Here is a 56,413-nt window from a genome sequence, read left to right on the forward strand (position 1 = left end):
AAGGGCTCCGTTGCGAGCGGAAGCAACATCGCAAAACCTCCAAAGTCAATAATGGATACAGCGTTGCCGTTATTGCATCCTGTTGTCAAGACCCGCCATACTGGCCCCGTGATGACCACACAGCGGCGGGACGAAGCGCCTCGACCCTCTCGTGGACGTCCCCCGCTTCCCCTCGATCGGATCATCGATACGGCGCTGCAAATCGTCGACGAAAACGGCGCCGACGCATTGTCCATGCGGACGTTGGCACAGCGACTCAATTCCGGGACCGCGACGCTGTATCGGCACTTCGCCAACCGGTCGGATTTGGTGGCTCAGGTCATCGACCGGGTGTTCGGCGAGGCCGAATACGACACCGTTGATTCCGAGTCATGGCAGGAGATGTGTAAGTCGTTCGCGCGCAAGACATTTGAGGTCTTGCGACGGCACCCGAACGTCGCCCCGCTACTCATCGAGCGGATACCGATCGGACGAAATGCGATGGCTGGCCGCGAAAAAATCATCGCTCTGCTACTAGACAGCGGCTTCCCGCCAGACCTCGCGGCACGGTCCTACGCCACCGTGGCCCGCCACGTCCTGGGCTTCGCCATCCAACTGACCGGACACAGCACCGGCGAAATGCACGACGCAATGGCATCGGACCGGTTCCGTGGCGTAAACCCAATCGAATTTCCCGCCACCATTCGAGTCGCCGACCACCTGCCGGTTCCGTTGGCGGAGGAGTTTGAGTTCGGACTCGAGCTCATCATCAACGGGCTGACCCAGCTCCTGGCTTAGGTGTATCGGGATACACCTAAGCCCACTCCTCGTCGATGAGCCGCCGCCAGTGTTCGTTGATGTGGTCGGACTGACGCTCGAGCGGGGGTTCGGGCAAATCGGCGGCGTGTACGGGATCGGCGCCGAGGAATCGCAAGACTCGCGCAATCTCACCGCGATAGTTCTCGTCGAGATCTTCATAGCGGACCGTCAGAACCTTATGGCCCCGAGTGTTGAAGTAGTTGGTCCAAGCCGCTTGTTCGGCGTCGAGGGTCCGTTCCATCTCGATGATCTGCTCGTACGTCGGTGCCACGCCGGTGAGATCGGCCGCCGGCTGGCCGGGCGTGGGGCGGTCCAGGTAGAGCCCCCACGGACGCACTCTCCCCGACGAGCGGGAAGAACGGAACCACTCGCCGGTCGCTTCGGCACGAAACAGCGATATGGCCTGCGCGCGCCGGTCAGCACGGACGATATTGACGAAAACCGCTGCCGGAAAAAGCATCTCGAGAACAGCTCCCGGATCGCCACGAAAACCCAGTGCTTGCGCGAGCGAAACGACATGCCGCCAATGAATTTTGATACCCCGAATACCGTTCTCCGTCGCCGCGAACGCCATGACCTTCGCCAGATATTCGGTCCACGAGCAATTCGCCGGCAGTTTCAAGTCCTCCTTATAGGACCCGATGTGGTCGGGCGTGAAGTACTCTTCGGGCCGCCCGGCAACTCCGGTCGCGACAAGGCCACCGGCCAGGAGCGAACTACCCGAACGAGGCGTGGAGGCAATGACATAGGTTGCAGGTCTCATAACCTTCGACCCTCCGGGATTACTCCTACGCTCGTACGCCGCCACCCAAATTTTCATGGTGTCTTCGCCGTGGTGTCGAGGCCCACTTGCCGCGCAGCCGGCGTTGTCTGCAATATTCGCAGGTCAGAGGGCCGAGCCGAGGACACGTCACAGCGACAAAACCCACTCAGTGGGCAGAGGTTTCGCAGCTTGTCCCGTGGCTTTTTAACGTCATCGGCGTGGACAGACACGATGCGCCGCTTACGGTAGCGCCAGCTGTTGCGCCGGAGCGGGAGTGACAACGAATGCGTGACCGGTCAGTTGTGATTATCGGTGCTGGTCCTGCTGGGATTTCTGCGGCATTGAGCCTGAAAGACAAACGAATTCGATCGTTGCTCATCGATCGGGCCGATGCAGTGGCGGCGTCTTGGCGCGGTCGGTATGGCCGGCTCAGACTCAACACCGGTCGACAATTTTCCCATCTACCCGGGCGGCGGTACCCGAAAGGCACTCCGCTCTATCCGACTCGTGACCAAATCGTCGAGCACCTGGACACCCATGCGCACGAGGATGGCATCGATTTACACCTGAATACCGAGGTTGAGCGCATCGACGAACATTCCCTGGGATGGCGGTTGACGACGTCGAACGGCGACCTCGACGCCCGCGTCGTCGTGGTCGCAACGGGTTACGAGCACACGCCCTTCATCCCGGACTGGCCGGGCATCTTCAGCGGTGAGCTACTGCATTCAACTCGGTATCGAGACGCGGCGCCGTACGCCCACAAGCGCGTGCTGGTCGTCGGCTCCGGATCTTCGGGCATGGAAATCGCCCACGACTTGACCACAAGCGCAGCGACCAAAGTTTGGCTCTCAGTGCGAACTCCACCAAACATCCTGCCGCGCAAAGGACCCGGGGGACTGCCCAACGACGTGGTATCCATTCCCTTGTTCCGCCTGCCCCCGCGGATAGCCGACCGAATCGCCGCCGCCGCGCGCCGCCACGCGTTCGGCGATCTCGAACCATTCGGCCTGCCCGTTCCAGATGAGGGCCCCTTCGCGAAAGCCCATCGGCTGCAGGCCGCGCCAACAGTCGTCGACTCCGAGGTTATCGACGCAGTGCGCGACGGATTTGTCGAGGTGGTTGCAGCGGTCAGTTCGCTCGAGGGTGCCAAGGTGGCGCTGGCCGACGGCGCACGGATCCAGCCCGACGTGATGATCTGCGCGACGGGGTATCGGCCCGGCCTGCATCCGTTGGTCGGACACTTGGGGGTGCTCACACCCGACGGCGTACCACTAACGCTGTCGCCGTTTCCTGCCGCCGATGGCCTGTACTTCCACGGCCTGCTGAGCCGTCCCGCGCTAATTGGCTACGTAGCCAAGCAATCACGAAAGTTGGCCAAACGCATCTCGCAAGGCCGCCCCCCGCCGTACTGCGTGAGCCGATCCGCGGCCCCGGCCGAGATGCTGCGTCACTACTCCGATACCGGCACGTAATCGACAACCGGACCTAAGGGGAAACATGTCATCCGAAATCATGGACTGGGACAGCGCTTATCGCGAGCAGGGCGAATTCGACGGTCCGCCGCCGTGGAATATCGGTGAGCCGCAACCGGAGTTGGCGGCGCTGATCGCCGCGGGCAAGTTTCGCAGCGACGTGCTCGACGCCGGATGCGGGGTCGCCGAACTGTCGCTGGCACTAGCAACGCAGGGCCACACCGTCGTCGGCATCGACATCACTCCGACCGCCGTCGCTGCGGCTACCAAGGCGGCCGAAGAGCGCGGCCTGACCACGGCCAGCTTCGTGCAGGCCGACATCACGTCCTTCGCCGGCTACCCACCCGGTTCGGAAGGGCGATTCGACACGATTGCCGACAGCACGCTGTTCCACTCGCTGCCGGTCGAGGGCCGCGACGGCTACCTGCGCTCGATCCACCGCGCCGCGGCGCCGGGCGCCAGCTATTTTGTGCTGGTGTTCGCCAAGGGCGCCCTTCCCGCCGAGATGGAGCCCAAGCCGAACGAGGTCGACGAGGACGAGTTGCGCGCTGCGGTGAGCAAGTACTGGGCGATCGACGAGATCCGGCCCGCCTTCATCCACGCGAACATTCCCCCAGCTGGAGACGGCTGGCCCGAATTTCCGGCGCACGACCGCGACGAGAAGGGCCGGATGAAGTTGCCCGCCTTTCTGCTGACGGCGCACAAGGCCGGCTAACACTCTCGCGATCGCCGCGTCGGCGTCAAACAGCGGGTCAGGAGTGGGCCAGTCTGAGTTGGATCACATGTCCGGTCGTGTGGCCAGCGGTAAGTGTGCGGGCGCGACGGGCGGCTCGTTTCACGACGACGGTCGCGGGGTCATCCAGGGCGCATTTGAGCTGCTGGGTTACCTGGGTGCGCTGGAACCGGTGCGGCTGCGGGACTTGGCGAATGTGAGCGGGATCCCCCGGGAAACCGTCCGTCGAATGCTGCAGCAGCTAATCGCAGTGGGGGCGGTCAGTCGCGAAGGTACCCGCTATCGGCTCGGCCCGAGCCTGCTGGAGCTGGGCGCGCAAGTGGGCTCGGAGCGGCGATTACGGACGGCCGCCCGTCGACCGATCGCCGAACTCGCAACCGCCACCGGTGCCGCAGTGCACTTGTCCACGATGATCGGCGGTGAGCTGGTGTACCTGGATGCGGTGGACGCTCGGGTTCCCGTGAGATTCACAGCCGAACCCGGAGCTCGGGTACCGCCGAGAACCGCAGCCGCGCGCGCCCAGATCGAAATGGGCAGCACCGCACCGATTGTGGATCCCGGCGGGGTAATAGCGGACCTGAGTTGTGTCGCGGTAGCGATTCCGCTGGGCAACGGCGCGGCGGCGGTCGTGTCGGCGCTCGTTCCGGGACCGCGACCGCCGCTCGGAGTGTTGGCTGCCACCAGAGCCACCGGCACCCGGATCGTCAGCCTCCTTCATCCACCGCGCGATCCCGACGAGACAGGGCCGGATGAAGTTGCCGGCTTCCTGCTGACGCACAGGGCTGGCTGACACTCTCAATGGCGGATCAGTCCGCGCCCATGCCCGTGAGCCTGTCATCGGTGAACAAAAGTTGTTCATTCTCGATATTCGGCATAGTTTGCTGTGTTTGTGCGTTAGACCCTGAGATGTCGTGACGTTTGTGTGGGCATCAGAGCATAAAGGGGTCGATGGTGGACCAATCCGAGTTGGATCGATTGACCGATCGTGTGGCCAGCGGTAGGAGCGCGGACGCGACGGGCGGCTCCTTTCACAATGACGGTCGCGGGGTCATCAGGAGCGCATTTGAGCTGCTAGATCACGTGGGTGCAATGGAACCTGTGCGGCTGCTCGACTTGGCGAATGTGAGCGGGATCCCCCGGGAGACGGTCCGTCGAATGCTGCAGCAATTAATCGCGGTAGGGGCGGTCAGTCGCGAAGGTACCCGCTATCGGCTCGGCGCGAGCCTGCTGGCGCTGGGCGCGCGAGTGAGCTCGGAGCGGCGATTGCGGGCGGTCGCCCGTCGGCCGATCGCCGAACTCGCAACCGCCACCGGTGCCGCAGTGCAGTTGTCCGCGATGATCGGCGGTGAGCTCGTGTACCTGGACGCGGTCGACGCTCGGGTTCCGTCCGGAGTGGTCGTTCAACCCGGCGCCCCGGTACCACCCAAATGCGCCGCTGCGCGGGCCCACACCGAATTGGGCTACACCGCACCGATAGTGGACGCGGGCGAGTTGAGAGCGGATATGAGCTGTGTCGCGGTAGCGATTCCGCTGGGCAACGGCGCTGTGGCAGCCTTGTCGACGATCGTCGCGGGACCGCGACCGCCGCTCGGACTCCTCGCTGCCACCCGGGCGACTGGCGCCCGTATCGCGGGGCTCCTGCACACACCGTGAATTGGTGATCAGCGAGAAACTCACCCCCGGCTGGTACCACCAACGCACCAGCACGGACTGCGAAATCAAGGTCGGCCCAATACGATTCGCGGTGAGTGCGCGCAAAACCAGACCTGATGATTCCCCGCGTCATATCCCGGTCATCGCGTTGACCCCACGCTTAGGGGAATAGAGCTCTCTCGACCTAGGCTGCAGCGTCGCCACCCAGGCCGGTTAACGGCGTGCGTCAAGCATCGACACTGCCGCGGCATCGTGAATTGGTCTCAGCAAGAAGCCCATTCAGTGGGCACAGATTGGCTACTCGTCCCGCGGCTCCTTAACGTCATAGGCGTGACAGCCACAAATTCGGTGAAGAATGGCACAGAACTAGTGCTGGCGCAGTTGGAATTCCAAGTCGACGACTGCATTTCGCCTCTCCCATCGGAAGCTGCGGTACCTCCGTTGTCGTCATGAATGTTTGGCGATGCGCCGGTCGCGGTGCGAACAAGGCTTGTTGACAACGTTATTCAACCCACCGCCGCGACCATGTGAAACAACCCGAAGCCTATGGCGGCACAAGTGAACATGCGCCGAAATCTGATGAGCCGCACCCTACAACGCGAACGGGAAGCCGCTACCTCGGCGCAAACAGTCTTGCCCGACTTCGTCGTCAACCTATAGGAGACAAATGAGTACAACCGAGGTGATCACTGCGGCCGCCAACGACCTGGCGAGCCGGATTAATGCCACCCAGGTGCGTGTACCCGACGGTGCGCCGTTGATCTGGAATGCGGCGGTGCAACATCGTCCGGCACTGATCATGCGGGCCGAGTCACCGCGCGACGTACAGGAAGCAATCCGTGTGGCGCGTGACCGTGGGATGCGGCTCTCGGTGCTCGGCGGCGGCCATGACTGGGCCGGCCGCGCTGCGTACGACGGCGGTCTGGTTATCGACATGTCCGGGATGCGAAGTGTCACCGTCGATACCGAGGCGCGGATCGCAACGGTGGGTGGGGGCGCCACAGCGGCCGAGCTGATCGACGCGGTCGCGCCGTACGGGCTCGTTGCCGCCACCGGCAACTGCGGTGCTGTCGGCATGACCGGCCTGACGCTCGGCGGGGGCTACGGACCGCTCAACGGGCGGTTCGGCCTTGCCTCGGACAACCTGGTCGGGGCCGAGGTGGTCCTTGCGGATGGCCGAATCGTCACAGCCGACGCGACTCACGAGCCAGAGCTGTTCTGGGCACTGCGCGGTGGTGGCGGCAACTTCGGCGTGGTCACCTCGATGCGGGTGCGGTTGCATCCGGTGGACCGGTTGATCGGCGGGATGATCATGTTCCCGTGGTCGCAGGCCGCGACGGTGTGGCGTGGGCTGGGTGACCTGTTGTCGACGGCGCCGGACGCGCTGACCGTCCAGAGCGGACTGCTGCCCGGCCCGGACGGCAACCTGACGGTTTATCTGCAGCCGGCGTGGAGCGGCGATATTCGTTGCGGCCTAGCGGCCGTCGATCTGCTCGCAACGCTCGGAACGCCACTGATCACACAAGTCGCGCCCGTCGCCTACGGTGAAATACTGCGCCTTTTCGACGTGGGGTGCGTCCGTGGACTGTGCTGGGCGGTTCGCACCCGCACGGTCGCGGGGTACACGCCCGAAGTCATCGATGCGCTGGTGGAGGCCGCGCGGACACTAACCTCGCCGCGCAGCCTCGTCTCCATCCACCACTGTCACGGCGCATCGACTCGCGTCGCCCCGGACCAGACCGCGTTCGCAAACCGCCGCCCGCATTTCGTCGTCGAGATCGTCGCGTGCTGGGAGCCCGGAGACGGCGCCGCTCACCGCGCCTGGGCAGAAGCGTTGTCGGACGCGCTTGCGCCGCACGCGCTTCCAGGCGGATACGCCAATCTGCTCGGGCCGGACGACCACGATCAAATCGCAAACGCATACGGCGACAACGCCACACGGCTCGTCGCCGCCAAAGATCACTACGATCCCGACGCGGTGTTCACCGCCATCCCACTTCCCAGAGTCAGTTAGGAGAGATCGAATGTCGTACATCATCGATAGTCACCACATCACCATGTCGGTGAACGGGGCCCAAGAAGACGTTGACTTCCATGTCAAGGTGCTCGGGCTGCGGCTGATCAAACGCACGGTGCTGTTCGACGGGAACATCCCGATCTATCACCTCTATTACAGCAACGCCGACGGCGACCCGAGCGCCGTGCTCACCACCTTTCCCTTTGGCCAGGCGGGGATCTACGGCCGGCGCGGCACCAACCAGGCGCGTGAGGTACTGCTCGCCGTTCCGGCGGGTTCACTGAACTATTGGTCCGCTCGATTGCACGAGCGGGCCGCGGATGTCCGGGACACGACCGTGTTCGATCGACGGCGGGTGCTGTTCCGGCATCCCTGCGGCATCGAGTACCAGCTGGTCGAGGTCCCCGATGACCCACGTCGTGGTTACAGCGGCAGCGGCGTGCCCGAGGAGTACGCCATCCACGGCATTTACGGTGTCGGTGTCCACGTGACCGGGCCCGACACCGCGGTCGAGTTCGCCGCCAATCACCTCGGTGCACGCGAGGGACTGACCGAAGGTAACCGGTTTGCGTTGGAGGCCGGCAAGTTTGGCCTCGGCGGCGCGGTCGAGCTTGTCGTCAATCGCACAGACGAGCCGGGGACGTGGACCTACGGCGCTGGAACCATCCACCACTTCGCCTGGAACGCAGACACTCTCGAGAATCAGGACAACCTGAAATTCGAGATCGAGGGTGCGGGCTACACAGACATGTCCGAGGTCCGAGACCGCAAGTACTTCAAGTCAGTCTACGTCCGCTCGCCCGGCGGTGCCCTCTTCGAACTGGCCGTGACACACAACGAGGGCGGCTGGGACTGTGATGAGTCGCCGCAGGAGCTGGGGAAGCGATTCCAGCTGCCGGAGCAGTTCGAGGCACGCCGGGAGGAGATCCTCGGCCGTCTCGAGCCGATCGAGCTCTGAGGATCGGCATCGAAATAAGGAACCGCTATGAACGCACCCACAATGCATGACGCGACCAAAGTTCTGGCTGACCCGTCGGCGTACGCCGACGACGAGCGGCTGCACACGGCGCTACGGCAGCTGCGGACAAACAACCCGGTTGCATGGGTAGACCATCCGCCGTATCGGCCGTTCTGGGCGATCACCAAGCACGCGGACATCATGGCGATCGAGCGTGATAATGACCTATTCATCAGCGCGCCCCGGCCGATGCTCACGCGCGCCGATGCCGACGATCTGCTCATGGCACAGCGGGAAGCCGGGACCGGCATCCGAACCCTGGTCGACATGGATGACCCACACCACCGCAAGGTGCGTGCGATCGGAGCGGACTGGTTTCGCCCCAAGGCCATGCGCGACCTGAAGGCGCGAGTCGACCAGCTGGCCAAGCGCTATGTCGACAAAATGCGCGAGATCGGACCTGAGTGCGATTTCGTCACCGACATCGCCGCCGACTTCCCGCTTTACGTCATCCTGTCCTTGCTGGGCCTTCCCGAATCGGACTTCCCTCGGATGCGCACTCTTACCCAGGAGATGTTCGGCCGCGATGACGCCGAACACCAGCGCGGCCAAGAACCCGAGGCCTGGATCGCGGTGGTGCAAGACTTCCTCAACTACTTCGCCACGCTGACCGCGTCACGCCGTCGAAAACCCACCGAAGACCTCGCCTCGGCCATCGCCAACGGGCGCATCGACGGCCAACCGCTCTCGGACATGGACACTGCGTCCTACTACGTGGCCATCGCTAGTGCCGGCCACGACACCACCAAGGACGCCATCTCTGGCGGAATGCGTGCGCTCATCGAAAACCCCAGTGAATTATGGCGATTGAAGCAGCACCTCACGCTGATGCCGACGGCGGTCGAGGAGATGATCCGGTGGGCCACGCCGGTCAAGGAATTCATGCGCACCGCAACCGCCGACACCACTGTTCGAGGGGTCGACATCGCCGAACGCGAGTCGGTGTATCTGGCGTATGTGTCCGGAAACCGTGACGAGGAGGTCTTCGACGATCCGTTCCGCTTCGATGTCGGCCGCGATCCCAACAAGCATCTGGCCTTCGGGTATGGCGTGCACTTTTGCCTTGGCGCCGGGCTGGCGCGGATGGAGATCAGCAGTCTCTACCGAGAACTGCTCCCTCGGCTGGGATCGATCGAGCTCGCGGGTAAGCCCGAATTATCCGCAACAACGTTTGTCGGTGGCCTCAAACACCTGCCAATTCGCTACTCACTGAAGTGATTTCGGTCCGCAGCGCAAACGCGCAAACATCCTTCCGATTCCTGACACCGAAAGGCATACCATGACGCGATTTCCTGAGCATTACCCACCGCGGCCGTCCCTGGCGGGCACCGTACGACAAGTGTGCGTTCACAGCTTGATCGCGATACAGCTGGTCTTTCTGAGCATCATTTTGTGGGCAGCTATTTTCGGCGACCTCCCGATGTCTGACAAGGCTTCCCGACACTGTGTGCCAAACGACTTCGGGCCAGCGGCTTCACGCGACCGACCCGATCGATGAACAAAGCATCACGGCAAAGCGAAGCCCGAGAATGGAATTCAGCTCAAAGCGCAATCAGTATGTGGTGCCGGATTATTCGCAGTCGACCGAAGGGGCCCCTCTTGTCCAAGGCGGCGTTCTGCGACAACTCGCCCTCCACGGCATCGTGACGGTTTTGCTGGTGGCAGCCGCCGTCGTGATGTTCTGGTAAACCCCAGCGCTAGCCGACGAAATCAAACCTGAAACGACGAGTTGCCGTGTCTGAATTCGACTAAACGGCAGTCGTTTTGCGGGCAGCCGTTGCCGCCCGATGATGGCCCACACCCTGCCGGTGGGCACGTCCGTATTTTTTGTCGACCAAAGGACGGTAGATGAATATCTTGGAGACAACGCCATTGGACCAACAGGCTTCTTCCCCGGCCAAAGCGATGCAGGGGTCGACGTATGTGCTGATTCCGGGCGCCTGGCATGGCGCCTGGTGCTGGCGTCCGGTTGCCCGGCGGCTTCGCGCGGCGAACCATCGCGCGATCACCTTGACGCTGCCTGGTCTGGGCGACGGCGACGATCCGTCGGGCTACAGACTCAGGGACGCAGTCCATTGCGTCGTCAACGAGGTGCGCCGGCGCGAACTGGACAACGTGATCCTCGTCGCGCACAGCTGGGGAGGCTATCCCGCCACGGGTGCCACTCACCTACTCGTCGGCCAGGTCACCAAGATCGTCTACTACAACGCTTTTGTGCCGGTTCGCGGCAGATCCCTTGTCGATGAGACACCACACACACGCGAGTTGATGCTGCGGTTGATCGACGGATCGCCTTTCGGCGCCATTGCACCGAGCCTGGAATACGTCGAGCAGCTGTTAATGCAAGGCGTTGCCCCGGAGCTGCAGCGGTTGGTGGCCGATCTAATGACGCCGCAGCCCGGCGGTTACTTCCTTGGCGGTCTCGACATCGATGCGGCGAGTCTGGGTCTTCCCACCGCCTACATCACCGGCGACAGCGATTGCGCGCTGCCACAACCGGGGCCAGAATTTGCGGCCCGGCTCGGTGTACAACCCGTCGTCGTTCCGGGGACGCACAACGGAATGCTGACCCACCCCGACGAAGTGGCCAAAGCGATCCTCGCGGCTTGATGGAAGTAATGTCTCGCGACGTCACATCGGTGGAGCTAAGGGGACTCGAACCCCTGACCCCCACACTGCCAGTGTGGTGCGCTACCAGCTGCGCCATAGCCCCGAGAAGTTGTGCCCATCGAAGCTACACCACTGGGAACATGCGTTCAAAGTCGCAGTTCAGGGCCCTATCCGATGACCTGGTTCACCACCTCGCGGGCGGTCTTCTGCACCTCGGCCAGATGCTCGGGGCCGTTGAACGATTCCGCATAGATCTTGTAGACGTCCTCTGTGCCCGACGGCCGCGCGGCAAACCACGCATTGGCCGTCGTCACCTTCAGCCCACCCAGCGGCGCGCCGTTTCCGGGCGCGGCGGTGAGCTTGGCGGTTATCGGCTCACCGGCCAGGTCGGTCGCCGTGACCTCGTCGGGCGACAGCTTGGCCAGCCGCGCCTTCTGGTCGCGGTCGGCGGGCGCGTCGACGCGCGCGTAGGACGGCGTCCCGTACTCGACGGTCAGCTCCTCGTAGCGCTGGGAGGGACTCGAGCCGGTGACTGCCAGGATCTCGGAAGCCAGCAGCGCCAGGATGATGCCGTCCTTGTCGGTGGTCCACACCGTTCCGTCGCGGCGCAGGAACGACGCCCCCGCCGACTCCTCGCCGCCGAAGCCGATCGTGCCGCCGATCAGGCCGTCGACGAACCACTTGAACCCGACCGGCACCTCGACGAGCTTGCGGCCGAGGCCGGCGACCACGCGGTCGATGATCGACGAACTGACCACGGTCTTGCCGACCGCGATGCCCTCCGGCCAGGACGGCCGATGGGTATAGAGGTAGTCGATGGCGACCGCGAGGTAGTGATTCGGATTCAGCAGCCCCGCGTCGGGCGTCACGATGCCATGGCGGTCGGAGTCGGCGTCGTTGCCGGTGGCGATCTGATAGCGGTCCCGGTTCGCGATCAGCGATGCCATCGCGTCCGGAGAGCTGCAGTCCATCCGGATCTTGCCGTCGTGGTCGAGCGTCATGAACCGCCACGTCGCGTCGACCAACGGGTTGACCACCGCCAGCTCGAGCCTGTGCCGCTCGGCTATCGCGCCCCAGTAATCCACGCTCGCCCCGCCGAGCGGGTCGGCGCCGATCCGCACCCCGGCCGCGCGAATCGCATCGACGTCGACCACATTGGGCAGGTCCTCGACATATGTGGCCATATAGTCGTAGCGCTGGGCGGTGGGCAGCGCCCGGGCCAGCGGCACCCGCTTGACGCCCGATCCAGAGCGCAGAATTTCGTTGGCGCGCTTGGCTATTGCATTGGTCGCATCGGTGTCGGCCGGTCCCCCGTTCGGTGGGTTGTACTTGAAGCCTCCGTCGGACGGCGGGTTGTGCGACGGCGTCACGACGATGCCGTCGGCCAGCGTGTCGGTGCGGTCGCGGTTATACGTCAGGATCGCGTGGCTGACCGCCGGCGTGGGCGTGTACCGGTCGGCCGCGTCGATCATGGCGACGACGTCATTGGCGGCCAGCACCTCCAGCGCCGACACCCAGGCCGGCTCCGAGAGGCCATGTGTGTCACGGCCGATGAACAACGGCCCGGTAGTCCCCTGCGCCGCGCGGTACTCGACGATGGCCTGGGTGATCGCCAAAATGTGGGCTTCGTTGAAGGCCCCGTTCAACGAGGAGCCGCGGTGACCCGACGTGCCGAACGCCACCTGCTGAGCGACGTCGTCGGGATCGGGTTCGATCGCGTAATACGACGTCACCAGATGGGGCAGATCGACGAGGTCTTCGGGTCGGGCCGGCTGGCCGGCGCGCGGGTTGGCCACCATGACGCCAATTCTGCCGATGTCCTGCCTAGGCTGCTTAGGTGCCTCGTCACGACTATCGCGAGTTGGCCGCGGTTTTCGCCGGCGGTGCGCTGGGCGCCCTGGCCCGGGCCGCACTGAGCACCCTGACGGTCGACGACCCCGCGAGCTGGCCGTGGCCGACGTTCACGGTCAACATCGTCGGGGCCTTTATGGTGGGTTACTTCACTACCCGACTGCTGGAGCGGCTGCCGCTGTCGAGTTACCGGCGGCCGCTCCTCGGCACCGGATTGTGCGGCGGTTTGACCACTTTCTCGACGATGCAGGTCGAAACGCTGAAGATGATCGAACACAGCCATTGGGGCCTCGCCGTCGGCTACACCGTCGCCAGCATCGTGCTGGGCTTGCTGGCGGTGCACCTGGCCACGGTGTTGGTTCGCCGGGTTCGGGTGCGCGGATGACGGGCGGCGCGGCTGTCCTGGTGTGGGCCGGCGTCGTGCTCGTGGGCGGCGTCGGCTCGGTGCTGCGTTTCGTAGTCGATCGCGCGGTGGCCCGGCGCGTTGCGCAGCCGTTTCCGTTCGGCACGCTCGCGGTCAACGTCAGCGGTGCGGCGTTACTCGGGCTGCTCGGCGGGCTGGCGCTGAGCAAGGATGCGGCCCTGCTGGTCGACACGGCGTTCGTCGGCGCCTACACGACCTTCTCCACGTGGATGCTGGAAACGCAGCGGCTCGGCGAGGAGCGCCAGACCTGGGCGGCGATCGCCAACATCGTCGTCAGCGTCGTGCTGGGCATGGCCGCGGCGCTGCTCGGACAATGGATTGCGGACCGGATGTGAACCAGCCCTGCCTGAAGTTGACCGCGTACTTTGGCGAGCGCCAACGCGCCGTCGGCACGAGCGGGCGGTTTCTGGCCGACGAGATGCTGGACTTGTTCGGCACCAGCGACGTCGCGACCAGTGTGATGCTTCGCGGTATCGCCAGCTTCGGGCCGAGCCGCGAGCTGCGCAATGACGTATCGCTGAGTCTGTCCGAGGATCCGGCGGTGGCGATCGCCGCGGTCGACGTCGAGCCGAAGATCCGTTCCCTGGTCGACGACGTCGGGGCGATGACGGGCCGCGGGCTGGTGACCCTCGAGCGCGCGCGGCTGGTGACGCGCCAGCTGGGCTCCGATGCGCTTGCGGACTTCGACACCCACAACGGGGATGCCGCCAAACTCACCGTGTACGTCGGCCGCCAAGAACGCATCGCCGGCAGACGGGCGCACCACACGATATGCGACCTGCTCTACCGGCACGGATTTGCGGGTGCCATCGTGCTTCTCGGTGTCGACGGGACGGCGCACGGCGAGCGCTACCGCGCTCACTTCTTCGGGCGCAACGTCAACGTTCCGGTCATGATCATCGCCGTCGGGTCGACGGGGCAGGTCGCAGCCGCCGCAACCGAACTGGCCACCGCGACGCCCAACCCGATACTGACCGTCGAGCGGGTGCGCCTGTGCAAACGCGACGGTGAGCTGTTCGCCCGACCCCAGCAGCTGCCGGCGACCGACGAGCAGGGACGCACCCTGTGGCAGAAGCTGATGGTGTACACGGCCGAGGGAACTATCCAGGATGGGCTGCCGATCCATCGGGCGCTAGTGCAGCGACTGCTGCATTCGGAAACGGCCCGGGGGGCGACGGTGCTGCGCGGTATCTGGGGATTCCATGGGGACCATAAACCCCACGGGGACAAGCTATTCCATCTGGCACGGCGGGTTCCGGTGACCACGATCATCGTCGACACGCCGCAGTCGATCGCGCGCAGCTTCGATATCGTCGACGAGGTGACGAGCCGGCACGGGCTGGTGACGAGTGAGATGGTTCCGGCCGCACTGTCGCTGGACGAGACCCAGCGGCTCGGTGACATCACGCTGGCACGTCACGACTACTGATTACGCCTCTCGCGGCCGGGGGACATCCTCGGGCGTGCGGACCAACGCGTACAGGGCCATCCGCCGGTTCGACATGTCGTGTTCGCCCAAAAACACGCAACCGCCACGCTCACAAAACTTGCGCGCCAAGACATTACGGTGATCCGGGTCGAACATCACCCGGCGGCATCGCGGGTCGAGGTTGAGCATGCTCGCCAGCAGGTGCGGCAGCAAGAAGCTCACATGTCCCTGTTGTAGGTAGTCCAAATCGGCGACCGCGACGTGCAGGCCTAGATCGTAGGGATCGTACTCGTATCGGGCAGCAATGGAATCCTTTGCCGCCCGGTATAATTCGACGTATCCGCGGTCTGCGCCATCATGGCTGGCGACGAACGGGCGAGAAAACGTGCTGTCTAGTTGCGCACGCAGGTAACGATGCCAGCGCTCCGCTGGCCAGGCGTACTCCCACGACTCGGCCAGGTGCGGCATGTTCATCCACGTGGAGATCATCTCGGCGTCGGCGTCCGGGTCGGCGAGGCGCAAACCGTATGGCGCGGGCAATTCCGGTATGGGCGGCGGCGGGACGGCGCGCACCTCGTCCGGGATATCGGTCAGCTCCCGCCGCAGGATGGGTTCGGCTTCAGTCATGTCAACCGGGGAGCCTACCCATCCACCGATCGGCCAGCGCCGAAACCCAGTCGGCGGCCACCCCGGGACGGTCGGGTGGCGCCTCGACCAGTACCAACTCGTCAACGCCCAACTCCACCAGCGCATCGATATCGCGAACGCTGAGCTCACTCAACGCCACGGCCAGCCTCAGTTCGGAGCGGTCGCGCCCGGCCTCGCCGCACAGCCGCCGCAGCTTTCCGATCCGTTCACGCACCGCCTCGACGCCGGCGAGGTTGAAGCCGTACCAGCCATCCGCCCATGCCGCAACGCGCCGAAGTGCCGCATCGCTGTTGCCCCCGACCACGATCGGGATACGGCGATCGCGGGCCGGCTTGGGGTTGACGCGAATCGAATCGAAGCCGACGAACGTCCCGTCGAACGAGGCGACGTCGTCGCGCCACAACGTGCGCATGGCGGCGACGTATTCGGCCGTGCGAGCCGCGCGATGTTCGAAAGGCACTCGGAGCGCAGTGAATTCCTCCCTGGACCATCCGACTCCTACCCCGAGTGTCAGTCGCCCGCCGCTCAACCGGTCCAAGCTCGCGGCCTGTTTGGCCACCACGACCGGATTGTGTTCGGGCAGCAGCAACACACCCGTCGCGACGCCGATCCGCGATGAGGCGGCGGCGACGAAACTCAGTGCGATCATTGGGTCGAGCCAATCCGCTTGTGCCGGAACACCGATGACGCCTTCCTCGGAATATGGATAGCGTGACTCCGACCGGTCCACCATGACGACGTGTTCGCCGGCCCACAAAGTGGCGAAGCCGCACCTGTCGGCGGCCGAGGCGACGGCATCGATCACCGCACGGTCGGCGCCGGTGCCGATTCCCAGCGCGTGCAATCCCAGCCGCATCGCGCGACCGTCTCAGCGGCTTTTCAGGAGCTTGGCCAGGACGGCCGCCTGGCTGATGTCGACGTCCCGGGTGGCGGTGACGAGGGTGACGGCGCCGCGTTTGGTCAGCTTGCGCAGTTCCTCCAGCGCGGGGCTGTCGCGCAGTTCCGCCGTGTAGCGCGACGCGAATTCGTCGAACCGTTCCGGCTTGTGCTGGTACCACTCACGCAGTTCTTTCGACGGCGCGACGTCCTTGCACCAGGTTCCGACCCGGGGGTCGTCCTTGCGGACTCCCCGCGGCCAGATCCGATCGACCAGGACGCGCTGGCCGTCGTCGGCGCCCGCGGCGTCGTAGACCCGGGCCACCCGGATGCGTTTTCCGGCGCTCACCCGGTCAGGGTAGCGCTGTCGGTGGCGGCTGCTACTCTCGAACGTATGTTCGATACATTAGCGGCGCTCGATTCGGCGGCCGACGAGTCGGCGCTGATCGAGTACATCGCCGAACTCGAGAGAGCCAAATCCGCGGCGGCGGCGCCCCCGGCGCGCGCCGCGGCCGCGCTCGACACAATGCGCCGCGAGGCCGAGGCGGCCGCCGGGGTGCCCGCTGCTCAACGCGGACGCGGGTTGGCCAGCGAGATCGCGCTGGCACGACGCGACGCCCCTGCCCGGGGCGGCCGGCATCTGGGCTTTGCCAAGGCGCTGGTACACGAAATGCCGCACACGCTGGCGGCACTGGAATGCGGGACGCTCTCCGAGTGGCGGGCCACCTTGATAGTGCGGGAAAGCGCCTGCTTGGACGTCGAGGACCGTCGCACGCTGGACGCCGAGTTGTGCGCCGACCCGGACCGGCTCACCCGAATGGGCGATGCGCGGGTGGCCGCGGCCGCCAAGGCGATCGCCTACCGCCTGGATCCGCACGCCGTGGTAGATCGGGCGGCCAAGGCCGAGAACGAGCGCACCGTCACCATTCGGCCGGCACCCGACACCATGACCTATCTGACCGCGTTGTTGCCGGTGGCCCAGGGAGTTTCGGTGTACGCGGCGCTGCGCCGGGAGGCGGACACCCGCTGCGACGGGCGCTCACGCGGACAGGTGATGGCCGATACGTTGGTCGAACGGGTCACGGGCCGCGACGCAGCGGTGCCGATTCCGGTCGCGGTCAACGTGGTGCTCTCTGATGAAACGCTGCTGGGCGGTGGTAACGCGCCGGCCGATATCGGCGGATATGGCCCAGTGCCAGCCGCGGTCGCCCGCGCGATGATCTCCAGCGCCGTCGGCGACGGACGCTCTCGGGCGACGCTGCGCAGGCTCTACGCCCGACCCGGGGCGGGTGCGCTGGTGGCGATGGAGTCACGGGCGCGGCTTTTCCCGCGAGGGCTGGCCGCCTTCATCGAATTGCGGGACCAGCGTTGTCGCACTCCCTACTGCGACGCGCCGATCCGACACCACGATCATGCGCGACCGTGGGCCCAAGCCGGCTCGACCACCGCGGACAATGGCCTCGGATTGTGCGAGCGCTGCAACTACACCAAGGAAGCAGCCGGGTGGCGGGTCAGCACGAGCATCGACGAAACCCACACTCACACGGCCGAATTCACGACCCCGACGGGTAAGACCTACCGGTCAGCGGCCCCGCCGCGCGCCCCGACGATCATGTTCAGCGAGTTCGAATTCCGCATCAGCGTAGCGCTGCCGCGACACGCCGCCTAGGCGATAGCCTCACCCTTGGCCGGTGAGGTGCTCGAGGTCGATGACTTCGCCGCGGTTGATACTCACCCAATCGCGCCCATCGAGGTAGGGCCGCAGACTTCGGCCGATGAGTTCGATGTCGGCAGGCGCCTTCGGCCGCTGAAGTTCGTACACATGCGGCAACTCGGCCATGCCCGTCACCACGCTCCATAGCTTCAGCGAATCCGGCCCGGTCGGCGGGTCCACCAACACCGGCCCGAACAGGCACTGTCCGGACAAGAACAGCGTCGGAACGCCGTATCCGCCCGCGTCGACGACCCGCTGATGCTCGGCGCGAACTTCGTCGTGGGTGGTCGGGTCGGCCAGCGCCGCATCCAACATCGCCGCATCGACGCCGATCTCGCCCAGCAGGCGTCGCGCAACCGCGGGGTCGTGCGGTTTGCCACCCGCGGCGTGCAGTTCGTGTCCGATCGCCGCGTACCACCGGTCCAGCAGCGACATGTCCGTGCGACGCAGCAGCGCCCCGATCCGCATCAGCGACCAGCCGTAGGACCAATCCCGCTCCCACGGGTGCTTCTTGCCGGCTTCGCGATTGATCTCCTCGAGGCTGAAGAACCGCCAATTGATCGTGATCCCCGCTTGCTCACGGACGTCGCGGATCCATAGCGACGTCTGGTAAGCGAACGGACACATCGGGTCGAAGTGAAAGTCCACGACGGTACTCATCGAGCCCTCCGTCTTGCGTCAGTAGTGATACGTGTCCGACGGCGCCGGCATGTGGACGGGTTCGTCCTCGAAGTCCGAAGCCTCGATGCCATAGGAGCGAGCCAACTCGAGGATCTTGGTGGCCCGGGCGATGCGCGGCAGGTCGGACCCATTGCGGATCTCTCCCCCGTCACGTTCGAACTCGGCGAAAAACTCCTTGGCCCAGCCGATTTCGTCTTGCGAGGGCGACAGCCCCTCGTTCACCACCGCACACTGCTCCGGCGAGAGGCAAATCTTGCCGGTCATGCCGAACTCGACGGAGACGGCCGTGGCCTCGATGAGCTTGAGCGCGTTGGAGCCGATTGTCGGGCCGTCGATGGCGCTGGGCAGGTTGGCCGCCCGCGCGGCGATCGTGAAGCGCGAACGGGCGTAAGCCAGCGTGGTCGGGTCCTCCCCCAGCCCGGTGTCACGCCGGAAGTCGCCGATACCGAAGGCAAGCCGGAAGGTGCCCTTGGCCGCGGCGATTTCGGTGACGCGCTCGAGACCGCGCGCCGTTTCGACCAGCGCCACGATCGGAACGTCGGGCAGTCGCTTCGCGGTCTCGGTGATGTGGTCCACCGATTCGACCATCGCGAGCATCACTCCGCCGACCTGGGTGCGGGCCAGCGCGGCCAAATCGTCGGCCCACCATGGGGTACCGAAGCCGTTGATGCGAACCCAGTCGGTGTTTTCGCCGCCAAGCCAACGCACGACGTTGTCGCGGGCGGCGGCCTTGTCCTTGGGCGCCACCGCATCCTCGATGTCGAGGACGACGATGTCGGCGCGCGAGCGCGCCGCGGCCTCGAACCGGTCGGCATGCGCGCCGTTGACCAATAACCAACTGCGCGCCAGAACCGGATCGATGCGCGAACCTATGTCGGCAGGATCCGCCGCGTCGATGTTGACCTCTTCATACATTCCCTAAACCGTAGCGATATCGAAAAAGTGCGGTGGAGCTGGGGCGTTTGAGTATCCCCCCGCGGGGTACCTTCCGCCGAAGCGGTGCACAGCCCCAAGCCCGCGCTCCCTTGCACCAATGGAGGTATCGGCGATGGCCGACATGATGGTTCAATCGCCCGACGAGGTCGTGGCGTTTCTCAAAGCGCAGCACAACCTCATCGAGGACATGTTCGACGAAGTGCTGCACGCGTCGGACCCACAGGCGCGCGAAAAGCCGTTCGTGGAGTTGCGGCAGCTGCTGGCCGTGCACGAGACGGCCGAGGAAATGGTGGTGCACCCCCGGGTTCGCCGCGAGGCCCGCTCCGGCGACGCGATCGTCGACGCCCGGTTGACCGAGGAGCACGAGGCCAAGGAAGTGCTCTCGCAGATCGAGAAGCTCGACATCACCTCGCAGCGGTTCATCGACGAGCTCACCAAGCTGCGCGACGCCGTGCTTGACCACGCGAAGCGCGAGGAGGACGAGGAGTTCCCGGTGCTGAAGCGAGAAGTCGACGCCGACGATCTCAAGCGGATGGGAACAGCGGTGCGGGCGGCCGAAGCCATCGCGCCGACCCGTCCGCATCCCGGCGTGGAATCGGCGAAGCTGAATTTCGCCGTTGGCCCGTTCGCGTCGATGCTCGACCGGGCCCGCGATTTGATTCAACAAGCCGTCGGCTAGTCGCGACCGGCAGCAGTTTCCGTAGTCTCGGTGGCGTGAGCGTCACACCCGAGATGGCCGTCGCCTTGGGCGACCGGTTCTCGCGCGCGTTGCCGGAGATGGCCGTCCGCTGGCAGGCCGAGACGGCTCCCGAGACGCGGCTGCTCGTGCTCAACGAGACGCTGGCCGAGGAGCTAGGACTCGACGCCGCCTGGCTGCGCAGCCCCGACGGGCTGCGGTTTCTGGTGGGCAACCTGGTCCCCGAAGGCGCAGTTCCCGTCGCCCAGGCTTACGCCGGACATCAGTTCGGCGGCTACCAGCCGCGGTTGGGCGACGGCCGAGCGCTACTCCTGGGTGAGCTCGTCGACTGCCACGGACGCGTGCGCGACATACACCTGAAAGGTTCGGGCCCCACACCATTCGCGCGCGGTGGCGACGGCCTGGCCGCGGTGGGGCCGATGTTGCGCGAATACATCGTCAGCGAGGCGATGCACGCCCTGGGCGTGCCAACCACGCGATCCCTGGCCGTCGTGGCTACGGGACGCCCGGTGCAGCGCGAGACGCTGCTGCCCGGCGCCCTGCTCGTCCGCGTCGCCGGCAGCCACCTGCGGGTGGGCAGCTTCCAATACGCCGCATCGACCGGCGACGTCGGCCTGCTGCGACGGCTGGCCGACCATGCGATCGCCCGCCACCACCCCGGCGCGGCGCAGGCCGAGCGCCCGTACCTCGCGCTGTTCGAAGCGGTGGTCGCGGTCCAGGCATCGCTGATGGCCCAATGGATGCTGATCGGGTTCATCCACGGCGTGATGAACACCGACAACATGACGATCTCCGGTGAAACCATCGACTACGGGCCGTGCGCGTTCATGGAGGCCTACAACCCGGAAACGGTCTTCAGCTCGATCGATTTCTGGGGCCGCTACGCGTTTGGCAATCAGCCGGCGGTGGCCGGGTGGAACCTCGCCAGGTTCGCCGAAGCACTGCTTCCGCTGCTCTCCGACGACGTCGAGGAGGCGGTCGCGCTCGCGGAGCAGTCGTTCGGCGTGTTCCGTGTTCGCTATGACGCCGTCTGGCTATCGGGTATGCGCGCCAAACTCGGTCTGCCGGCCGGCGTCGCCGACGAGGTCGTCAGGTCGTTGGTCGATGAGTTGCTGACCCTGCTGCAGGAGAACGCCGTCGATTACACCTCGTTCTTCCGACGCCTGGGCCAGGCGGCCCGAGGAACCGCCGAATCCGAAGCCGGCTTCGACGACTGGACGTCGCGCTGGCGAGGGCTGAGTCCCGACGCCGAGTCGATGGATCGCGTCAACCCGATCTACATTCCGCGCAACCACCTGGTCGAGGAGGCCCTGGCCGCGGCCACGGAAGGCGATCTCGATCCGGTCGAGCGACTGCTGGGGGCGGTCAGCGCCCCCTATGAGGAACGACCCGGCCTCGAGCGCTACGCCAGCCCGGCACCCGAGGATTTCGGCCCCTACCAAACGTTCTGCGGCACTTGAGGTTTACGCCAGTTTGTCGAATTCCGCCTGCAGCTCGTCCAGACGGCGAAGCGTCTGATCGCGGGGCTCGGTGGGCAGCTCCACCAGAACATGATCGACGCCGAGGTCGCGGTAACCCTCGAGATCTTTCGCCTCCCATTCCTCGCCCATGTGGACGTGGATCACGGGCACGTCGTGATCGGCGACTGCCCGCAATTCCTCGAGCGGGGCCGACAACAGGTCCGCCGACGGGCTCAGGGAGATCCAGCCAGCCTTTAGCCCGGCGATGCGCTTGAAGTTTGCCGGCCCACCGCCGAGGTACAACGGCGGATAGGGCTTCGTCAGAGGCTTGGGCCAGCTGTAGATGGGATCGAAGTTCACGAATTCCCCATGGAATTCAGCCTTTTCGTTCGTCCAGATCTCGATCATCGCGCGCAACCGCTCTTCGGACACGCGTCCCCGCACCGAGGGATCGACACCGTGGTTGGCGATTTCCTCGCGGAACCAGCCGACACCGACGCCGAAGCGGAACCGTCCCTGCGACACCAGATCCAGCGACGCCACCTCTTTGGCCGTCAGGATCGGGTCGCGCTGCGGGAGCAAGGCGATACCGGTGCCGAGGGTCAGGTTCTCGGTGGCGACGGCCGCCGCCGTCAGCGCCACGAACGGATCCAGGGTGCGGTAGTACTTCGGGGGAATCGGACCACCGGCGGGATACGGGGTCTTCGCGTCGACCGGGATGTGCGAGTGCTCGGCGAGGAACAGCGACTCGAACCCGCGCTCCTCGAGCGCCTCGCCTAGCTCCACCGGGCCAATGCCCTCATCGGTGACAAAAGTCAGCACCCCGAAACCCATGTCCGCTCCCATCGTCGTTGGACGGTGACAGTCAACCCCATCGGGGCGCGTTTCATTCCGGGCGCCGATGCCCTACTGGTCGCCGATCGACGCGTCGGTCCGCTGAGGCTTCGGTCTGCGGCGGGTGGCACCCCACAGCCCGACGCCGATGCCGATGACCGCCCCGCCGAGGCCGATGAGCTGTTGGGGGCGCTTGAGTTCGCCGTGGACGCTTAGCCCGCCGATCAGGTCGGCCGCATCGGCGCCCCCGGAGGCGAGGAACCAGCCCCGGGTGTTCTTTCCGCGTAACGCCGCCGTCGCAAGCAGACCGCCGATCAGGGCGTCGCGATAGCCCATCGAACGCAGCAGCAGACGTGCCGTCGGCGTCGGCTCTTCGCTATCGCCCCACAACCGGTTCGCACCCAGCGGGTCGACGAGGAAATGGACACCCGAGGCGAGCCGGATGGTGCCCGCGACGAGCCCGGCGCGGTCGATCGACATTGGCGCAGCCTAGCGCGACGGCAAACGACGAAGGTGGGATCCGCGAATAGAGAGGGTTACCTTGGGGTGTTGATGACGGATCAGGGGGACCCGCTCACTCGTCGGCATGCTTACGCGAGCCGTCCAGTCACGCGGCGGCGAAACAAGCTCGCCCCCGACCCCGATGTCCGTCGCGCCATCGTGGCCGCCGCGTCGAAAACCGTCCGCGAGCAGGGCGTCCAGGGGCTGAGTGTCGCCGCGGTCCTGGATCGCGCGCAGCTCAGCACTCGCGCGTTCTATAGACATTTCGAATCTAAGGATCAGCTGGTTGCGGCGCTGTTTTTGGAGGTGACGCGCAACGAGGTGCTGCGGCTGAGAACGAAGATGGCCGCGGCCCCCACCCCGGCCGCGGCGGTGGCCGCCTGGATCGAGGGTCGACTCGACCTGGCCTTCGACGAGGACATCGACTCGGAACTACGCCAGGTCGCCCTGGAGGCCCAGGCCGCGATGTCCTCCTCACCCGAGCTGGTGTCGCCCGCGTACAACGCGATTCTGGAGCCACTCATCGAGCAGCTTCAGCGCGGTCTGGAACTCGGCGTGTTTCGTGACATCCTTCCGGCGACCGCCGCGAAGTCGATCCATGGCGTCGTGTGGGGCCACACTCACCGCCAGCGGGCAACGGGCCAGCCGGCGCGTGCCGACGTGCGCAACCGTGCGCTGCGTTTCTGCCTGCGGGGATTGGGTGTGCCGCCCGAAACGATCGCGCAAATCCTTGCGGGTGGCGGCGCATAGCGGGCGATCGCTACCATGACCGTCATGGCCGAGCCGGGCCCGGCGGCCGATAAGACCGCCGGACTCAACAATGACGAGACCGTCGCCGTGCCCAATTCCGCAGCGCCTGACGCGGCCGAGCTGGCGTGGTCAAGCAACGATGACAGCGACGAAAGCGACGGCGACGACCTCCGCGACGACGACGGACAACGCGGCCGGGCGGGTGACCGCCAATCATGGCGTGCCACTTGGCGTATCGCGGCCGCGCTCGTCGCGGCCGGTCTGGTTCTCGCCGGGGCGATCGTGTTCGGGCGCTCGCTGTTGACCGGCGATACCAAAGCCGCGCCGAAGCCGGCGGCACCGGCTACGCCGAAGGGCGGCGCGACTCCTGGGTCAACGGCGGGTTCACCGCCGTCGGCCGGCCCGTCGTCAATCGTGTCCACCCCGGATCAGGACAACAAATACATTCAGGCGCTCAATGACCGGGGCATCTCATTCGCCAATCCCGACGCCGCTATCGCGAACGGGAAGCTGGTATGCAGCGACATCGGCCGAGGGGTCTCGGTGCCGCAGATCACCGCGGCATTTCGCGCGAGTAATCCCGGACTCGCCGACTCGGCCAACACCTACGTGACAATCTCTGTTCAGACCTACTGCCCGCAGAACAACAACCTGGTGGGCGGAGGGGCCTGAACGCCTGCGCGGCAACGTATTCCGCGCTTGCCCTTGGGTCAATTCCTGAAGCCGGCGATGAACCGTTGCACGCTCCGCGTCAGTGACCGCGGGACGTGGTCGGGGTCCATGAGGTCGTTCTCCGCCAGCGGACTCGCTTCACCGGCCACCGTCTCCTCGGTGACGGGTCGCAGCGTCTTGCCGTCCCCCCGCAGCGCCTCTATGGCCTTGACGAACGACCCGCACTCGACCATCGCGCCCTCGAGCTCGCCGATGGACACGCCGAGGTGTTCTGACACCAATTCGTGCCGCACCGAAGTGATTTGGCGGCGGATGGCATCGTGTTCCGGATTGTTCGATTGCGCCTCGATGGCGATATCGCACTCGCTGTCGAAGCCCAGCGAGCGGTTGTTGAGATTCGACGAGCCGATGCGCAGTAACCGATCGTCGGTGATCAGCACCTTCGAGTGGACGTAAATCGGTTCACCGCCATCGGTCACCGGCCAATAGACACCCAATCGCTGATGCTCGTCGGCGGCCCAGAGGACTTGAATGAGCCGGTGCCGCGCGCTGTCCATCGTTCCCCGCTCGAGGGGATTGTTGCCCCTGCGGGGAATGACGATGACGATCTCCGGGCCGTCGGCTTCCCTGAGTCGAGCGGCAAGCGCATCGACGAGCCGCCGGGCCGCTAGGTATTGATTCTCCAGATAGATGGTGTCGCGTGCCGCCGCGATGGCCGCGAGGTTGAGCGCCTCCACTTCCCGCACCTCGCGGCGGTCCTCGAGTTCCGGCAGCGTCCGCGCGATCCCGACGTCGACGTTGCGCAGAGTAGGTTCCAGCCCACGCGGCCAGGTGACGTGCTTCGGGTCGACTGGCTCCAACGACTGGCCGGTCGCGGTCAGCCACCGGGCCCGTGCCTGCTCACCGAGCGCGCGCGCCGCTGCACCGTCAACTGCCGCGGCGACCTCGTGCCGCGGCCCATACCTGCGCCCCATCGTCCGACGGCCGCGACTGTCGTGTCGATGCGCACGGGTATCCCATCGGTCCAGGGTGAGGTCGACGCCGCCGCAGAAGGCGACCGCATCGTCGATGACCACGATCTTCTGGTGGTGGACCGCGCCGATCGGGTGCGCGCCGTCGATGGCGAGATGCATCCGCTTGCTGCTGATCTGGTTTAGCAGCGCCACCGGGGTGACCCCGAACCAGATGCCGTCGAAGGCTGGGAGCAGGCGCAGGTTGGACTTCAGCACGTAGGTCTCGAGAGCCGGTCGCTTCCGCAGCATCCAATAGAGGAAGGCGCCCAGCTGGTTAGGGCCGGGAAGGGTCTTGGTGCCTCGCTCGAACGTCGTCCGGGCGTCGAAATCCCATCCGGCCAGGATTATTCGGTGGTGAGCGCGCAGCATGGCCGCCTTGACGTGCCTGAAGTAATCGGCCCCGTCGATGATGTAGGCGAACTGATCGGCACGCTCAATTCGCCAGCACGTCTGGCCCGGAGCTAGCAATCGATCGTCGCCCACCGCGGACATAGCGCGTGTCTACCATATTGGCGGCCTGGTGACCGGCCCGGTGGCGCTCTCGGTGCCGTTCCCAGTGGCTTCTCGGTGCCGTTCTCAGTGGCTTCTCAGCGACACGCGAATACCCTGGCGCTCCCATATTGCTTGGCGCAGAGACCCTTAACGGTAATCCGATTGCGAGTGCGAGATGAGCAAGCCAAGGGGCGTACCGGAAGGCCCGTGATGCGAATCGCGTCCGTGATCGCCCGCCAACTGCTGGACTGCAAGGCTCGGCCGTTGGTCGAGGTTGAAATCACCACCGATACCGGCCATGTCGGTCGCGGCGCATCGCCGACGGGTACCTCGGTCGGCGTGCACGAGGCCTTCGTCCTGCGTGACGGGGACCGGGCCGAATACGACGGGCTAAGCGTGCACCGCGCCATTTCCGCCGTTACCGACGAAATCGCCCCCGTTCTCGTTGGCTCGGAACTCGACGACCCGCGGTCCCTGGACCGGGTCCTGATCGAACTCGACGGCACGCCGGACAAGCGTCGGCTTGGCGGAAACGCGATCTACTCCACCTCGGTCGCGCTGCTGCGCGCGGCTTCGGCCGCGGCGGGCATGCCCACCTACACCTACGTCGGCGCGCTGCTGGGGCTCGAGCCGCCCACCACCGTGCCGATGCCCAGCTTCAACATGATCAACGGCGGCCGTTACGGCGATATCTTCCAGACGTTCAACGAGTTTCTCGTCGTGCCCTATCGGGCCGGCTCGATCCAGTCGGCGGTAGAGGAGGGCGTGAGCTTGTTCGGTGTGCTCGGCGAGACGCTCGCCGAGCGGTATGGCCGCGCGCCGCTTGTGGCGTCGTCGTACGGGTATGTCGCGCCCTCCAGCGACCCGCGCGTCGTCCTGGAAATTCTGGCCGAAGCGGTCCAGCGCGCCGGTTGTGCCGACGTCATGGCATTCGCCCTGGACTGTGCGTCCGGCGAGGTGTACGACAAGGCCTCTCAGACATATGCGTTCGACGGTGAGCGGATGAGCGCGGATGCCCTGATCGATTACGTCCGTGGGCTTTCGGAGGAATTCCCGATGTTGTTCGTCGAGGATCTGCTCGACGGCGACGACTGGGATGGGTTCGCCGACGCCGTTCGGAGCATCGACCGTTCGATCATCCTCGGCGACGATCTGATCGTCACCAACCGCGACCGCTTGGAGTTGGCGGTAAAGATGTCGGCCGTTGACGGTTTCATTCTCAAGCCCAATCAAGTCGGGACTATCGCGGAGGCGCTGGACTGCTGGGAGTACGCCTCGCACAACGGGATTCTGGCCATCCCGTCGGGGCGGTCGGGCGGGGTCATCGACGACGTCGTGATGGACCTGGCAGTGGGATTGGGGGCGCCGTTTCAGAAAAACGGCGCGCCGCGGTCGGGCGAGCGCATCGAGAAGCTCAACTTTCTGCTACGCGCGGCAGAACGCATCCCGAATTGTGCGCTGGCGGACGTGCCGGCCCTGGTGAGGTTCTGAGCGCGCTTGGGCTTTAGACGCCCAACACCAGCCCCGCCGTCACGGCGGCCGCACACGCCGCCGAGACGATCGAGAGCGCCACCCAGTCGGCCCGCTTCGGCCGCGAAGGGCCCGCCGAGATCTGGCCGGTGCCGCCGCGAGCGGTGATGGCGTCGCCCATCTCGTCGGCGCGCCGCAGCGTCACGGTGATGACCGCGACGACGAGGTCGATCACGTCTGCCGCCAGCCGCCGGAGCCGGGCCCCGCGGGTTCGCGGTGTGTCTTTGGGCCGCAACCGGCGCGCGGCATAGAGCACGCGGAACTCGTCGATCAGCATCGGGAAAGTGCGCAATGCGAGTCCCAGTGCCACCGCCCAATCGTCGACGGGGATCCGCAATGGTCGCAGCCGACGGCCCAGAGTGGCCACCGCCGGCGCGATTTCGGCAACATTGGTCGTCCACGACACCAGCGCGCCCAGGCCGAGCAACACGACCGACAGCGCCGTCAGGCGCAGGAAGTCCAACAGACCGCCAAGGCCGAGCGACAGCGCGCCCACGTGAATCTGCGGACTACCGCCGGCCAACGCCGCGGTGGCGGCGACGACGGCAAGCAGGATCGGAAGCCAGCGCGGCACCGACGGCAGCGCGCCTCTGGGAATGCGCGCGAACCAGGCGCCCCCGAGAACCAGCGCGGCGACGAGTCCGATCGCCACCCACCCCGGGTTGATGGTCAACAACACCGAAATAGCGGCAACGGCAAGCAGTTTGGTGCCGGCCCACAACTCGTGCACGGCGGAGCGTCCGGGTACCGGGCGCAACAGCACGACGGGACGCCGCTGGCGGCTGGTCAGGTGCTTGGCCGGTGGGGCGGCCGTCTCGTTGGTAGCCCCCGCACGCGGCGACGCCGATTCCAGCCGACCGTCTCGCAGGTGCAGGATGCGCGGGCACAGATCCTCCAGGCCGGCGAAGTCATGCGAGATGACCACCACGGTCAGACCGGTCTCACGCCGCCGATCCGCGAGTAGGCGCACCAGTCCGCGCTGGCTGGCCGCGTCGAGGCCCGCCAGTGGCTCGTCGAGGACCAATACCCGTGGCGACCGGGCCAGCAATCCGGCGAGCACCACCCGGCGCATCTGGCCGCCGCTGAGTTGGTCGATGCGCCGCTTCGCCAGGGCAGCGTCCAGGCCGACGGCCGCCAGCGCCGCGGTCACCCTGTCGTGATCGTCTGGTGAAAAGCCCGCCGCCGCAGCAACTTCCAGGTCAACACGGCTGCGCATCAACTGTAGTCGGGCAGCCTGAAATTGGAGCGCGACCGCGCCAACCTGCTCCGCGGCGGGGCGCTCGTTGACCAGACACGTGCCGGTGGTCGGCACCGTCAACCCGGCCATGATCCAAGCCAGCGTCGACTTGCCCGAGCCGTTGTCGCCGTGGATCAGCAGCCCGTCGCCCTCGTGCACCGAGAAGCTGATGTCGCGCAGCGCGGTCTGCGCCCACGGGGTGCCACTGCCGTATTCGTGGCCGACACGGTTGAGTTCGAGCACCGGCGCGTTTGATCGGTGTACGACGGCGGCTGTCGGCGCCGGCGCCCTTGCGGCTTCGACCATTGCGGTGTTGTCCGCCGAGTCGCTGAGGTCGATGGTGCGGTCGGCGTGCTCGGCTTCGTTGTCGTAGTGGGTGATGTGCACCAGGGCAGTTCGGTGGCGGTCGGTCAGACCGGACAACACGGCGAGCAGTGCGTCGCGGCCGCGCTGGTCGACCATGCTGGTGACCTCGTCAGCGATGAGCAGTGCGGGCTCTCGCGCCAGCGCCGCGGCCACGGCCAAACGCTGCAGTTCACCGCCGGACAGACCGCCGGTGTCGCGTTCGGCGAGGCCGGCCAGCCCGACCTCACCGAGCAACCGTTCGATATCAATGCTCTTGCCGGGCGGCAATCCCCAGACCACGTCGTCGGCGACCCGCGTGCCGAGCACCTGGCTTTCCGGGTGTTGCATGACGACCGCGGTGCCGCCGAGTTCACCGAGTCCCACCGCGCCGGGGCGTTCGACGGTGCCCGATGTCGGCTCGCGGCCGGCCAGGATCAGCATCAGTGTGGTTTTCCCCGAACCATTGGCACCGGTGACGGCCACATGTTCGCCCGCCCGCACGTCCAGGCTGACCGCACGCAACGCATCGCGGTCAGTGTGCGGGTAGCGAAGGCGCACGCCGTCCAGCCGCACCGGGATCGGCTCGATCGATCCGGAGCTGATCGGCGCATCCAGTTTGTGCACATCGGGAATTCCCCGCAGCCGCAGCAGCACTCGCGACAATGCCCACCAACCGATCAACGAGGCACCCATGATCGCAATGACCGCGTATCCGACAATGAGCCACTGCCAGTACTGCAGCGCGTCGGCGAAGAATTGCTTGAGGCCCTGCGCGAACGCCTGCAGATGCGGCACGCGCGTGATCGCCCTCGCGACACCGTCCACCGTGGCGGTGATCGTGTGGAAGATCAGCTGCCTAAGCCGCACCAGGAACGTCAGCGCGACGACCACCGTGACGCCGACGGCAAGACCGGCGCCGAAGGACGTCGCGAGCACGGTCGGCGTGCCCCGGCGGCGGCGTTTCACTATTCCGGCCAGTCCGCCGACATAAGCACAGAGGGCGACCGCCCCGAACCCGCTCATGCCGACGACCAGGAAGCCGATCACACTCGCGGCGACGGTCGCGGTGATCAGAACGCGGATCCGGTAGCGATAGCTGAGCAGTCCCATCGGCACGGTGCCCAGCAGTCCTAGCGCCCCCGCGTGCGGAAGGATGACCGCGATGATCGCTATCGCGGCGCACAGGGCGCCCATCACCGCGGCGTGCGCCAGCTCGGCGGGCCGCAGCGATCGAGCCGGAGCACGTCCGCTCATCGGTCGCGTGTGACAGTCGTCGGTGTCATCCGGAACATGCGCCCAAACCAGTTGCCTCGTCACCTAATCGAGACCTCGACGCGTGCGCCTGGCGGGCGAAAAAGTCGCTGTAAACATGGGAGCGCCAGGGTATGGATCGACCGCTGAGAAGCCGCTGAGAAGGCCATCTTGCGACAGCGCGGCCCCGAGAGATGGGGCTTACTAAAGCGGTTCGCCAATGTCGGGAAGCAAGGCAATATCCTCTGGCTGGCCATTCCGAAACCTTGCGGCTGTCTCCCGGACACTTCTTTTTGCCCAATCAGGATTGATGTGGCTCAGCACCTGGTACTCGTATTTGAAGCGTTCGGCTCGATCCCCCACGTATTTGGCCGCCGCACGCGTGACAACGCCTTCGCAGTACCAGTAGAGAACGTCATCGAGGTTGCCTACCCGGTCGAAGCCGAGCTTCCCTCGCTCGTAGAACGTGAAGTGGTATGAGCCGTCGTCGGCAACATAAATATTCAGGCCGTCGTTGGTTAGGAAGCCGACCGGCATGGGACGAACGCCTAGCGCTGCCGACAACCGATTTATCTCAGCCTGGAGTTCATCAGCTTTACCCATAAACTATTCCGCCGCCCACGGCTCTATTGCTTGGTCCCCTACAGCAGCGCATTATGGGCACCTTCAAAATGTACTTCGAAGAGCGCTTTGAGCCAGGACATCACTACGTCGTCGTTGGCATCCAATCCTGGCGTCTTTAAATCATCATGTGCGCCGCTAAGCAATAACATGAACTTCCATTTATCTGAATGGTTCAGGAGACCGAACTCGTTCGGCGCGTCAAGCGGCGCGAGCATAAAATCTATCCCGCCGTCCCGCGCTGACCAACAAATCTGAAGTTTGCAGTCTTGGCCACGGTAGTAGACCGCCCAAGCAGGTCGACCTTGATATGTCGCAGCATCACATATTTCGTCAAGCTTTAAACCAGCACGCGACAACGTCGGCTCCAAAAACCGGTCCACCTCAGCTGGTTTCATAGCTAGCCGCCTCCCTTGTATACCCAGACATTCCCATGCTGCTCGTACCCGTACGCCGCGGCGTTGCCTTTCAAGAAGTTGATCTCTAGTGCTGAGTAAGATCGCCTTTGCACATCGGCTAGCTGTTCGACGCTATCGAAACCCTTGGGCAAGACGAATTCGATGCGGGACACGCCGTTCTCCATTTGGGTGCGGAGGAACTGTTCGTTGACTGGCCACACCAGGCTTTGTTGTTGTGTATCACTGATACCGCTGGTGAGGGACTCCCAGGCTTCGTCGCCGGTATCGAAGTAAATTCCGCCGTGCCCTCTGCCTTCGCCGATGTATCCCCCGTCCTGACCACCGAACTTGCCCAACACAACTCGATCTGGGTTATCGCCTACGTAGTGAGTCGACATGTCAGCGAGTTGCCGGCTGAGGTCTGCGGTGGGCCCTCCGTGCGCGAATGCGGAATTGAGATCCGCCGCTGCCCCGTCTGCCCACGGGTTGTAACCGAAGGGGTGGTCGAGGCCGATCGGTGCATGGGGTGAAACCGCTGGACCTGTGTCGAGCACACCAGGGCCAATGTCGCCCAGTCCCGCCTTAACAGCTGCACCCTCTCCGCCGAAGAGCAGGCCGGGCAGCGTGGTGGCAGCGTCGGAGGCTTTGCCGCCGAGATAGTAGGCCGCGCTGGGTGAGTCCAACGCGTTCTTGACTTCCCCGGCCACCGCGCCAATCGGGTTTTGCGCCGTCTCGACGGTGCCCTTCAGCATCTGCGTCCATGACTCGAGGACACCGGGCGCTCCAGGTCCTCCTTGCCCGAGGAGGTTCTTGATCCCCTGTTCGGTCGCAAACCAGCGGTCGCCGAACCCTTCGCCAAATCCCGGTGGCGGCGCGGGTGGTGGTTCGGGGGGGACGTAGTGGGGCCCGCCGGTCGCGATCCATTGCTGGGCCTGCTGCAAGTAATCGTTTAGTCGTGGCTCGATCTGATCGGGCGGTACACCGTCGTGGCGCAGCATTCCGCGGATGATCCCCTTGACGTTCTCCAATTCCGCGGGCTTTGGTGGAGGCGGCAGTGCACCAGGCACAACCGGTTGCTGAAGCCGTCTCAGTAAGTCCAGCGGGCTCCCGGGGGGAGGTTGCTGATCACCGGCACCGGGCAGGTCGTTCTTGCCGGTCGGCAACAACAGGTCCTCAAGCGACGGCGGCTTGCCCCCGGCGCCCGCGGGACTCGGCGGGCCCTTCGGCGGAGTGCCGCCGGGCTCGGAATCGCCAGCACCACCGGGCAATACCATGTCCTGCCACGTTTTCGGCTTGCCCTCTGGCGCGGGCTTCGGTGGGCCTTGCGGCGGCGCGGCGCCGCCCGGCTGGACCCCGGCGGCATCCAGCGGTACGTCGCCGACGGACGCGCCGACCGCGGTGGCAAGCTCGTGGTCGGCGTTGTGGGCGTGCACCTTGCAGGCGTTGAGCTCACTTTGCAATATCTGCAGCTCCTGGGCGAGGTCGATCCGATTCGTCCCAATTCCGTTGGGGCCCACGTCGATTCGCCAATCCGGCGTGATGGACCAGCCGTTAGCCTGAGCGGCCCGTTCGACGTCATCCAGCTCGCGCTTGCACGCACCCACATCCGACTCGGCGTGCGACACCGCCGCCGCCACCCGCTGCGATTCCGCGCCATCCGCCTCGATGTCGCGGCGAATCTTGCCCACGTCGGCGCGGAAAGCGTCCCCAGCTTCCCCTTGCCATTCGGCGAGGACATTGTGGGCCTGCTGCAGGCTGTCTCCCAAGCGCTGCAACGTATTAGCGCGTCCGGTGGCCGTCTGGAACACCGAGTGAATCGCGTTGAGATCCCAGCGCTTGACGTCGGCAGGAGTCAGGGGCGCCACCCGCTACTCCCGTCCCTGCACCGACCTGAGCGCCTGGGCTGATGCGTCCTCGTTCTCGACGAAGTTGACCATCGCGTCGCCCACGTGGATCCCCAAACCGCCCACCTGGAGCTTGTGCTGATTGTGTCGGGCCTCCCACCGAGCCGCGAGCTCGGCCAGCGCGAGCTGTGAGGACCCGACCCAGCCCGGCGCGGCCTCGGCCAGCCCGTCCTCGTGGCTGACGAAGTCCGAAGCGGCCTCACCGACCGCGTTGAGGATGTGGTTGCTGCCCACATGCAACGCGACGGGATCTACTTTTAACTCATCGGCCACGACGGCACCCTTTACTGATGACGGCACTGCGCAGTGAAGCTTAGCCCGTTTGGCGAGGCCACGCCCCTCACCTCACCTGGTCAGACCCTCGTATCGTGAAGGCGGTGTGTGAGCCAGCGCCCGGCCGACCCGATGTGCGGCCGGACATCGTCAGCCGCCGTCAGCTGCTAGGGCTGGCCGGCAGCCTCGGCGTGGCGTCTATGGTCGGCGCCTGCTCGAGTTCTACACCGTCGAGCGTCAAGCTGACCGCTTCCACTTCGGCGCCGCTGCTATGCCGAGACGCGTGGGGCGCGCGCCCGGCCCGCCCCGGAGGAAAGCCCCACACCGTCACCCGCATGACCCTCCACCACGAGGCCGTCGTCCTCGGTGACAACCGCAACGCCCCCGGCCACCTTCGACAGGACCAGCGGTACCACCAAGACCAGCACGGATGGATCGACATCGCCTATCACGTCGGCGTCGACCGCAATGGCAACATCTATGAACTGCGGAACACCGAGTTGGCGGGCGACACTGCAACGGACTACAACACGACGGGCCATTTCCTGGCCCTCTGCGAAGGGGACTTCGATCAGGAGGCTGTGTCGGAGGCCCAGCTGCGCGGAGCCGCTCTGGCGTTCGCATGGGCCGCGCGGAACTTTGGCATCGCGACCGACACATTGGCGGGTCACCGGGATCTAGCCCAGACTTCTTGCCCGGGCGCGAGCCTGTATGCCCACCTCACCTCGGGTGACCTCAAGCGCCGCGTCGACGATCTGCTGGCCGCGGGCGGTGTAGACCTCCAGCGCTTCTGCGGACCCGACGCCGCCGCACGAGTCGCGGCTATCGAAGCGGGCACCTGAAGTGGTCGGCGTCTACCGCGCACCGATGCGATCCCGCACCGATGCCGTGGATCCGCAGGCCGCCATCGACCGCGCTCGCAGGCTCGGCGTGTGCGGATTCGGGGAGAGGGTAAGTCAGCCGGCCGAAGAGGAGCGCCTCTTCCGTCGGGTCGCCCGATTCGCCGAGCTCGATCACGGCTCGTTCGTGTGGACCCGCGACACCCAAGGGTGGTTCTGGCTAGGCCGCATCTGCGGGCCGTACCTCTACGACGCCGACCAGACCGCTGCAGCAGTGGATTTGGTGCACATACGACCCTGCGAATGGCTGCCCGTTCCTTTACTGGAGCAGGATGTGCCGGCCGCTGTCGTTGCCACATTCCGTCGGGGCGGACGGAACTTTCAGGAAATCCACCACCCATCGATCGACGGTGAGACACAAAGGATTTGGAATGCACGGACAAACCAGTCCACAGAGTTCAATCCTTGACGCCGAACAGCCCCCACTCGCCCGCTACACCTTTGAGGACGTGCTCTCCGCGATCGGCAAAGCTGAGGCCCGACCCGGCGACCAGGTCGACGACGATGCGCGAGACGAGGACCTCGCCCGCTTCGGCCGCCGCGGCCACGCGCGCCGCGATGTGGACGGCGATGCCGCTGATATCGTCGTCGCGCAGCTCGACCTCGCCGGTGTGCACGCCAGCCCGCACCTCGAGACCCAGGCTCCGCAGAATGTCGCGGATCGCCATGGCGCACCGGATCGCGCGGGCGGGTCCATCGAACCGGGCGAGGAAGCCGTCGCCCGTCGTGTTGACCTCACGGCCACCGAAGCGCTCGAGCTGGCGCCGCACCTGGGCGTCGTGCCTACCGAGCAGCTCCTTCCATCGCTCGTCGCCGAGCTCGACCGCTCGCTTCGTGGAGTCGACGATGTCGGTAAACAGCACGGTGGCCAGGACGCGTTCGACCGCGGGAACCGGACGGACGCCGGTGAGGAACTCCTCGACCTCGTCGAGCAAGGCGTCGGCGTCGCCCGTGAAGAACAGGTGGTCGGTGCCGTCGAGCTCGACGAACTTGGACCCGGGGATGCGGTCGGCGACGTAACGACCCATCTCGAGCGTGACCATCCGGTCGTCCCGCCGGTGGAGCACGAGCGTCGGCACCTGGATCGCGGGCAACACGTCGCGGATGTCCAGTTGCGGATAGAGCGCGAAGATGTTGCGGACCATGCCCGGGCTGGCGGCCACCCGCTGCAGCCGCGCCCACCACCCCCGCAGGGCGGCATCGCCCCGACGACTCGGGGCCCACGCACCCAGTCCGACGCCTTCGCCCCAGCCCTTGGCGCTTATCTCGATCAACGCCGACAGTTGCTCCTCGGTCACGCCGAGCGGGTAGTCGGGCGCTTGGAGCAGGCGGGAGAACGTGCCGTAGAGGGCGAGCGCCTTGACGCGCTCGGGATGGCTGGCCGTCATCAGCATCGCCATCGTGCCGCCCTCCGAAATGCCCACGAGGCCGGCACTTTCACATCCGGCCGCGTCCATGACGGCGCGCATATCGTCGACGGACTCTTCCAACGTCGACGCGTGCATCACCGGATCCGAGAGTCCGGTGCCCCGCTTATCGAACGTGACGACGCGCCGGAAGGACGCGAGCCGTGAGTAGAAATGGGCGACCGACGGCTCCTCCCACATGAGGTCGAGGTGCGAGATGAAGCCGGGCGCGACGACGAGGTCGGGCCCCTCGCCGATCACCGAGAAGGCGATATTCAGGCCGCCGCTCTTCGCATAGTGGATGTCCGGGGCCCGGCCCGCGACGTTCATGGTCGAACCTTACGCCGTGCTGAAGGCAAAAATCGTTGTCGAATCGTATGTCTGGCCAGGGTTGAGCGTGGTGGTCGGGAAGTTCGGCTGATTTGGCGAATCCGGGTAGTGCTGGGTCTCCATCGTGAATCCCGCCCCCTGCCGGTAGATATGCCCGCTGGTCCCCGTGAACGCCCCACCGATGAAATTGGACGTGTAGAACTGCACCCCGGGCTCAGTTGTGGAGACCGTCAACGCCCGCCCTGTCTGCGGATCCTCGGCCCTGGCCGCCTCCACCAGGCCCGCGTTGTTGCCGCGGTTGATCACCCAGTTATGGTCGTAACCCTGGGCCAGCAACAGCTGCGGGTCATTCGCGGTGATATGCGCGCCGATCGCGGTCGGTGATGTGAAATCGAACGGTGTGCCCTGCACCGGGGCGATCTGCCCGGTCGGGATCTGTGTGGAATCGGTTGGCAGGTAGTGGTCGGCACGAATTGTGACCTTCTGGTCGTAGACGTCGAGCGCGTCCTCACCCGCCAGGTTGAAGTAGCTGTGATTGGTCAGGTTGATCACGGTCGGCGCATCGGTCGTCGCGTGGTAGTCGATGCGCAATTCATTTTTCTGGTTCACGGTGTAGGTGACGGCTGTCGTCAGCGTGCCGGGATAGCCCATTTCGCCCGCGGGACTGACGTATTGGAGCTTCAGGCCCACGCTGTCGCTGCCGTTCTGCTGGCTGGCTTGCCACACCTTCGTGTCAAAACCCGCGCCGCCACCATGCAGGCTGTTGCCGTTATTGTTGATCGGCAAGTGATACTCGGTGCCGTTCAACGAGAATGCTCCCTTGGCGATCCGATTGCCATAGCGGCCGATGATCGCACCGAAGTAGGTTTTGGCGGATCCGGTGTTGTTCAGATAGCCGTCCAGGGTCGCAAAGCCCAGCACCACGTTGCCGACACGTCCCGTGCGATCGGGGACCTCGATCGACTGAATGATGCCGCCGTAGTTCAGGATTCGTACCCGCATGCCGCGCCCGCTGTTGAGCGTGTAGCGGCTCACCAGGGTGCCACCCACCTGGCCGAACGGCTCGCTGGTGATCGAAGGCGGCTCTGCGGGTTTAGTTGTTGCCTTGCTGCATGCCGCCACCCCCGCGACGCCGGCGATGGCGATCAGTTGAAGCAATCTCTTACCGCGCATGCGCGCTCCTTCACCCGGCCCACACGTCCTCGACGTAGTGGTCGGATTCGATGAGACCGTTCAGCCAATCGCGGGCCTGATCGTCGTCCGCACCGGCCCGTGCGCGATAGATGTCGAGGAACGACCCGCGCACCGCCGGCGCCATCCGCGCGCCGTCACCGCACACGTAGACGTGGGTGTCCTTGGCTGGGTCGCCCAACAGGTTCCACACCTCCTCGGCGTCCGCCGCAATACGGTCCTGCACGTAGCGAACCCCATCCTGCGGCGCCCGAGAGAAGGCCGGACGCATCTGCACGATACCGATGGCTTCGGCCTGCTCGAACCGGTCTCGGAATATGTAATCGACCTCCGGGTCACGCACCCCGAAGAAGCACAGCGCAGGCGCGACCGGTGTTCCGGCCTGTTGTGCGGCCAGTCGGTCACCCAGGAAACCGAGGAACGGCGCGACCCCGGTCCCGGCGCTGACCAGGATCACGTTCTTGGCCGGATCGGCACCGGCCCGGAACGCCTGGCGAGCCGGGTCTACGCGCGCCCGAATCACTTGTCCGGGTTGGACTGTCGCGAGGTAGTTGGATGCGACACCTTTGAACAGACCGTGACCGGAACGGGCCGGCGCATCGAGCACACTAACAACCAGTCCTACCGTACGTGGTGACAGCATTGACGACGAGGCGATCGAATAGTGCCTCGGCACCATGGGATCGAGTAGTTCGAGGAGTTCGGCACCGGTGAGAACGCAAGCCGGGTATTCGTCGAGGCACTCCAGCACACTGAGCGGGCAGCCTCCCGGGGCCTCGGCCAGTTCCTTTAGCCGCTCGCGCTCGGAAGGATTGCTGTTGGCCGCCGCAAGACTGCGTAACTGACTGCTGGTCACCGGTTTCCGCAATTCGACGAAGTGCGTGAGCAGTTCTCGTGCGCTGACCTCTCGGTCCAGCGCGATGAGCCGCCGAGAGCTGCGCCGAGGATTGATCGCCAGCCTCAATCCAGGGTCGATGCCGAGCTGGGCCAAAACCGCATCGACCACCTCGGGCGGGTTGTCGGCCATCACCGTGAGGTGATCGCCCGTCTGGTAGTCGACGCCGTCCGGAAGGTCCACGCGGACATTGGTTTTGGCTTGGCCCAGCCCGGGGCTGACCAGTTGGGTGTTCTCGACGATGGTCATCGGGATCACCGACGACCGTGCGTCCATCGCCGCCGTCACCGGTCCGACGATCTGGCGCAACTCGTAAAGCGGTTCGGCCGCGTCCGTGAGCGGCGCGGCGTCGGGGTCGCCGAAGCGTTCGGCCAACGATGACCACAGCCCGGCGGCGAACTCCTCGATCGTGCCGACCATGTCCCCGGAGGTGTCGGCCGCGGCCAGCGGGACCAATCGGTTTGCTCCTAGCTCGCCGAGGCGCTCATCGATGCGCTGCGGAATGGCCTGGTACGTTTCCGCCCAGTTGTGGTCACCAACGCCGAGAACCGCGACATTGGGTGTCGGATTCAGCGTGGTGTTCGCATCGAGCAGCCAGGTGAGGAAGGCGCGCGCATCGTCGGTCGGCTGTCCGTTGTAGGAGGACGCGATGATCACGATGGCCTCGGCTTCAGGGAAACCGCCAACGGCGTCGTCGAGGGGCGCCACTGTCGCCGTGCAGCCCAGAGCCGTGGCATCGTCGGCGAATTGGCGGGCCAGGGCGCGGCAGGTGCCGAGGTTAGAGCCGTGGAAAATGGCCAGCCTGGTGCCGGCCGTGATCGCCGTGGGGTGCGGCTCTGCGGTCTGTCCAGCCGCCGCCGCAATGCCGGATGTGTCGGTCTGGCGGTCCTGCGGCGTGCGCCGGAGTACATCGAGCCGGAATCCGACGGGCCGGCGACTGGTGGGGGTTTCCCATTGCGGCACATAGTGATAGGCGTCGATGAGGCGGTACCGATGTACTACCCGGGCCAGTGCCATGGCCGCCTCATGCAGGGCGAACTGCCGCCCAATGCATGATCGTGCGCCGGTTCCGAAGGGTTTGAACAACGCGGCCGGCCGGGAAGCCGAGCGTTCCGGAGCGAAGCGGTCGGGATCGAAGAGTTCGACATTGTCGCCCCAGTGCGGCTGGCGGTGCAACGCACCGGTGAGTACCGTGACCGCCTCGCCGCGCTTGATCGGATACTGACCGCCGATCACGGTGTCTTCCAATGCCATTCGATCGAAATTCAGCACCGGTGGGGACAGTCGCAGGGTTTCCTCGATGACCTGCCGCAGATACGTCAGCTTACCGATGTCGTCGTAGCCGGGCAGATAGTCGTCTTCGGTTCCGAATACGGTGTCCACCTCGGCCTGCACCCGATGCAGCACCGTCGGATCGCTGACAATGTTGTACAGCGTGTTGGGCATCAACTCCGACGTGGTGAGCTGACCGGCGATCAGGAACGTCAGGATCTGGTTGCGAATGTTCTCCGTTTCCAGCACAGGGTTGCCGTCCGGATCCTGTTGCAGCATCAGCGCCAACAGGTCCTCGAACTCACGATCACCAGATCTATGCTCGGCTATCAGCCCGTCGATGAACGTGTACAAAGTCGTCAATTCTTCGTTGAACAACGGCGTCGGCACTCCAGATCCCAACTCCCCCAAGGCCGTTGTGAAGCTCTGTGGGATCGGAGCCAGGCCCGGGCAGTGGAAAGAGTCGAAGCGCGAACCGAACCCGGCGAGCGCGACGGTGTCCATCGCCAGCTTCTGCAAGTCGGTCGATACATCCACCGGCCCGACTCCGGTGCTGGCGTCCCACCGGTCGATCAGTTTGCAGTTGATGTCCAGCATCGCGCCGTGATAGGCGCGCAAGCCCGCATAACTGAAACCCGGTAACAGGACATCGTGGGCTCGCTGCCAGTTCGGTTCGCCGTAGTAGGCGGTGAACAGGCCGTCACCGGCCAAAGGCCTGACTCGGGCGAGGGTTGCCGTCAGGTTCTTGGCGAAGCGGCTTTCGTCGCAAAGCTCGGTAACGAGCTCCAGCGAGCACGCGTAGAGCTTCCTGACGCCGCCGTTGAAGTCAGCGTAGAACAGCGGCCCGTGCAATTCGCCGAGTAAGTCCACGGCCAACGCGCGGGGACGGCCGATCAATTGATCCGGGCCTGGCAGGGGCCCTTCGGCCGAGGGGACGCCCGGAAGATCCGGCGGCGGCGACGCATGAAACTCGCTCATGCGGGCAGCATAGGTTTCGACGCGGCGGCGTCGTCAGGAATCCGGGGACGACATCAGCCCGCGTTGTCCGGAGCCACCGGGCTCGCGGGACTCGTCGGAGTCGTCGGAGTCGCAGGACTCGTCGGAGTCGTCGGAGTCGCAGGACTCGTTGGCGTCGCAGGACTCGTTGGCGTCGCAGGACTCGTTGGCGTCGCAGGACTCGTTGGCGTCGCAGGACTCGTTGAGGTCGCGGGGCTCGTAGGCCGCACAGAGCTCGTAGGACCTGTCGGACTCGTAGGACTCGCGGGCGTAGGACCCGTGGGCGTAGGGGTCGCAAGGCCGGGGCCTTCGCCACACCAGTCCGCCACATCTTTCGGGTACTGCTCAAGCGGTGGAGGACAACGCTGCCCCGGCGGGAAATTGGCGCCGGCGTTGAGCAGATCGCAGGGCACGTAGACCTGCTTGCCCGTGGGAGTGTTGGTCAGACACTTCGTCGGCGGTTGGCCATGGGCCTCGACGGGAACGATGGCCGCCACCACCACCACTGCGCCGAGCACCCACGCAAGATGGCGATAGGTCATAAGAGCTCCCCGCGACGCGGTGTCAGGCGCGCACAACGTGACATCGCCGTCGTATGACGATTAAAGCCGCTCACCCCAGGAACAGTACTTTCTCTGTGGAGCTGCCGGGAATCGAACCCGGGTCCTACGGCATTCCCTCAAGTCTTCTCCGTGCGCAGTTCGCTATGCCTCTACTCGGATCTCCTGGTCACGCGAACCAGCCAGGATGACGATCCCAGTCGCTGTGTATGTCCCGGTGAGTCCCGCGACCGGACTCACCGGTGGATCCCTCTAGCTGACGCCAGGGTCCGGGCCGAGGGCGTTCCCGGTCTGACGGACTAGCTGTCGCTTAGGCAGCGAGAGCGTAGTCGCGCTGATGTGAATCGGCGCTTATATATTTGCAACGACGCTTACGGTGGTCTCTTGCCTGCACCGGCACGCTTCCCTTGATTCGATGCGCGAAGTCGAAACCGTTCAGCCCCTTGTCTATGTGTTCTTCGCTCATCCCCGCCGACTTTCGGCAGGACAATCCATGGTACGCCGTGTTCAACCAGCGGCGACGGAATTATCTTCGGTTACGGGCTGCGGTCAGATCACAAAGTTCAGGTGCTCGACGACCTGGGTAGCGACCTCTTTATCGCCGTCGAGTTCGATCTCCTGGCTGCGGGCGGGGCTCATCGGGCGCCCGCCGGAAAGCCTGGTGAACTGCAGCCCGTCCATGCGGATCGTTGCCGTAGGTTCCTGTCCGCCGAAGTCGTCGACCAGCTGAGCCCGGCCGTCCACGCTGACGTGGATGTTGCGGGCCACCGGACCGGTCAGCTCGAACAGAATGCGTGACCCGTCGGGCGCTTTGGCGAGCTTGCCCACCACGTATCCCATGGTCGCCGCGACCTCGTCGAGGGAAAGCTGCGACGCAGGCCCGTCGAGCTCGCTGTCGGACGACGGCCGCGACAGCGCCTCGCGCATGTCCTGTTCGTGCATCCAGCAGTCGAACACCCGCACCCGCATGAACCGCCCGTAACTCTCTGGGCCCACCGGCGTCGCGGTGACCGCGTTCCACTCCACATCCGACAGGCCGGCCAGGGCCGCGCGCCGATCCTTGGTCACTGAGCGGAACCGCTCGAGAACTTCCGAGCCGGGCAGACCGCTGAGATGACGCACCCAGCACTCGTTCATCGCACCGATGTCGTTGCGCACGTGATCGAGGGCGGAGACGTCGACGTCGGGTTGCGGGGGCGCGATGCCGGCCAGGAATGACTCGGTGCCGATGATGTGCGACACCAGGGCCTTGACGTCCCACGCGGGCAGTGGACTCGCCGCGCACCAGCCGCTCTCCGGCACCCCGTCCAGCAGCGCATCGATGTCGTCCCACACGGCGAAAAGACCGGACAGGACGTCGGATTTATCGAGTTCGGTGATCTGACGAGTGGCCATGGACGGATCCTAGGCCGATCAGTGCCTAGCTTGCGGCGATCATCGCCACCGAGCCCATGGCCATCACCATGCCGACCCCCTGGCAGCGGCTCACCCGCTCGCGCAACACCACCATCGCCAGCACCACCGTCGCCGCCGGGTAAAGGGAGATCAGGATGCTGGCCAACGACAGCAGCCAGGTGTGCAGCGCGAGCAACATCGTGATGTTGGCGCAGATGTCCAGCAGTGCGACACCCAGTGCCAGCTTCAGCGGCTGCCCGCCCGGCAATCGCAGATTCTTGCTCATCGCGGCCATCGCGAACACCACCACGGTGGCCGCCGTCCGGGCGAACAACAGCGGCCAGAGCTTGGACTCCTGGGGCGCCTGATGGAGGAACACCAGGTTCAGCCCCATCGCCGACCCAGCGAGGAGCGTGAGCCAACCCACCTTCGGTGTGAACCGATACGGCGTGATGCCGTCCACGCTGGCCTCGCGGCTGACCAGCAAGACCGCGACCAGGGCCAGCACCACGCCCAGCGATGCCGCCTGGCCCGGCCGCTCCCCCAGCGCCACACCGACCGCCACAGGCACGGCGGCATTGAGCACGGCCGCCAGCGGTGAGACCACCGAGATCGGCCCGGCCGCCAGCGCGGCGAACAACGCCCACATGCCGAACGCCATGCCGATGCCGTACAGGCTGCCCCAAATGACCGTGCCGGAATGAATGGGTCCGCCCACGGCGATGGCCAGCACGGCGGTCAACACCGTCTCGATCGGGTAGGCCACGAGCATCACTCGCAGCGCGGCTACCCGTCGAGCGGCTACTCCGCCCACGAAATCGCTGACGCCGTAGGTAACGGCCGACAGCTGGGCGTAAGCCGCCCCGATCAGTTGATGCCCTTGGCTCGCCGGCCCATCTCGCGATGCACTTCGCGTTGTGCGTCGCGGCGGGCTAAGTCCTGGCGCTTGTCGTACGCTCGCTTGCCGCGTGCAAGCGCGAGCTCGACCTTGACCTTTCCTTCGGAGAAATACAGAGACAACGGCACGAGGGCGAGGTTACCATCACGTATCTTGCCGACCAGCCTGTCGATTTGTTGCCTATGTAACAACAACTTTCGATTGCGACGTGGGTCATGGTTGGTCCAGCTACCATGTTGGTACTCGGGAATGTGCAAGTTGCGCAACCAAACTTCGCCGTCGTCAACGGTTGCGAACGCGTCGGCCAACGACGCGTGTCCTTCCCGCAGGCTCTTCACCTCGGTGCCCTGCAAAGCCACTCCGGCCTCGAAAAGTTCGATGACCGAATAGTTATGTCGCGCTTTGCGATTGGTGGCCACAATCTGTTTGCTGCCACGCTTGCCGCCCGCGGCCTTGTCCCGGCCGGAGTTATTGGCCACAGCTACTACCGCCGCACGTAGAGCCGCAACGTCGCGTAGGCGGTCAGGCCGGCCATCGACACGCCGAGCAAAAACAGAATCGGCGAGATGTAAAGGATGTCGGCGTAGTCGACCCGTGCGATCAAATTGGCTTGGTAGAACTGGTTTAACGCGTTGTCGAGGAAGAACGCCCGCACCACGATCAAGCCGAGGATCGCGATGCCCACGCCGACGGCCGCGGCGACCATCGCCTCGACCAGGAAGGGCAACTGGGTATACCAGCGGCTGGCCCCCACCAGTCGCATGATCCCAATCTCGGTGCGCCGGGTATAAGCCGCCACCTGAACCATGTTGGCAATCAACAGAATCGCACCGACGGCCTGCACCAGGGCGACGGCGAAGGCGGCGTTGCTCAAGCCGTCCAGGACCGCGAACAGGCGGTCGATCAGATCCTTCTGGTTGAGCACCGAGAGCACGCCGGGCTGGCCCTGCATCGCAGTGTCAAAGTCCTTGTGCTGCTCGGGGTTTTCCAGCTTGACGATGAACGACGCTGGGAAGGAATCCTTTCCCGCAACGTCCTTGTACTGCGGGAACTTCCGGATGGCGTCGTCGTAGGCGTCCTGGCGATTGAGGAACCGCACGGACTTGACGTCCTGGCGCTTCTCGATCGTCTCCCGTAACGCCTTGCACGGGTTGGCTCCGCAGGCCGGGTCGTTGGCGGAGACGTCTTCGGTGAGGAAGACCTGCGTTTCGACGCGGTCGAGGTAGATGGCGCGCGAGTGGTCGGCCAGCAGGACGACCAAGAGGCCGCCGCCGAACAGGCCGATCGAGATGGCGGTCGTAAGGATCATCGCAACGGTCATGGTGACATTGCGACGAAGACCGGTCAGGACCTCGTTGAGCAGGAAACCGAAGCGCACTTAGCGATCCATTCCGTAGATGCCGCGCTGTTCGTCGCGAACCAGCCTGCCCAACGACAGCTCGACGACGCGCTGCCGCATCGAGTCGACGATGTGGTGGTCGTGCGTCGCCATCAGCACCGTCGTGCCGGTGCGATTGATCCGCTCCAACAAATCCATGATGTCCTTGCTGGTGTCGGGGTCGAGGTTGCCGGTGGGCTCGTCGGCCAGCAGCACCAGCGGCCGGTTCACGAACGCGCGGGCAATCGCGACCCGTTGCTGCTCGCCGCCGGACAACTCGTGCGGCAACCGGTTGGCCTTGCCGGACAGGCCGACCGTCTCGAGCACATCGGGCACCACCCGATTGATCGCATCCCTGCGTTTGCCGATGACTTCCAGCGCGAAAGCGACGTTTTCGAACACCGTCTTTTGCTGAAGCAGCCGGAAGTCCTGGAACACGCAGCCCAGCACCTGGCGCAGCTTCGGCACGTGCCGGCCCGGCATCTTGTTGACGTGGAACTTCGAGACCCGGATGTCGCCGGTGTTGGGCGTCTCCTCGGCCAGCAGCAGCCGCATGAACGTCGATTTGCCCGAACCCGACGGGCCGATCAGGAAGACGAATTCACCCTTGTCGATTTTGACGTTGATGTCATCCAACGCCGGGCGGGCCGACGCTTTGTACTTCTTGCTGACATGGTCCAGGGTGATCATCACGGCACGCCAGTGTAGCGGTGAATTTCGCTGGCCCGGACGATCAGCTGGCCGGCGGCGCCGATGTCGGCACCGGACCGGGCCCCGGCTGGGGTTGCTGCGGCGCCGGCGACGGGCTCGTACTCGGCGGGCAGAAGGGCGGCGGCAGCAAACACGGCGGAGTCGGCAGCACGAACGGCGGCGTCGTCGTCGTGGTGACCGGCGGCGGTGGCGGGGGCGGCGGCGTGGACGTGGTCGGTGTCGGGGTGACGGTCACGGTGGGCGCCGGCTGCTGCACCCTGCTGCGCGGCACCCAGGTGTAGTTCGGGTCCGGCACGAATCCGGGCGGCACCACCTGCGGCGCCGCGGGCTTGGGGGGCGGTTCCGGACGATAGGTGTCATAGACCCACCACACCGCCAGGAACGCCACGATCAACACCACGGTCGAGGTGCGGACCCGCCCGCCGAACAGGTGGCTCAGCGGCCGGCGCTGTTGGGCATCGTCGTCGCCCTTCTCGAAAATATTCAGGGTCAGCTTCACCGCTGATGCACCCGGCCCTGGGCCTGTTCTCCGGCTTTGTCGGCTTGTTCGCCGTCGGCCGCACCCGCCTCCGCGGCGGGGACACCCGCATCGTCGACGACGCCGACGGTCGCGTCGGCCGCGGTCACGATTCCGGCGCGGGCAAGCGCCCGGATGACCAGCACACGCAGCTGGCGGCCTACCTCGAACTGCTTGCCGGGCAGCGTGCGGGCCACCACACGCAGGGTGACCGTGTCGACGGCGATGCTCTCGACCCCCATCACGGTCGGAGCGTCTAACAGCAATTCCCCCAATACCGGGTTGTCGAGCGCCCGCTCGCATTCCTGGTGCAGGACCTCATTGACCCGGTTGAGGTCGGCGCTGGTCGACACCGGGATGTCCACCACCGCGCGTGCCCAGTCCTTGGACAGGTTCGTCGCCTTGACGATCTGGCCGTTGGGAATGGTCAACACCTCACCGTCCGGTGAGCGCAGCCGCGTCACCCGCAACGTCACGTTCTCGACGGTGCCGCTGGCTTCCGTCGCGGAAACGATGGTGAGGGTGACCAGGTCACCGAAGCCGTACTGCTTCTCGACGATGATGAAAAAGCCCGAGAGCAGGTCCTTGACGAGCTGCTGAGCACCGAAACCCAGGGCGGCGCCCAACACGGTGGCCGGCGCGACCAGCCCGCCGAAGGAGAACTGCAGCACGCCACCGATTTGCATGATGACCCAGATCGCGATGACCACGATCGACACCCACTGGATCACCGACGCGACGGCCTGGCGGTGCTTGGTCGCCTCCGAGCGCACCAGCGCGTCGCTTTCGGTGAAGCCCACGTCGAGTTGCCGGGTCACCTGCTGTGCGATCCAGCTGACGAAGCGTGCCGCCAGCACCGCGGCGATCAGCAGCATGATGATGTGCAGGCCCCTGCCGAGGATCCATTCGCCGATCGCACCGCGCCAAAAGCCGTGCCAGCGATCCGCCATCGATGCAGCGAGAACAGTTGTGTTAGTCGTCATCTTTTCGGTTGCGCCACCGGATTCCCGCTTCCAGGAACCCGTCGATGTCTCCGTCCAGAACGGCCGCGGGATTGCCCACCTCGTACTCGGTTCGCAGATCCTTGACCATCTGATACGGGTGTAGTACGTAGGAGCGCATCTGGTTTCCCCAGGAACTGCCGCCTTCGCCTTTCAAGGCGTCCAGCTCGGCACGCTCTTCTGATCGCTTGCGCTCCAACAACTTTGCTTGGAGCACTCGCATTGCCGAAACTTTGTTCTGCAGTTGCGACTTTTCGTTCTGACAAGTTACGACGATACCCGTTGGGATGTGGGTTAAGCGAACCGCGGAGTCGGTGGTGTTCACCGACTGGCCGCCGGGCCCGCTGGAGCGGTAAACGTCCACTCGCACATCGCCTTCCGGAATGTCGATGTGATCGGTGGTTTCGACCACCGGAAGCACCTCGACTTCGGCGAAGGATGTCTGACGCCGGCTTTGGTTGTCGAACGGGCTGATTCGCACCAGTCGATGAGTGCCCTGTTCGACGGACAACGTGCCGTAGGCGAACGGCGCATGCACGGCGAACGTCGCGCTTTTGATCCCCGCTTCCTCGGCGTAGGAGGTGTCGAACACCTCGACCGAATACTTGTGCTGCTCGGCCCACCGGATATACATCCGCATCAGCATCTCGGCCCAGTCGGCGGCGTCCACCCCGCCGGCGCCGGAGCGAATGGTGACCAGTGCCTCGCGCTCGTCGTACTCACCCGAGAGCAGGGTGCGCACCTCGGCGGCTTCGATGTCGGCGCGCAGGGCCTTCAGCTCGGCATCGGCCTCGGCCAGCGCTTCGGCCGCGCCTTCACCCTCCTCGGCCGCCAGCTCGTACAGCACCGGCAGGTCGTCCAGCCGCTGCCGCAACTCCTCGATCCGGCGCAGCTCGCCCTGTGTGTGGGATAACTCACTCGTGACGCGCTGCGCGCGGGCCTGGTCGTCCCAGAGGTGCGGGTCGGACGCCTCGTGTTCGAGCTTCTCGATGCGGCCGCGCAGACCGTCGACATCGAGCACCCGCTCCACCGTGGTCAGGGCGGAGTCAAGGGCGGCGATGTCGGCTTGACGGTCGGGTTCCACAGCCGCCCACGTTACCGGGGGCTTTGCGCTCGGCGAGTGCTCAGGTCACGACCAGCGGTCATGCGTTTAGCATCGAGTCACGATCATGTGCAGCCCCGACTGCGCCGCGACAGCCCCTCTGCGCGCAGGCCGGGCACTAAACAGAAGGCTCGAGTATGCGCCCATACCATGTCGCCATCGTCGGCTCCGGACCGTCGGGATTCTTCGCCGCAGCATCGTTGCTGAAAGCCGCCGACACCTCCGACGAGATCGACGTCGCCGTCGACATGATCGAGATGCTGCCCACCCCGTGGGGGTTGGTGCGCTCCGGTGTCGCTCCCGATCACCCCAAGATCAAATCGATCAGCAAACAATTCGAGAAGACCGCCGAGGACCCCCGCTTCCGCTTCTTCGGCAACGTCGTGGTGGGCGAGCACCTCGAGGCGTCCGAACTCGCCGAGCACTACGACGCCGTGATCTACGCCGTCGGGGCGCAGTCGGACCGCTCGCTCAACATTCCCGGTGAGGACCTGCCGGGCAGTGTCGCGGCCGTCGATTTCGTGGGCTGGTACAACGCCCATCCCAACTTCGAGCAGATCTCGCCCGATCTGTCCGGCAGTCGCGCGGTGGTGATCGGCAACGGCAACGTCGCGCTCGACGTCGCGCGCATCCTGGTCACCGACCCGGGCGAGCTGGCGCGAACCGATATCGCCGATCACGCGCTGGAATCGCTGCGCCCATGCGGTGTGGAGGAAGTGGTGATCGTCGGCCGGCGCGGTCCGCTGCAGACCGCGTTCACGACGCTCGAGCTACGCGAGTTGGCAGACCTCGAAGGCGTCGACGTGATCGTGGATCCCGCCGATCTGGAGGGCATCACCGACGAGGATGCGGCCGCGGTCGGCAAGGTCTGCAAGCAGAACATCAAGGTGCTGCGCGACTACGCGGGCCGTGAGCCCCGCCCGGGACACCGTCGAATGGTTTTCCGGTTCAAGACATCCCCGATCGAGATCAAGGGTGACGGCAAGGTGGAGCGGATCGTGCTGGGCCGCAACGAATTGGTCACCGATGAGAACGGGCGGGTGGCCGCCAAGGACACCGGCGAGCGCGAGGAACTGTCCGCGCAGCTGGTGGTGCGGTCGGTCGGGTACCGCGGCGTGCCCACCCCCGGACTGCCGTTCGACGACAAAAGCGCGACCATCCCCCACGCCAACGGCCGGGTCGAGGGTAGCCGCAACGAATACGTCGTCGGATGGATCAAGCGCGGGCCGACCGGTGTGATCGGCACTAATAAGAAGGACTCCCAGGACACCGTCGACACGCTGCTGGCCGACCTGACCGGGACCGACGAATTGGCCGACTTCGGCGAGGACCATGCCGACAAGTTGGCCGACTGGCTGGCCTCGCGGCAGCCGAAGTTGGTCACCTCCGCTCACTGGGAGATCATCGATCGCCACGAGCGGGCCGCCGGTGAGCCGCACGGGCGCCCGCGGGTCAAGCTGCCGAGCCTGGCCGAGCTCTTGCGCATCAGCCACGGCTGATCACGCGTCGATAAGCACCCCGGGGTTGAGAATTCCGGCCGGGTCCAGCGCGGACTTCGCCCCGCGCAACGCCGCCGCGAACGGGTCAGGGCGCTGCAAGTCGTACCACGGGCGGTGATCGCGGCCGACGGCGTGGTGGTGAGTGATGGTGCCGCCGGCGGCGATGATCGCCTCGGACACGGCGGCCTTGATCTCGTCCCATTGCGCGTCCAGGGAGTCCCACCGCCCGCCGGCATAGATGCCGTAATACGGAGCCGGGCCGTCGGGATAGACGTGGGTGAACCGGCAGGTCACCACGCCGGTCCCGCAGATCCGTTCGACCGATGCGCGCGCCGCCCCGGTCACCGCGTCGTGCAGGGCCTCGAATGCGTCCCAGGTGCACGCCGTCTCGAACGTCTCGGCGATGACGCTGCGGCGGGCCAGCGCGTCGCGCTGGTACGGCATCCGCAGAAAGGCCGAACGCCAATTCCCGGAAGCATCCGATTTGCTTGCATCGCTGGTGTTTTCGCGGTCGCGTCGCGCGGTCAGGACGCCGCCGTGTTCGGCGGCGATCGCTACTGCACGGTCGAGCCACGCGTCGACGGGGTGATCCGCGGATTCAAAAGCCAGCACCAGCATCCCTCCCCCGACCGCGGCTCCGGCGTTCAGGAATGCCTCGGCCGGATCCAGCAGCCGGCAATTCGACGGGTAAAGGCCGGCCTGCGCGATCGTTCGGGTCGCGGCGAGCGCGTTCGCCCAGTCGTCGAACGCCAACGACGCGGTGACCTGCCACTTCGGCCGGTTTTGCAAGCGCATCCACGCCTCCGTGATGATGCCCAACGCGCCCTCGGAGCCGAGGAACAACCGATCGGGCGACGGCCCGGCGCCGGATCCCGGGAGCCGCCGCGATTCGCTCACCCCGGCCGGGGTGACGACGCGCAGCGATTCGGTCAGGTCGTCGATGTGGGTGTAGAGCGTGGCGAAGTGCCCGCCGGCACGGGTGGCCAGCCAGCCGCCCAGGCTGGAAAATCCGAACGACTGCGGATAGTGGCGCAGCGTCAAATCGTGTGGGCGTAACTGGTTTTCGATCTCCGGCCCGAGGGCTCCGGCCTGGATGCGGGCGGATCGACTGGTCCGGTCGAGCTCGAGCACCGCGTCCATGGCGGTGGTATCCACCGTGACGGCCAGCCCGTCGAAGCGCGGTTCGACGCCGCCGACCACCGAGCTGCCGCCGCCGTACGGGATCACCGAAATTCCCTGGCGCGCAGCCCAATCCAGGACATCGATCACATCCTGCTCGCGGCGGGGTCGCACTACGAGGTCGGGAACGTGGTCGAGGCGGCCGTGCAGGTTGCGCACGACGTCGCGGAAAGCCTTGCCGTGCGCGTGGGCGGCCCGATCGACGGAGTCAACGGAGCACAGATCGGCCAGCGACGACGGCGGGGCCACCCGCGGCTCGGCCAAGCCGAGCGTGTGGGGATCCGGGGGCGGGTGATCGGTTAGGTCGTGCCCGGGGAGCAGCGCCGCCACGCGTGCGATCAGCTCGCGTGTCTCGTGCTCCGAAAGCGCGTCCTCGACGGTGCCCCAGCCCCACCACGAACGCATGCTGGCGGCGTCAGCGTTTCAAGACGACGACGGCGGTTCCGGCGATCAGCAGCAGGATGGCCGCGGCGATGGCCCAGCCGGCGCCGGCGAGCCACCAGATGACGGCGAGCGCCACGAGTCCCGGTGAGACCGCGAAGAGCGCTATCCCAGGGTTCTGCCTGATCACCGCCAGAGCGCTCTTTGCCCGGATCGGATCGATTTCTCCGCGTGCCATGCCCTCAGAATGCCAGACAAGTGCCTTCTGCGGGTTGATAAAGGACGAAGGCCCCTAGGGGTCCACGCCCGCTCGCCATAGCGTCGACGGTGTGGAAGTCGAGGCGCTCAAGACGGCGGTCCTGCTGGCCTGCCGCGCTCCGTCCGTTCACAACAGCCAGCCGTGGCGGTGGGTGGCGCAAGGCGACGTCATCGATCTGTTCGTCGACCGGCACCGAACGGTGCCCGCCGCCGACCGGTCCGGCCGGGAAGCGGTGTTGAGTTGTGGCGCCGCGCTCGATCACTTTCGCGTCGCCATGACCGCGTCCGGTTGGCTGCCGAGCATTACTCGGCTGCCCGACCCGATCGATCCCACTCACTTGGCCTCTGTCGAATTCAGCCCGATGGATCACGTCACCGCGGCGCAGCGGCAACGCGCGCGGGCGATCCTGCAACGTCGGACCGACCGGCTCGCGTTCGGCATGCCTACCTACTGGTATGCGTTCGAACCCGAGCTGCGAAGCGCGTTGGGCGAAAGCGTTGCGACGCTTGACGTTCTGGCCGACGATCAACGCCCGCTCCTGGCGGAGGCCTCGCAGCTCAGCGAATCGCTCCGGCGCGAAGATTCGTCGTATCAGCTCGAACTGCAATGGTGGACTTCGCCATTCGCGTTGGCCGAGGGCGTGCCGCCGAGCGCGCTGGCATCGGATATCGAGCGCCACCGAGTCGACGTGGCCCGTGACTTCCCGGTCCGAAGCCACCAGGATCGACGCCCGGAGATCGGCGCGGACTGGTCGAAAATCCTTGTGCTGTCGACCCCTGAGGACACGCGGGCCGAGGTGTTGGCGTGCGGCGAGGCGCTGTCGGCCGTCCTACTCGAATGCACCGTGGCCGGAATGGCGACTTGCACGTTGACGCATCTGATCGAATCGGAGGAAAGCCGCGATGTCGTCCGCAACCTCGTCGGCCACGGCGAACCCCAGGTGCTGGTCCGCGCCGGGATCGCGCCGCCCCTGGAAGCGATTCCGGCACCGACACCGCGGCGGCCGTTGGACGACGTTCTCGAGTTTCGCTAGCTCTCCCGACGGCTTGAAATCGTGGCGGTGCGCAGGGAAAGGTTGGAACCATGACCGATGAGCCAGTCACCATCCTGTCGGAGGACGAGAGTTGGCGCCGCTTGGGCGGCGTCGCGCTGGGCCGGCTGGTAACCAGCTTTGCGGGTGAGCCCGAGATCTTCCCGGTCAACTTCGGCGTACAGGGCCGGACCGTGCTGTTTCGGACTTCCGAAGGCACCAAACTGTTCTCCGCCGTGGCCAACAGCGTCGTGCTGTTCGAGGCCGACGACCACAATGTCGCGGAAGGCTGGAGCGTGATCGTCCGTGGTCGCGCAAAGGTGCTACGCACCGACGCCGAGATCGAGGAGGCCGACAGGGCCCAGCTCCTGCCGTGGACCGCGATACCCAAGGTTCACTACGTCCGCGTCACCGCGTCCGAAATCACGGGCCGCCACTTCAGGTTCGGACCGGAGCCAGAACCCGCCGCGGGCCCTGCCTGACGCGGGGGCTTGCGGCAGGGCCAAAGGTCCCCCGATGCCGATGGCTTCCTGCTCTGCTGGCGACGGTGGCGCCGCGCGATCCTGGAAAACATGACCACACTTCTCGACAGCAAGGTTTGTCGGACCGGAGAGGCAGACATGAACGCCCTTTTCCCAGACACCGACACCCTCGAGGCGGTCCTTACCCTGGCCACCCGGGCGCCCTCTATTCACAACACGCAACCGTGGCGGTGGCGGGTCGGCGCGGCGAGCCTGGATCTCTACTCCGAGCCCGACATGCAGCTGCGCAACACCGACCCCGACGGACGGGAGTTGATGCTCAGCTGCGGAACCGCGTTGCATCACTGCGTTGTGGCGCTGGCCGCCATGGGCTGGCAAGTACGGGTCCATCGCTTTCCCGACCCCGCCGACCCCAGCCACCTGGCGACCGTCGAGGTCGCGCCGCACACCCCCGACCACGCCGACATCACCCTGGCGGCCGCCATCCCGCGGCGCCGCACCGATCGGCGCGCCTACGGGCCGTGGCCGGTAGCGGGGGGTGACATCGCGTTGATGGCCGCCCGTGCCGCGCGATGCGGGGTAATGCTTCGGCAGGTCGACGCCCTCGAACGGATGAACAAGATTGTCGCCCAAGCGGTCTGGGACCACGCGACCAATCGCGACTACCTTCGCGAACTCACCATGTGGAGCGGACGGTACGGTTCGGTGGCCGGGGTCCCGGCCAGGAACACACCACCGTCCGAGCGAACCTCCCCGATCCCGGGCCGCCTCTTCGCGGGACCGGGTCTGGCTCCGTCCGCCGCCCCACCCGCCGACGACGGCGCCGCGATCGTGGCGTTGGGCACCGAGGGCGACGACCGCTTGTCCCGGCTGCGCGCCGGGGAAGCCACCAGCGTCGTGTTGCTGACGGCGACGGCACTGGGATTGGCGTGCTGCCCGATCAGCGAACCTCTGGAAATCCGCGAAACCCGCGAGGCGGTACGCGCCGACGTGTTCGGGTCCAGCGGATACCCGCAGATGTTGCTGCGGGTGGGGTGGGCGCCGGTCAACGCGGATCCGTTGCCGCCGACGCCGCGGCGCCGGCTGTCCCGGGTCGTCGAGTGGCCCGGGCTATTGGAGCAGCGGGGCTGACCACCGCAACACGGTTCCGCCTGTGCCGCGCGCGCTTTCGATCGTGAACTGACCGCCCGCCTGCTCGGCCCGACGCCGCAGGTTCGTCAGGCCGCTGCCGGTGAACTCGTCGGGCATCCCCCGCCCGTTGTCGCTCACCTCGATGCACAAGTCGTCTTCGACACTGACCCGGACCGCAAGCGTGGTGGCGTCCGCGTGCCGAACGGCATTGCTGACCGCTTCGCGGACCACCGCCTCGGCGTGGTCGGCCAGCGCACCGTCGACCACCGACAGCGGCCCGACGAATTGGACCGTCGTGCGCAGCCCCGAGCCGGCGAATTGGGTGACCGCGTCGTCGATCCGTTGCCGGAGCCGAGTGATGCCCTGCGCGGCACCGTGCAGGTCGAAGATGGTCGTCCGGATGTCCTGGATGACGCCCTGCAGGTCGTCGACGGCCTCCGAAAGCCGTTGCTGCACTTCGGAATCGCGTGCCCGCGGCACCGTACCCTGCAGCGCCAGGCCGACGGCGAAGAGCCGCTGTATCACATGGTCGTGCAGGTCGCGCGCGATGCGATCGCGGTCGGTGAGCACGTCGAGCTCGCGCATCCGGCGCTGCGAGGTGGCCAGCTGCCAGGCCAGCGCGGCCTGATCGGCGAATGCGGCCATCATTTCGAGCTGCTCGTCGGTGAATGCCCCCGGACCGCGTTGGCGCACAACGACAACGACTCCCGCGACCGTATCGGTGGCCCGCAACGGCAGTATCAGCGCCGGCCCCAGTTCGTGTGCGCCGTCGAGGTCGATCCGGTCGACCCGTCGCGGGGTGCTCGTGGTGAAGGCGTCCCCGATCGCCGTGCCCCCGATCGCGACGGTTCGGCCGGCGATGGAAGCTGCAGCGCCGCCTACTGTTTCGACCACCAGCAGCTCGTCGGAGCTCGCCGCGTTTTCGTCGGCCGGAACGGCTACCAGGGCCGCTTCGGCGGCCGTGAGTTTGAGCGCTTCCTCGGCGACCAGGCGGAACACCGTCGCGGGTTCGGTGCCGGACAGCAATTCGGTGGCTATGTCACGGGTGGCTTCGATCCACGACTGCCGCTGCTGGGCCTCCTGATAGAGCCGGGCGTTTGCGATGGCGATGCCCGCGGCCGCGGCCAGCGCCTGGACCAACACCTCGTCGTCATCGCTGAACGGCTGCCCGTTGATCTTGTCGGTGAGATAAAGAGTGCCAAACGATTGGTCGCGCACCAGAACCGGCACCCCGAGGAAAGTCCGCATCGGCGGGTGGTGTGCCGGAAACCCGATCGAGGCGGGGTGTTGCGAAAGGTCGTCCAGACGTAGCGGTTTGGGTTCGTCGATCAGCAGGCCGATGACGCCGAGGCCTTCGGGTAGGTGGCCGATGCGCCGCACGGTTTCCTCGTCGATGCCCTCGTGGACGAAGCGCACCAAGTGATTGTCCCGGTCGTGCATCTCCAGGGCGCCGTATCGAGCGTCGACGAGTTTGGTGGCCGAGTGCACGATGGTGCGCAGCGTGGCCTCCAGATCCAATCCGGACGTGACCACGAGCATCGCCTCTAACAGCCCGTCGAGGCGGTCGCGGCCTTCGACGATCTGCTCGACGCGATCCTGCACCTCGACCAACAGCTCGCGCAGCCGCAGTTGGGAAAGTGTTTGACGCAGCGGGCCCATGCCGGCGTCTCCGGTGTCGCTATTCATCACCGGGCGGCCGCGAGCGCTTCAGTTCCGTTGCGAACACCGCGGCTTGGGTTCGCCGCTCCATGCCCAGCTTGGCCAGCAGCCGAGACACGTAGTTCTTCACTGTTTTTTCGGCCAGAAACATGCGGTCGGCGATCTGCTTGTTGGTCAGCCCCTCGCTGAGCAGGCTGAGCAGCGTCCGTTCCTGATCGGTGAGACCCGACAACGGGTCGGACTTCTCGGTGGCGCCGCGCAACTTGGCCATCAGCGCCGCGGCTGCGCGATTGTCGAGCAGCGACCGCCCGGCGCCGACTTCTTTGACGGCGTGTGCCAGCTCCATCCCCTTGATGTCCTTGACGACGTAGCCGCTGGCGCCCGCCAGGATCGCGTCCAGCATCGCCTCATCGGAGGTATACGACGTCAGGATCAGGCAGCGCAGCTCCGGCATGCGCGACAACAGATCACGGCACAGTTCGATGCCGTTGCCGTCGGGCAGCCGGACGTCGAGTACCGCGACATCCGGGCTCGCGGCCGGAATCCTGGCCATCGCCTCGGCGACGGAGCCCGCCTCACCGACGACGTCGAGGTCGGGATCCGCCCCGAGCAGGTCGATCAGCCCGCGCCTCACCACT

General features: G+C 65.8%; 57 protein-coding genes, 1 tRNA gene and 1 other RNA gene (2 of these 59 running past the window's edge). 25 read left to right on the forward strand and 34 right to left on the reverse strand.

Going from position 1 to position 56,413, the window contains the following annotated elements:
• A protein-coding gene (locus A5747_RS01330) for a pyridoxamine 5'-phosphate oxidase family protein (protein ID WP_076121745.1) crosses the window boundary here: on the reverse strand, positions 1–29 show its 5' portion. It extends 526 nt beyond the left edge of the window; only the first 29 of its 555 coding nucleotides appear in the window; the start codon lies at positions 27–29; its stop codon lies beyond the left edge, outside the window.
• A gap of 82 nt (positions 30–111) precedes the next feature.
• Here A5747_RS01330 and A5747_RS01335 point away from each other — a divergent pair, with 82 nt between their 5' ends.
• Entirely contained in the window at positions 112–777 is a 666-nt protein-coding gene (locus A5747_RS01335) for a TetR/AcrR family transcriptional regulator (protein ID WP_076121748.1), read from the forward strand.
• 16 nt (positions 778–793) lie between these two features.
• Here A5747_RS01335 and A5747_RS01340 read toward each other — a convergent pair whose 3' ends face one another.
• A complete protein-coding gene (locus tag A5747_RS01340) occupies positions 794–1,561 on the reverse strand; it encodes a Stf0 family sulfotransferase (RefSeq protein ID WP_076121750.1) in 768 nt (255 codons plus the stop codon).
• A gap of 284 nt (positions 1,562–1,845) precedes the next feature.
• Between A5747_RS01340 and A5747_RS01345 the strand changes: the two genes are divergently transcribed.
• The 9 genes from A5747_RS01345 to A5747_RS01380 all read left to right on the forward strand — a co-directional run bounded on the left by A5747_RS01345 (position 1,846) and on the right by A5747_RS01380 (position 11,067).
• Positions 1,846–3,036 (forward strand): NAD(P)/FAD-dependent oxidoreductase, encoded by a 1,191-nt coding sequence (locus tag A5747_RS01345; RefSeq protein WP_076121752.1) that lies wholly within the window; start codon positions 1,846–1,848, stop codon positions 3,034–3,036.
• Between the two features lie 25 nt (positions 3,037–3,061).
• Positions 3,062–3,751, forward strand: a complete 690-nt coding sequence (locus A5747_RS01350; protein WP_076121754.1) for a class I SAM-dependent methyltransferase — start codon at positions 3,062–3,064, stop codon at positions 3,749–3,751.
• Between the two features lie 67 nt (positions 3,752–3,818).
• Positions 3,819–4,559, forward strand: a complete 741-nt coding sequence (locus A5747_RS01355; RefSeq protein WP_142245419.1) for a helix-turn-helix domain-containing protein — start codon at positions 3,819–3,821, stop codon at positions 4,557–4,559.
• A 158-nt stretch (positions 4,560–4,717) separates the two neighbouring features.
• Positions 4,718–5,422 carry a helix-turn-helix domain-containing protein gene (locus A5747_RS01360; RefSeq protein WP_076121758.1) on the forward strand — a complete coding sequence of 235 codons (705 nt, stop codon included), beginning with the start codon at positions 4,718–4,720 and terminating at the stop codon, positions 5,420–5,422.
• Positions 5,423–6,089: 667 nt separating this feature from the next.
• Complete coding sequence (locus A5747_RS01365; RefSeq protein WP_076121760.1) at positions 6,090–7,436, forward strand: FAD-binding oxidoreductase; 1,347 nt, start codon at positions 6,090–6,092, stop codon at positions 7,434–7,436.
• 10 nt (positions 7,437–7,446) lie between these two features.
• On the forward strand, positions 7,447–8,397 hold the full coding sequence (locus A5747_RS01370; RefSeq protein ID WP_076121762.1) for a VOC family protein: 951 nt from the start codon (positions 7,447–7,449) through the stop codon (positions 8,395–8,397).
• A gap of 27 nt (positions 8,398–8,424) precedes the next feature.
• Positions 8,425–9,675, forward strand: coding sequence for a cytochrome P450 (locus A5747_RS01375; RefSeq protein WP_076121764.1), 1,251 nt, complete (start codon positions 8,425–8,427; stop codon positions 9,673–9,675).
• A 311-nt stretch (positions 9,676–9,986) separates the two neighbouring features.
• Positions 9,987–10,145, forward strand: coding sequence for a hypothetical protein (locus A5747_RS25180; protein ID WP_198938105.1), 159 nt, complete (start codon positions 9,987–9,989; stop codon positions 10,143–10,145).
• Positions 10,146–10,305: 160 nt separating this feature from the next.
• Entirely contained in the window at positions 10,306–11,067 is a 762-nt protein-coding gene (locus tag A5747_RS01380; RefSeq protein WP_233147912.1) for an alpha/beta fold hydrolase, read from the forward strand.
• A gap of 30 nt (positions 11,068–11,097) precedes the next feature.
• Here the strand turns inward: A5747_RS01380 and A5747_RS01385 are convergent.
• Positions 11,098–11,170: transfer RNA gene (locus A5747_RS01385), tRNA-Ala, on the reverse strand.
• A gap of 64 nt (positions 11,171–11,234) precedes the next feature.
• The gene (gene pgm / locus A5747_RS01390) at positions 11,235–12,866 is read right to left on the reverse strand and encodes a phosphoglucomutase (alpha-D-glucose-1,6-bisphosphate-dependent) (protein ID WP_076121767.1); all 1,632 of its coding nucleotides are present in this window, start codon (positions 12,864–12,866) and stop codon (positions 11,235–11,237) included.
• 38 nt (positions 12,867–12,904) lie between these two features.
• Here pgm and crcB (A5747_RS01395) point away from each other — a divergent pair, with 38 nt between their 5' ends.
• The 3 genes from crcB (A5747_RS01395) to A5747_RS01405 are packed head-to-tail and all read left to right on the forward strand — an operon-like array spanning position 12,905 to position 14,771.
• Positions 12,905–13,303 carry a fluoride efflux transporter CrcB gene (crcB, locus tag A5747_RS01395; protein ID WP_076121768.1) on the forward strand — a complete coding sequence of 133 codons (399 nt, stop codon included), beginning with the start codon at positions 12,905–12,907 and terminating at the stop codon, positions 13,301–13,303.
• Positions 13,300–13,677 carry a fluoride efflux transporter CrcB gene (gene crcB, locus A5747_RS01400; protein WP_076121770.1) on the forward strand — a complete coding sequence of 126 codons (378 nt, stop codon included), beginning with the start codon at positions 13,300–13,302 and terminating at the stop codon, positions 13,675–13,677. The genes crcB (A5747_RS01395) and crcB (A5747_RS01400) overlap by 4 nt, the downstream gene beginning before the upstream one ends.
• Positions 13,674–14,771 carry a DUF190 domain-containing protein gene (locus tag A5747_RS01405; protein WP_076121772.1) on the forward strand — a complete coding sequence of 366 codons (1,098 nt, stop codon included), beginning with the start codon at positions 13,674–13,676 and terminating at the stop codon, positions 14,769–14,771. The genes crcB (A5747_RS01400) and A5747_RS01405 overlap by 4 nt, the downstream gene beginning before the upstream one ends.
• On the opposite strand, the gene A5747_RS01410 is transcribed toward A5747_RS01405, so the two are convergent.
• Genes A5747_RS01410 through A5747_RS01420 form a run of 3 tightly spaced genes read right to left on the reverse strand, consistent with a single transcriptional unit; the run spans position 14,772 to position 16,644 of the window.
• Positions 14,772–15,398, reverse strand: a complete 627-nt coding sequence (locus A5747_RS01410) for a GNAT family N-acetyltransferase (RefSeq protein ID WP_076121773.1) — start codon at positions 15,396–15,398, stop codon at positions 14,772–14,774.
• Between the two features lies 1 nt (position 15,399).
• Positions 15,400–16,275: an LLM class F420-dependent oxidoreductase gene (locus tag A5747_RS01415; RefSeq protein ID WP_076121774.1), complete on the reverse strand. Its 876-nt coding sequence runs from the start codon at positions 16,273–16,275 to the stop codon at positions 15,400–15,402.
• A 12-nt stretch (positions 16,276–16,287) separates the two neighbouring features.
• On the reverse strand, positions 16,288–16,644 hold the full coding sequence (locus A5747_RS01420; protein WP_076121776.1) for a DUF488 domain-containing protein: 357 nt from the start codon (positions 16,642–16,644) through the stop codon (positions 16,288–16,290).
• 45 nt (positions 16,645–16,689) lie between these two features.
• Here A5747_RS01420 and A5747_RS01425 point away from each other — a divergent pair, with 45 nt between their 5' ends.
• Complete coding sequence (locus A5747_RS01425; RefSeq protein WP_076121780.1) at positions 16,690–17,964, forward strand: DUF222 domain-containing protein; 1,275 nt, start codon at positions 16,690–16,692, stop codon at positions 17,962–17,964.
• A gap of 9 nt (positions 17,965–17,973) precedes the next feature.
• On the opposite strand, the gene A5747_RS01430 is transcribed toward A5747_RS01425, so the two are convergent.
• Together A5747_RS01430 and A5747_RS01435 are read right to left on the reverse strand one after the other, a co-directional pair.
• Positions 17,974–18,669: a DsbA family protein gene (locus A5747_RS01430; RefSeq protein ID WP_076121782.1), complete on the reverse strand. Its 696-nt coding sequence runs from the start codon at positions 18,667–18,669 to the stop codon at positions 17,974–17,976.
• 18 nt (positions 18,670–18,687) lie between these two features.
• Positions 18,688–19,605, reverse strand: a complete 918-nt coding sequence (locus A5747_RS01435; protein WP_076121784.1) for a CoA ester lyase — start codon at positions 19,603–19,605, stop codon at positions 18,688–18,690.
• A gap of 133 nt (positions 19,606–19,738) precedes the next feature.
• Between A5747_RS01435 and A5747_RS01440 the strand changes: the two genes are divergently transcribed.
• On the forward strand, positions 19,739–20,305 hold the full coding sequence (locus tag A5747_RS01440) for a hemerythrin domain-containing protein (protein WP_076121786.1): 567 nt from the start codon (positions 19,739–19,741) through the stop codon (positions 20,303–20,305).
• Positions 20,306–20,340: 35 nt separating this feature from the next.
• Positions 20,341–21,783 (forward strand): YdiU family protein, encoded by a 1,443-nt coding sequence (locus A5747_RS01445; RefSeq protein WP_076121788.1) that lies wholly within the window; start codon positions 20,341–20,343, stop codon positions 21,781–21,783.
• A gap of 3 nt (positions 21,784–21,786) precedes the next feature.
• Here A5747_RS01445 and A5747_RS01450 read toward each other — a convergent pair whose 3' ends face one another.
• The gene (locus tag A5747_RS01450) at positions 21,787–22,617 is read right to left on the reverse strand and encodes an LLM class F420-dependent oxidoreductase (protein WP_076060757.1); all 831 of its coding nucleotides are present in this window, start codon (positions 22,615–22,617) and stop codon (positions 21,787–21,789) included.
• Between the two features lie 72 nt (positions 22,618–22,689).
• On the reverse strand, positions 22,690–23,097 hold the full coding sequence (locus A5747_RS01455) for a DUF4267 domain-containing protein (protein WP_076121790.1): 408 nt from the start codon (positions 23,095–23,097) through the stop codon (positions 22,690–22,692).
• Between the two features lie 72 nt (positions 23,098–23,169).
• On the opposite strand from A5747_RS01455, the gene A5747_RS01460 reads away from it, so the two are divergent.
• Together A5747_RS01460 and A5747_RS01465 are read left to right on the forward strand one after the other, a co-directional pair.
• Entirely contained in the window at positions 23,170–23,868 is a 699-nt protein-coding gene (locus A5747_RS01460) for a TetR/AcrR family transcriptional regulator (protein ID WP_142245420.1), read from the forward strand.
• Between the two features lie 24 nt (positions 23,869–23,892).
• Positions 23,893–24,540: a DUF732 domain-containing protein gene (locus A5747_RS01465; protein WP_233147913.1), complete on the forward strand. Its 648-nt coding sequence runs from the start codon at positions 23,893–23,895 to the stop codon at positions 24,538–24,540.
• Between the two features lie 38 nt (positions 24,541–24,578).
• Here A5747_RS01465 and A5747_RS01470 read toward each other — a convergent pair whose 3' ends face one another.
• Complete coding sequence (locus A5747_RS01470) at positions 24,579–26,045, reverse strand: phospholipase D-like domain-containing protein (protein WP_198938106.1); 1,467 nt, start codon at positions 26,043–26,045, stop codon at positions 24,579–24,581.
• 207 nt (positions 26,046–26,252) lie between these two features.
• Here A5747_RS01470 and A5747_RS01475 point away from each other — a divergent pair, with 207 nt between their 5' ends.
• Complete coding sequence (locus A5747_RS01475; RefSeq protein WP_076121796.1) at positions 26,253–27,536, forward strand: enolase; 1,284 nt, start codon at positions 26,253–26,255, stop codon at positions 27,534–27,536.
• Between the two features lie 13 nt (positions 27,537–27,549).
• Here A5747_RS01475 and A5747_RS01480 read toward each other — a convergent pair whose 3' ends face one another.
• The 5 genes from A5747_RS01480 to A5747_RS01500 all read right to left on the reverse strand — a co-directional run bounded on the left by A5747_RS01480 (position 27,550) and on the right by A5747_RS01500 (position 33,604).
• Positions 27,550–30,411, reverse strand: coding sequence for an ATP-binding cassette domain-containing protein (locus tag A5747_RS01480; protein WP_076121913.1), 2,862 nt, complete (start codon positions 30,409–30,411; stop codon positions 27,550–27,552).
• Positions 30,412–30,612: 201 nt separating this feature from the next.
• Positions 30,613–30,945 carry an Imm63 family immunity protein gene (locus tag A5747_RS01485; protein ID WP_076121797.1) on the reverse strand — a complete coding sequence of 111 codons (333 nt, stop codon included), beginning with the start codon at positions 30,943–30,945 and terminating at the stop codon, positions 30,613–30,615.
• Positions 30,946–31,049: 104 nt separating this feature from the next.
• Positions 31,050–31,427, reverse strand: a complete 378-nt coding sequence (locus A5747_RS01490; protein ID WP_076121800.1) for a hypothetical protein — start codon at positions 31,425–31,427, stop codon at positions 31,050–31,052.
• A gap of 2 nt (positions 31,428–31,429) precedes the next feature.
• Positions 31,430–33,292, reverse strand: a complete 1,863-nt coding sequence (locus A5747_RS24495) for a hypothetical protein (protein WP_076121802.1) — start codon at positions 33,290–33,292, stop codon at positions 31,430–31,432.
• A gap of 3 nt (positions 33,293–33,295) precedes the next feature.
• Positions 33,296–33,604, reverse strand: a complete 309-nt coding sequence (locus A5747_RS01500; protein WP_076121804.1) for an RNA 2'-phosphotransferase — start codon at positions 33,602–33,604, stop codon at positions 33,296–33,298.
• A gap of 335 nt (positions 33,605–33,939) precedes the next feature.
• Between A5747_RS01500 and A5747_RS01505 the strand changes: the two genes are divergently transcribed.
• Positions 33,940–34,446: a peptidoglycan recognition family protein gene (locus A5747_RS01505; protein ID WP_076121806.1), complete on the forward strand. Its 507-nt coding sequence runs from the start codon at positions 33,940–33,942 to the stop codon at positions 34,444–34,446.
• Between the two features lies 1 nt (position 34,447).
• Entirely contained in the window at positions 34,448–34,912 is a 465-nt protein-coding gene (locus tag A5747_RS01510) for a GAF domain-containing protein (RefSeq protein WP_076121809.1), read from the forward strand.
• Here the strand turns inward: A5747_RS01510 and A5747_RS01515 are convergent.
• From A5747_RS01515 to prfB, 13 genes are all read right to left on the reverse strand, one after another.
• Positions 34,902–36,239, reverse strand: a complete 1,338-nt coding sequence (locus A5747_RS01515; protein ID WP_076121811.1) for an adenylate/guanylate cyclase domain-containing protein — start codon at positions 36,237–36,239, stop codon at positions 34,902–34,904. The genes A5747_RS01510 and A5747_RS01515 overlap by 11 nt on opposite strands.
• A gap of 9 nt (positions 36,240–36,248) precedes the next feature.
• Complete coding sequence (locus A5747_RS01520) at positions 36,249–37,412, reverse strand: aldose epimerase family protein (RefSeq protein WP_076121814.1); 1,164 nt, start codon at positions 37,410–37,412, stop codon at positions 36,249–36,251.
• A gap of 10 nt (positions 37,413–37,422) precedes the next feature.
• Positions 37,423–40,575 carry a cytochrome P450 gene (locus A5747_RS01525; protein ID WP_076121816.1) on the reverse strand — a complete coding sequence of 1,051 codons (3,153 nt, stop codon included), beginning with the start codon at positions 40,573–40,575 and terminating at the stop codon, positions 37,423–37,425.
• A gap of 33 nt (positions 40,576–40,608) precedes the next feature.
• The gene (locus A5747_RS25010; RefSeq protein WP_076121819.1) at positions 40,609–40,911 is read right to left on the reverse strand and encodes a hypothetical protein; all 303 of its coding nucleotides are present in this window, start codon (positions 40,909–40,911) and stop codon (positions 40,609–40,611) included.
• A 317-nt stretch (positions 40,912–41,228) separates the two neighbouring features.
• Positions 41,229–41,596: a transfer-messenger RNA gene (ssrA, locus tag A5747_RS01535) on the reverse strand.
• Between the two features lie 106 nt (positions 41,597–41,702).
• Positions 41,703–42,548 carry a maleylpyruvate isomerase family mycothiol-dependent enzyme gene (locus A5747_RS01540; RefSeq protein WP_076121822.1) on the reverse strand — a complete coding sequence of 282 codons (846 nt, stop codon included), beginning with the start codon at positions 42,546–42,548 and terminating at the stop codon, positions 41,703–41,705.
• 25 nt (positions 42,549–42,573) lie between these two features.
• Positions 42,574–43,323 (reverse strand): EamA family transporter, encoded by a 750-nt coding sequence (locus A5747_RS01545; protein ID WP_198938110.1) that lies wholly within the window; start codon positions 43,321–43,323, stop codon positions 42,574–42,576.
• A gap of 92 nt (positions 43,324–43,415) precedes the next feature.
• Positions 43,416–43,925: an SsrA-binding protein SmpB gene (smpB, locus tag A5747_RS01550; protein ID WP_076121826.1), complete on the reverse strand. Its 510-nt coding sequence runs from the start codon at positions 43,923–43,925 to the stop codon at positions 43,416–43,418.
• 5 nt (positions 43,926–43,930) lie between these two features.
• Entirely contained in the window at positions 43,931–44,824 is an 894-nt protein-coding gene (gene ftsX, locus A5747_RS01555; RefSeq protein ID WP_076121828.1) for a permease-like cell division protein FtsX, read from the reverse strand.
• Positions 44,825–45,514: a cell division ATP-binding protein FtsE gene (ftsE, locus tag A5747_RS01560; RefSeq protein ID WP_076121831.1), complete on the reverse strand. Its 690-nt coding sequence runs from the start codon at positions 45,512–45,514 to the stop codon at positions 44,825–44,827. It lies immediately after the preceding gene.
• 43 nt (positions 45,515–45,557) lie between these two features.
• On the reverse strand, positions 45,558–46,034 hold the full coding sequence (locus A5747_RS01565) for a hypothetical protein (RefSeq protein ID WP_076121833.1): 477 nt from the start codon (positions 46,032–46,034) through the stop codon (positions 45,558–45,560).
• On the reverse strand, positions 46,031–47,035 hold the full coding sequence (locus tag A5747_RS01570; protein ID WP_142245422.1) for a mechanosensitive ion channel family protein: 1,005 nt from the start codon (positions 47,033–47,035) through the stop codon (positions 46,031–46,033). The genes A5747_RS01565 and A5747_RS01570 overlap by 4 nt, the downstream gene beginning before the upstream one ends.
• Positions 47,025–48,137 (reverse strand): peptide chain release factor 2, encoded by a 1,113-nt coding sequence (gene prfB, locus A5747_RS01575; RefSeq protein WP_076121838.1) that lies wholly within the window; start codon positions 48,135–48,137, stop codon positions 47,025–47,027. Before prfB ends, A5747_RS01570 begins: the two co-directional genes overlap by 11 nt.
• Positions 48,138–48,292: 155 nt before the next feature.
• Between prfB and A5747_RS01580 the strand changes: the two genes are divergently transcribed.
• Entirely contained in the window at positions 48,293–49,654 is a 1,362-nt protein-coding gene (locus A5747_RS01580; protein WP_076121841.1) for an FAD-dependent oxidoreductase, read from the forward strand.
• Here the strand turns inward: A5747_RS01580 and A5747_RS01585 are convergent, their stop codons facing one another.
• Entirely contained in the window at positions 49,655–51,238 is a 1,584-nt protein-coding gene (locus tag A5747_RS01585) for an FAD-binding oxidoreductase (RefSeq protein ID WP_076121843.1), read from the reverse strand. It lies immediately after the preceding gene.
• A gap of 10 nt (positions 51,239–51,248) precedes the next feature.
• Entirely contained in the window at positions 51,249–51,452 is a 204-nt protein-coding gene (locus A5747_RS01590) for a hypothetical protein (protein WP_076121846.1), read from the reverse strand.
• A 91-nt stretch (positions 51,453–51,543) separates the two neighbouring features.
• Here A5747_RS01590 and A5747_RS01595 point away from each other — a divergent pair, with 91 nt between their 5' ends.
• From A5747_RS01595 to A5747_RS01605, 3 genes are all read left to right on the forward strand, one after another.
• Complete coding sequence (locus A5747_RS01595; RefSeq protein WP_076121848.1) at positions 51,544–52,506, forward strand: NAD(P)H nitroreductase; 963 nt, start codon at positions 51,544–51,546, stop codon at positions 52,504–52,506.
• A gap of 50 nt (positions 52,507–52,556) precedes the next feature.
• On the forward strand, positions 52,557–52,985 hold the full coding sequence (locus tag A5747_RS01600) for a pyridoxamine 5'-phosphate oxidase family protein (RefSeq protein ID WP_076121851.1): 429 nt from the start codon (positions 52,557–52,559) through the stop codon (positions 52,983–52,985).
• Positions 52,986–53,123: 138 nt separating this feature from the next.
• Positions 53,124–54,116, forward strand: a complete 993-nt coding sequence (locus A5747_RS01605; RefSeq protein WP_076121854.1) for a nitroreductase family protein — start codon at positions 53,124–53,126, stop codon at positions 54,114–54,116.
• On the opposite strand, the gene A5747_RS01610 is transcribed toward A5747_RS01605, so the two are convergent.
• Positions 54,096–55,802: a GAF domain-containing sensor histidine kinase gene (locus A5747_RS01610; protein ID WP_076121857.1), complete on the reverse strand. Its 1,707-nt coding sequence runs from the start codon at positions 55,800–55,802 to the stop codon at positions 54,096–54,098. The genes A5747_RS01605 and A5747_RS01610 overlap by 21 nt on opposite strands.
• Positions 55,795–56,413 carry the 3' portion of a two-component system response regulator DevR gene (devR, locus tag A5747_RS01615; RefSeq protein ID WP_076121859.1) on the reverse strand. It continues 32 nt past the right edge of the window, so 619 of the gene's 651 nt are visible here — the last part of the coding sequence; its start codon lies beyond the right edge, outside the window; the stop codon is at positions 55,795–55,797. The genes A5747_RS01610 and devR overlap by 8 nt, the downstream gene beginning before the upstream one ends.

Origin of the sequence: Mycobacterium sp. IS-836 (genome assembly GCF_001954275.1) — a bacterium.
GTDB lineage: Bacteria > Actinomycetota > Actinomycetes > Mycobacteriales > Mycobacteriaceae > Mycobacterium.

Coding starts and splice junctions, on each gene's coding strand:
- A5747_RS01335 (WP_076121748.1), top strand. CDS start 112: ATGACCACACAGCGGCGGGACGAAGCGCCTCGACCCTCTCGTGGACGT.
- A5747_RS25180 (WP_198938105.1), top strand. CDS start 9,987: ATGGAATTCAGCTCAAAGCGCAATCAGTATGTGGTGCCGGATTATTCG.
- A5747_RS01360 (WP_076121758.1), top strand. CDS start 4,718: ATGGTGGACCAATCCGAGTTGGATCGATTGACCGATCGTGTGGCCAGC.
- A5747_RS01375 (WP_076121764.1), top strand. CDS start 8,425: ATGAACGCACCCACAATGCATGACGCGACCAAAGTTCTGGCTGACCCG.
- A5747_RS01520 (WP_076121814.1), bottom strand. CDS start 37,412: ATGCGCGGTAAGAGATTGCTTCAACTGATCGCCATCGCCGGCGTCGCG.
- A5747_RS01610 (WP_076121857.1), bottom strand. CDS start 55,802: ATGAATAGCGACACCGGAGACGCCGGCATGGGCCCGCTGCGTCAAACA.
- A5747_RS01470 (WP_198938106.1), bottom strand. CDS start 26,045: ATGTCCGCGGTGGGCGACGATCGATTGCTAGCTCCGGGCCAGACGTGC.
- A5747_RS01505 (WP_076121806.1), top strand. CDS start 33,940: ATGACCCTCCACCACGAGGCCGTCGTCCTCGGTGACAACCGCAACGCC.
- A5747_RS01490 (WP_076121800.1), bottom strand. CDS start 31,427: ATGAAACCAGCTGAGGTGGACCGGTTTTTGGAGCCGACGTTGTCGCGT.
- A5747_RS01570 (WP_142245422.1), bottom strand. CDS start 47,035: ATGACGACTAACACAACTGTTCTCGCTGCATCGATGGCGGATCGCTGG.
- A5747_RS01355 (WP_142245419.1), top strand. CDS start 3,819: ATGTCCGGTCGTGTGGCCAGCGGTAAGTGTGCGGGCGCGACGGGCGGC.
- A5747_RS01410 (WP_076121773.1), bottom strand. CDS start 15,398: ATGACTGAAGCCGAACCCATCCTGCGGCGGGAGCTGACCGATATCCCG.
- A5747_RS01425 (WP_076121780.1), top strand. CDS start 16,690: ATGTTCGATACATTAGCGGCGCTCGATTCGGCGGCCGACGAGTCGGCG.
- A5747_RS01440 (WP_076121786.1), top strand. CDS start 19,739: ATGGCCGACATGATGGTTCAATCGCCCGACGAGGTCGTGGCGTTTCTC.
- A5747_RS01465 (WP_233147913.1), top strand. CDS start 23,893: ATGGCCGAGCCGGGCCCGGCGGCCGATAAGACCGCCGGACTCAACAAT.
- A5747_RS01585 (WP_076121843.1), bottom strand. CDS start 51,238: ATGCGTTCGTGGTGGGGCTGGGGCACCGTCGAGGACGCGCTTTCGGAG.
- A5747_RS01605 (WP_076121854.1), top strand. CDS start 53,124: ATGAACGCCCTTTTCCCAGACACCGACACCCTCGAGGCGGTCCTTACC.
- A5747_RS01485 (WP_076121797.1), bottom strand. CDS start 30,945: ATGCCGGTCGGCTTCCTAACCAACGACGGCCTGAATATTTATGTTGCC.
- A5747_RS01600 (WP_076121851.1), top strand. CDS start 52,557: ATGACCGATGAGCCAGTCACCATCCTGTCGGAGGACGAGAGTTGGCGC.
- A5747_RS01525 (WP_076121816.1), bottom strand. CDS start 40,575: ATGAGCGAGTTTCATGCGTCGCCGCCGCCGGATCTTCCGGGCGTCCCC.
- A5747_RS01435 (WP_076121784.1), bottom strand. CDS start 19,605: ATGTATGAAGAGGTCAACATCGACGCGGCGGATCCTGCCGACATAGGT.
- A5747_RS01590 (WP_076121846.1), bottom strand. CDS start 51,452: ATGGCACGCGGAGAAATCGATCCGATCCGGGCAAAGAGCGCTCTGGCG.
- crcB (WP_076121770.1), top strand. CDS start 13,300: ATGACGGGCGGCGCGGCTGTCCTGGTGTGGGCCGGCGTCGTGCTCGTG.
- A5747_RS01365 (WP_076121760.1), top strand. CDS start 6,090: ATGAGTACAACCGAGGTGATCACTGCGGCCGCCAACGACCTGGCGAGC.
- A5747_RS01430 (WP_076121782.1), bottom strand. CDS start 18,669: ATGAGTACCGTCGTGGACTTTCACTTCGACCCGATGTGTCCGTTCGCT.
- A5747_RS01340 (WP_076121750.1), bottom strand. CDS start 1,561: ATGAGACCTGCAACCTATGTCATTGCCTCCACGCCTCGTTCGGGTAGT.
- ftsE (WP_076121831.1), bottom strand. CDS start 45,514: ATGATCACCCTGGACCATGTCAGCAAGAAGTACAAAGCGTCGGCCCGC.
- A5747_RS01450 (WP_076060757.1), bottom strand. CDS start 22,617: ATGGGTTTCGGGGTGCTGACTTTTGTCACCGATGAGGGCATTGGCCCG.
- A5747_RS01455 (WP_076121790.1), bottom strand. CDS start 23,097: ATGTCGATCGACCGCGCCGGGCTCGTCGCGGGCACCATCCGGCTCGCC.
- A5747_RS01380 (WP_233147912.1), top strand. CDS start 10,306: ATGAATATCTTGGAGACAACGCCATTGGACCAACAGGCTTCTTCCCCG.
- A5747_RS01415 (WP_076121774.1), bottom strand. CDS start 16,275: ATGCGGCTGGGATTGCACGCGCTGGGAATCGGCACCGGCGCCGACCGT.
- A5747_RS01540 (WP_076121822.1), bottom strand. CDS start 42,548: ATGGCCACTCGTCAGATCACCGAACTCGATAAATCCGACGTCCTGTCC.
- A5747_RS01460 (WP_142245420.1), top strand. CDS start 23,170: ATGACGGATCAGGGGGACCCGCTCACTCGTCGGCATGCTTACGCGAGC.
- A5747_RS01350 (WP_076121754.1), top strand. CDS start 3,062: ATGTCATCCGAAATCATGGACTGGGACAGCGCTTATCGCGAGCAGGGC.
- pgm (WP_076121767.1), bottom strand. CDS start 12,866: ATGGTGGCCAACCCGCGCGCCGGCCAGCCGGCCCGACCCGAAGACCTC.
- A5747_RS01580 (WP_076121841.1), top strand. CDS start 48,293: ATGCGCCCATACCATGTCGCCATCGTCGGCTCCGGACCGTCGGGATTC.
- A5747_RS01480 (WP_076121913.1), bottom strand. CDS start 30,411: ATGAGCGGACGTGCTCCGGCTCGATCGCTGCGGCCCGCCGAGCTGGCG.
- A5747_RS01345 (WP_076121752.1), top strand. CDS start 1,846: ATGCGTGACCGGTCAGTTGTGATTATCGGTGCTGGTCCTGCTGGGATT.
- A5747_RS01515 (WP_076121811.1), bottom strand. CDS start 36,239: ATGAACGTCGCGGGCCGGGCCCCGGACATCCACTATGCGAAGAGCGGC.
- A5747_RS01370 (WP_076121762.1), top strand. CDS start 7,447: ATGTCGTACATCATCGATAGTCACCACATCACCATGTCGGTGAACGGG.